Below are 57,671 nucleotides of genomic sequence, written 5' to 3' on the forward strand. Positions count from 1 at the left end.
CCATTGTAAACGCATCCATATTAACCCGCGCAACCTAATTGGACAGGGAACCGGCGGGTAAGATTAGCGTTTTGAGCAGACTAGCCGACAAAAGTAATGCGCGGGCCGGGACTTTAGTCCCGACCCGCGCAAGTCGCGGTTCAGCGAATTATCAGTCGCCGCTCGACGTGCCCCGGCCGCCCTTGAGCCGGCCTACGAGCGTCTCCAGGGCCGAGCTGAATGGGTGGTCGTGCACCATGTAGGTCCAGGTCATCGACGGACGTTTGACCCCGACCGAGCTCACGTCAAGCTCGCCGTCGACCACTTCGAGCTCCTCAAAGCTCTCGGCCGCACGGGAGCGCGCGTCGTCCAGGAAGCCCTTGAAGACCGGGACCGCCTCGCGGTTGAACTCGTCGAGGGGGTCGCGGCGGCCCAGGAACCTCAGGTGGATGCCCTCGCGCAGCTCCGACAGGAACGCGTTGTGGTCGGTCCAGCCGCGGTCCAGGTGGTAGAGGGTGATCAGCTTGGCGGCCTTGGCAACCTCCTCGGCCTCCAGCTCCTCCACCAGCTCCTCGTGGCGCTCCTTACGGTCCGCCTTGACGTGCCGGTCGCCCTGCCCGCCGGTGAGCACCAGCTCGCGGTGTTCCAGGACCACCTCGCGCTGCACGTCGATGAGCTTGTTGTAACGCCAGGTGTTGCGGTGCACCTCCAGCAGCTGGCCCTCGGAGACCCGCTGGGCGTGACCGACCATGGCAAGCCAGCCCTCGTCGGTGATCTCGCCCTCGGCCGTGGTCTGGTAGCCGGTGGTCTCGGGGGCGTGGTTCACCAGCAGGTCGTCGTCCATGCTGACGAAGAAGATGGAGTCGCCGGGGTCGCCCTGACGCCCGGCGCGTCCGCGCAGCTGGCCGTCCAGACGGCTGCTGGGGTAGCGGCCGAAGCCCATGACGTACAGACCGCCGGTCTCGACCACGCGTTCGCGGTCGGCCATGTCACTGCCGCCCAGCCGGATGTCCGTACCGCGTCCGGCCATCTGGGTGGAGACGGTGATCGCGCCGTAGGTGCCGGCCTCGGCGATGATGGAGGCCTCGTCCGCGTCGTTCTTGGCGTTGAGGACCACGCTCTCCAGCCCGGCCTCGCGCAGCCGGTCGGCCAGGAGCTCGGACTCGGCCACGTCCTGGGTGCCGATGAGGATCGGGCGCCCGCTCTTGTGGACCTCCTCCACCTTCTCGACCAGGGCGTCCTCCTTCTCCTCGCGCGTGGCGTACAGGCGCGTACCGTGGTCCTCTCGGATGTTCGGCTTGTTGGAGGGGACGACCGCGACCTCGAGCTCGTAGAACTCACGCAACTGCTCGGCGACGCTCATCGCAGTACCGGTCATGCCGGCGAGGGTGGGGTAGCGCAGGACCAGGGACTGGACGGTGATGGAGTCCAGGACCTCGCCGGTCTCGCTGACCGCCACCTTCTCCTTGGCCTCGACCGCGGCCTGGAGGCCGTCCGGCCAGCGCTGGAGCAGGGCGATACGCCCGCGCGACTCGTTAATGAGCCGCACCTCGCCGTCGCGCACCACATAGTGGACGTCGCGCTGGAGCAGCACCTGGGCGTGCAGGGCGAGGTTGACCTGCGGCAGGACCGAGGTGTCGTCCTCGGAGTACAGGTCGACCCCGTCCAGGGCCTTCTCGACCGCGTCGATCCCGGCGTCGGTGAGCTGGACGTTGCGTCCCTCGCCGTCGATCTCGTAGTGCAGGCGCGGCTTGAGCACGCGCACGACGTCGGCCATTTCGACGTCGGCGGGAACAGCCTCGGCGGCACCGGCCAGGACCAGCGGCACACGGGCCTCGTCGACCAGAACGGAGTCCGCCTCGTCGATGATGGCCACGTGGGGTTCGGGGACCACCCGGTCGTCGATGTCGGTGACCATGCGGTCGCGCAGGACGTCGAAGCCGAGCTCGCTGACGGCCGCGTAGGTGACGTCGCAGTCGTAGGCGTCCTTGCGCTCGGCGACGGTGGCCTCCTCGCTAATGGAGCCGACGGTCACCCCGAGCATCGTGTAGAGGGGACGCATCCACTCGGCGTCGCGCCGGGCGAGGTAGTCGTTAACGCTGAGCACGTGCACGCGCTTGCCGCGCAAGGCGAACCCGGCGGCGGCGAGGGTACCGGCGAGGGTCTTGCCCTCACCGGTGGCCATCTCGGCCACGTGGCCGTCGAGCAGGGCCATCACACCGAGCAGCTGCACGTCGAAGGGGCGCTCGTCGAGGGTGCGCCGGGCGGCCTCTCGGCCGACCGCGCACAGACTCACGAGGTCGCTGTGGGAGTAGGGGAGCTCGGCGTAGCCGAGGTCGATGGCCTTCTCCGTCAGCTCCTCGTCGCTGAGTTCTCGCAGGCCCTCCTCTTCGGCCTCGATCGCCGGCAGGAGCTTGGTATAGGGCCGCAGGTCCACCGCACCGGGCTTGCCCAGTAGGCGGCGGACGCTTTCTGCCATTCGTCCGAACACCACGCCAGGGTAACGCCGGACACAACCGAATGGTTCCCCTCGGGTGATCGTTAGTACGTACTAATCGGACGAAATCCCCTGGGGGGAAGGGGTTCATGCCGGTTCTGCGGGGTCGGGTCAGGTGACGAGCTGGGTCCGCTGAGTGGGCTGGGTGCGGTGGGTGCGCTGGCGTGCTTCCACGGCCATCGCGTGCTTGACCAGGGTGACCAAGACACGGACCACGGACTTGCGGTCGCGCGCGTCGCAGTAGACGACGGGGACGTCCGGGGTGAGGTCAAGGGCGTCGCGCAGTTCCTCGGCGCTGTAGGCGTTCTCGGGGTCGAACTCGTTGACCGCGACGACGAAGGGGAGGCGGTACTGGCGCTCGAAGTAGTCCAGGGCCTGGAAGGTGTCCTCCAGGCGCCGGGTGTCCGCGAGGATCACCGCGCCCAGAGCCCCGCGTACCAGGTCGTCCCACATGAACCAGAAGCGCTGCTGGCCGGGGGTGCCGAACAGGAACAGGGTGAGGTCGGTGTCCAGGGAGATCCGGCCGAAGTCCATGGCCACCGTGGTGCTGGTCTTGTCCGGGGTGTGCGAGAGGTCGTCCACACCAGCGCTGGCCGCGGTCACCGCGGCCTCGGTGCGGACCGGGGGAATCTCCGACACAGCCCCGACGAACGTGGTCTTTCCGACCCCGAAGCCCCCGGCGATGATGATCTTGGTGGACAGTTCGGTGGGTGCGTGGACGTTGTTCGTGCTGTTAGCTGAGTGGATCACAGTTTGTCCTAGCGAGAGTGCCGGGCCTGCACGGACAGTTGGCTCGCATGACCCGGTCTGGAGGGACGCGGTGCTCCCGGGTCCGAGCCTCCGCGGGAACGACCGCACCAGGAACCTAACACCGGACGGCGCTGGAATCCGGGGTTTCGGCACAGTGGGGCACGAGGTCACATCTCCGACCACTCCGCACTTTTCGGGCGACGCGCAGCCGAAGACGCCCCGAGGTGGGATGTCCGCCTCGTGGCAGGGAGTCCGTCTTGGCGAACGGACCGTAGTCAGACAAGCACACTCCTGTACCCCGGAAGGTCGACTTTACGACATTGTGAGCGGCCATTTTCGGCCGCTTTCGGCCGCGCTAATCCCTGTCCGGCACCGCCCCCGCCATCTACGGTGGAGTACAGGGCACCCGCCTAAGCGCGGTCGCAACGGACTCCTGGCACGAGGACGCGGCCACCTCGGGGCCCTCGGCGGCGCCTTGGGGCGCACGACCACCACCGACGTCTCGCTCTTCGACGTCGGACCGGCCGTACTCCCCCGACTGGCGCTCCGCAGCCCCACCGGCCCACAACCGTCCACGTGGGCCGGTGGCGGTTGTTGTGGGGGCATCCCTGCTCCGGGTGCGTAGGATGGACAGGCACCCTCCCCGAACGGCGTCGATCACTGAATTGCCGTGTGCGCGTGCGCGCGCGAGACGGGTCGAGGGGTTGTTTTCCCACAAGCAAGCCGAACACTCCCAAGGGAGCCGAGAACCCCACATGTCCGATCAGCGCGTCGTCCGCCCCACTCCCATCAGCGGTTTCCCCGAGTGGACCCCACAGGTCCGGGCCGTGGAGCAGCGTTGGCTGGACCATATCCGCGCCGGGTTCGAGTCCTTCGGCTTCGCGTCCGTGGAGACCCCCTCCGTGGAGAACCTGGACGTGTTGATGGCCAAGGGCGAGACCTCCCAGGAGGTCTACACCCTGAACCGCCTCCAGGCCGATGCCAAGGACGACTCCGATGCCAAGCTCGGTCTGCACTTCGACCTGACCGTGCCCTTCGCCCGGTACGTGGCCCAGCACTTCAATGAGCTGACTTTCCCGTTCAAGCGCTACCAGATGCAGCGCGTCTGGCGCGGGGAACGCCCGCAGGAGGGCCGCTTCCGCGAGTTCACCCAGTGCGACATCGACGTCATCAACGTGGACTCGGTGCCCCTGCACTTCGATGCCGAGCTGCCCCGGATCGTGCACCGGGTGCTCAGCGGGCTGGACATCCCGGCCTGGACGCTCAACGTCAACAACCGCAAGGTGCTCCAGGGCTTCTACGAGGGCCTGGGCATCAAGGACCCGATCGCGGTGATCCGCGCCGTGGACAAGCTCCACAAGATCGGTGACGACGGCGTGCGCGAGATCCTCCAGGACGAGGGCCTGCGCGCCGAGCAGATCGACCCCTGCCTGGCGCTGGCCCGGATCAAAGGCACCGGCGTGGACGTGGTGGAGCACGTCCGGGAGCTCGGGGTGGCCTCCGAGCTGCTGGAGGAGGGCTTGGACGAGCTGGCCTTCGTGCTGAACGACCTCGCCGACCTGCCCGAGGGCAGCGTGGTCGCGGACCTGTCCATCGCGCGCGGCCTGGACTACTACACGGGCACCGTCTACGAGGCCTCCTTCGACGACGACCCCGACTACGGCAGCATCTGCGCGGGCGGCCGGTACGAGAACCTCGCCGGTCAGTTCATCCGCAAGCGGCTGCCGGGCGTGGGCATCTCCATCGGTCTGACCCGCATCTTCGCCAAGCTGGTGACCGAGGGCAAGATCGAGACCGGTCGGGTCTGCCCCACCGACGTGATGGTGGTGGTCCCGGGGGCCGAGCAGCGCGCCGAGGCGCTGCGCACCGGTGAGCTGCTGCGCGAACGCGGCTTCAACACCGAGGTGTTCCACTCCACAGCCAAGGTCGGCAAGCAGATCCAGTACGCGTCCAAGAAGGGCATCCCCTTCGTGTGGTTTCCGCCGTTCGAGCAGGGCGGGGAGCACGAGGTCAAGGACATGGGCAAGGGCGAGCAGGGCCCGGCCGACCCGGCCGTCTGGACCCCGCAGGGCACCGTGCTGTAGCTGTTTTCTTCGGCCTGCAGTTCCGGCGCCTAGAAGGACAGCGGCTTTCAACGCTGACGCACCCTGTCGGCGCCCTCACTCAGCAGGCGGACCTTAGCAGGTTCTGGTCCGGCACGGGGTGGTTTGCGACCTCCCGTGCCGGAACCGGCCATTCCCGAGACAGTTCGTGGGTCCGGGTGCCAGACTGGTACAGGCTGTACTCCGTGACGTACCGCGCGTACGTCGCGGGCCGATTTCGGTGTCCTAGTAATCGAGGCCATGTCACCTCCCCGCCACAACCTGCCCCTGTCCGCCGGCGAGTTCATCCAGTTCGTCGGCCGTGAACGCGACATCGTCGACCTAAGCCGCATCATGGGTGAGTCCCGGATGCTCACGCTGACCGGTACCGGCGGGATCGGCAAGACCAGACTCGCCCTGCACCTGGCCGAGCGCGTGCTGCGCCGATTCCCGGACGGTGCGCGGTTCATCGACCTGAGCGAGGCCTCCGACCACGAGCAGGCGCTGCGCACGGTCGCCGCCGGTCTGCAGGCGGCCACCGGCGACGCCAAGAGCCTGATGGACGGTGTCATCACGGCGCTGCGCACCCAGCACATGCTGCTGCTCCTGGACACCTGTGAGCACGCCGTGGGACCGATGGCCCAGCTCTGCCAGGCCGTGCTGCGCGACTGCCCCCGGGTGCGGATCCTGGTGACCAGCCGCCAGCCGCTGCACGTGCTCGGGGAGACCATCTGGCGGGTGCCCCCGCTGTCCCTGCCCGCTCGCCCCACCCCCACCGATCCCTACGCGGCGGTTCCGGCGCCGATCCCGCGGCGGGACGCCCAGCGCTACGAGTCCGTGCGCCTGTTCCTCACGCGCGCGCATGCGGCTCGCTCCGGGTTCGAGATGACCCGGGAGAACTCCGGGTACGTGGCGGAGATCTGCCGGATGCTCGACGGCATGCCGCTGGCCATTGAGCTGGCCGCCGCCCGGGTGCGGGTGCTGTCGGTCCAGCAGATCCTGCGCCGCCTGGACGACCGCTTCCAGCTCCTGACCAGTGACGGCACCGGCAACCTCCCGGCCCGCCAGCGCACCCTGCGCGCGGTGCTGGAGTGGAGCCACGACCTGCTCTCCGATGCCGAACGGCTGCTGCTGCACCGACTTTCGGTGTTCTCCACCTGGTACCTGGAGGCCGCCGAGGACGTGTGCTCGGGCGAGGGGGTGGACCCCGCCGACATCCTGTCCCTGCACTTCTCCCTGATGGACAAGTCGCTGGTGGTGCTGGATTCGGAGATCGACGGCACCGCCCACTACCGCCTGACCGAAACGGTGCGCGTCTACGCCGCCGAGCAGCTGGGTTCGGACGGCGACGAGCGCTGGGAACGGTACCTGCGCTTCTCCGTCAACCGGCTGGAGGAGGAGGCCAAGAGCGCCGCCGTCCCGCAGACCTGGGAGGAACGCCTGGGCCGGCTGCGGATGTACGACCACCACCGGGAGAACCACGCCCGGATCGTGGCGTGGGCGCTGTCCCGGGGTCGGGTGGACGAAGCCCTGCGAGTGTGTGTGGCGCTGCGGACCTACTGGCTGGTGCGGGACCTGTCCGCCGAGGGCAGTCGGCTCCTGGAGCAGGTCCTGGCACACGAACCCGACGAGCAGTCGCCGCCGCTGCGGTCCCGGGCGCTGGCCCTGCACGCGGAGCTACGCCTGGACGTGGACGCCGCGGCCAGGGTCGGTGCCCTGGCCGCCTGTGCCCTGGAGGCCGCGCGGGCCTGCCGTGAGTCCACCGCTGCCGCCTCGGCGCTGGCGACGTCGGCCACCCTGTCCCTGCGCACCGGTGCCCTGGAAGACGGCGAGCGCCAGGCCGAGCGGGCCCTGGCGTGGGCGGCCCAGGCCGGTGACCCGATGACCGAGGGCACCACCCGGGGTGTGCTGGCCGAGCTGGCCCGGCGCCGAGGCGCCACCGAGGAGGCCGTCACCCACCTGGAGGAGAACGCGCGAGCCGCCCGGGACCTGGGCGACCGCTGGGGTGAGGCGCGATGTCTGCACGGTCTGGGGTCCATCGCGGCCGAGGCCGGCGACCACGAGCGGGCGCAGGAGCTGTTCGCCGAGGCGCTGGAGGTCTTCGGTGAGCTGCCCTCGGCTCCGCTGGCCGCGCAGTGCGCAGCGGACCTGGGTCGCCTCCATCTGGCCGAACGGGACACCCTGTCCGCGCGGGAGCCGCTGGCGCAGTGCCTGCGGGTGAGTTTCACGTCCGGCCGTCGGATCGCGGTGGCGCGAGCGCTGGAGGCCCTGGCCGAGCTGGCCCTGGCCGAGGAGGAGCCCACGCGCGCGGCCGCGCTGGCGGGGGTGGCGGCGAGCCTGCGGGCCGAGCTGGACCGGCCATCGGCGGAGACCGTCCGGTTGCGGTCAGTGGTGGAGCGCAGGGTGGGGTCGGGGCGGGCCACCGAGGCGTGGAGCGCCTGGCGCTCGCTGCCCTTGGAGCAGGTGCGTGATCGGGCCCTGGCCTTCCCCCGCCCGCCCACGCCCCGGCTGACCGGCGCGGACGCGCTCACTCCGAGAGAGCGTGAGATCGCCACTCTGGCCGAACGCGGCCTGTCCAACCGGGAGATCGCCCAACGGCTCACTATCAGCCAGGCCACCGCGGCGCGCCATATCGCGAACATCTTCAGAAAACTCTCGATTTCGTCCAGGACGCAGTTGACCGGCTGGGCTTCACCGCGAGAACCCGGCTGAACGACTCACGTTCGCCCCTGAGCACTTGCACAGTGCGCGTGCACCCGCTAAACCAGAAAGCCCAACCACCTCCGCCTAGCCCGATGACGTCCGCCCCCGCCGCCCCCGAGCTTCCCCCGGACAAGACCACCCCTGACAGCCCCTATTTGTGAAGGCCATGGCACCTTTGACCGCGCCAGCGCGGCACAATCTCCCCCGGCCAGGCACCAGTTTCGTGGGCCGGGAGCGAGATCTGAGCGATCTGCTCCGCTTGCTCGGCTCCAGCCGGTCCGTGACCCTCTGCGGCTCCGACGGGATCGGCAAAACGCGACTGGCCCTGCGCGTGGCCGAACAGTCCACGGCCTCCTTCCCCGATGGGGTGTGGATCGCGGACCTGACCGACGTACGCACCACGCTGGAGATTCACGCGCGCATCACCCAGGCCGTGGGTGTGATCGAGGAACCGGGCCTGCCCCTGGCGGCGACCGTGACCGAGGCGCTGCGGGACCGTCGGCTGCTGCTGGTGCTGGATTCGTGCGAGCACATCGCGGACGAGGTGACCGAGGTCGGGGAGGCCCTGCTCACGGAATGCTCGGCGGTGTCGGTACTGCTCACCAGTGAGCTGCCGGTACGGCTGACCGGCGGGACGGTGTGGCGGGTGCCACCGATGGCGCTGCCGGTGGCCGCGCGCAACGCCCCGCCGCCGGACCCGGCCGACGCGGAGTCGGTGCGGCTGTTCCTGGATCGGGCCAGGTCCCGGGACCCGAGGTTCACCGCTTCGGGTGCGGAGCTGGAGGCCGTGGCGACCCTGTGCGATCTGGCCGGGGGCGTTCCGCTGGGCATCGAGGTGCTGGGCGCGCGGGCCCCGGGCGAGGGCATCGACGCGCTCACCGAAGGGCTGCGCGCGCACCTGGCCTCCCCCGCGCTCCAGCCCGGGCCGGGGCAGGCCGTCTCACGTAGCCAGGTGCTGCCTCTGGTGCTGGACTTCGTCTACCGGGCCCTGCCCGAACCCGAGCGGGTGCTGCTGCGCCGTCTTTCGGTGTTCCGCGGCTGGGACCTGGAGCTGGCCGAGCAGGTGTGCGCGGACGAGTCCCTGCCCGAGTCGGGCATCCTCGACCTGCTCACCTCGTTGCTGGACCGGTCGCTGATCACGGTGACCGGCGAGTTCGAGGGGCGGGTGCGCTACCGGCTGCCCGAGGCGGTGCGGCTGTTCGCGCACGGGTTGCTGGTCGAGGCGGGTGAGGCCGAGCTCTTCCAGGAACGGTTGCTGGAGCGCATGCTGCGGCTGGCCGAGGCTCTGGGGCAGCGGCTGGAGTCGAGCCGGTCGATGCCGTGGTCGGAGCGGGACGCCGGGCGCCAACGGGTCATCGCCGAGTACGACACGCTCAGGTCTCTGCTGCGCTGGGCGCACCAGCGCGGTGCGGCCGAGCCGGGGCTGCGGCTGTGCGTGAGCCTGGTGGCGCACTGGGTGAGCCACAACAGCTACTCCGAGGGCGCCCACTGGATGGATCGGCTGCTGGCCCTGGAGGAGACCGCCAAGGCGCCTTCCCGGGCGCGAGCCCTGGTGGGTCGGGCGCAGCTGGCGCGGGTACGGCGGGGCCACGATCTGGCCGTGAGCGCCGGCGAGGAAGGGCTGCGGCTGTGCCGTGAGGCCGGGGACGACGTGTTCGTGCGCACCGTCCTGAACCTGCTGGCGCTGGTGGAGGTACGCGAACGCAACCTGGACCGGGCTTCGGTGCGGGTCGAGGAGGCCCTGCGGCTGTGCCGTGAGGCCGGTGACCTGTGGGGCGAGGCCATTGCCCTGGGCACCCGGGCCGCTTTGGTGGCCCAGCAGGGCGACTACCCCACCGCCGACCAGCACTACAACGCGGCGCTGACTCTGCTCCGCGGGATCGACCACCGCTGGGGGGTGGGCGTGGTCCTGCTGGGACAGGCCCGCGCCGCGGAGGTCAACGGCGACCTGATGACCGCCGACCGCTGTTACCGGGAGGCGCTGGACACCCAGCGGATGATCGGCGCGGTGGCCGAGGAGGCGCGATGCCTGGCCGGGATCGGGCGGGTCGCGCACGCACAGGGTTCCACGAGCCAGGCCTACGACTACCTGAGCGAAGGGCTGCTGATCAGCCACACCAGCGGGCAGCGCGCCGAAGCGGCCCGCAGTCTGGTGTCGCTGGCCCGGGTGGCGTTCGGTTCCGGGCTGCGCGAACCCGCCTGCCGCCTGGCCGGGGCGGCGACGGCGCTGCGCGCCCGGGTCGGGCTGCCCGTGCAGGGTGCCCCGTGGCCGTTCGTGGACGTGGAGCGGGTCCGGCGGCGCCGCCGTCACCTGGTGAGCTGGTGGGAGCAGGGGTACCTGCTGGGCCAGTCGGAGGTGGTCCGGGAGGCATGGCGGCTGGCCGAGGAGGGCCGCCGCCCGGGTTCGAGTACACGTGCAGGTTCACGATCGGGTTCCGGCTCGGGTGCGGGTTCGCGATCCGGTACGGGTTCTGGCGCGGGTTCGCGATCCGGTGCACGGCGCGGGCGTAAGGACAGCTCTGCCGCCAAGGGCGCGTCCGCCCCCGCCCCGGTGCCCTCCCCCGAGTCGACCAGCCCCCGGCAGCTGCTGACCCGGCGCGAGCTGGAGATCGCGCTGCTGGTGAGCACGGGCAAGAGCAACCCGGAGATCGCCCGGGCCCTGTTCATCACGTCGTCGACGGCGGCCAGACACGTCGCCAACATCAACCGGAAGATGGGTTTCCACTCGCGCACACAGATCACCGCGTGGATCGAGCGGCACCGGACGGCCTGAACCCCGTCCGACCCGTCCGCGCGGGTGGCCCCCAGCGGCACCGCGCGGGTTGTGTAGTCCCCGGGCGCCCACGAATCTACATATGCATCTGCATAGCAAGATGCATGTGCATTTGGCTGTGAACACGCTAGGCTTCAAGCCATGGGACATCAGGCTCCTGGCACCGCACGGACCGGGTCTGAGCGCTCCCAGAACCGGCCGTCGGGACCCGGGCCGAACACCGGGGGACCGTCGGGCCGTCGGCTCCGTGGACGCTCTCGGGGCCGGTGGGTAACCGCGCCGGCGCGGGGGAAGACCTGGGGAGGTCCCTCGCGACGAACGCCCGGCACGGCGCTTCCGGGCTCGCCACGTGGAGGGGGCGTGACGAGCCCGGGCAGCGGGCCCGCAGGCACACTGTTCGAGTGGGGGAACGCATGGGGGTAGGGCTGACTTCTGGAACCGGACGACCCGGCCGTCACCTGCCGCGTCGGGACGACCCGATCGGCTCACTCACCGGCGGGCTGTGTGAACGTCTCAGACTCAGGCCCGGACGCGGCGGGACGATCCGCGGGCGGTCCGGCCGGACCGACGCGCTCACCTTCGCCGCCACGGTCGAGCAGGCCGCGGCCGGGCTGAGCCGCCGCGGAATGTGCCTCGGGGACGTCGTGGGCGTACTCGCCCCGGTCTCCCCCGACCGCTTCCTGGCCTCCTACACGGTGATGGCCGTCGGTGGACGCGCGCTGACCGTCTCCCCTGAATCCAACCTGCGCACGCAGTGCCGGGCCCTGGCCGAGACCGACGCCCGACTGCTCATGGTCAGTGAGGAACTGGCCGGAAGGGCCCTGGAGCTGGCCGAGCGGTCCCGGGTCCGGCAGGTGATCACGTTCGGGTCCGCACTGGGCACGACGCCCTTCAAGGAACTCCTGCTGCCCAGCCCGGACGGCAACGGGTACAGCCCCGCGCGCGGACTGTTCGACAACGGACACCTGGGCTACGAGCCCGCGGGCGACGACATCCTCACCACCCTGCACACCCACAACGATCTGCTGGCCCGGTTCACCGAACTGCGCGAGGAGCTGGCTCTGACCGCCGAGGACGTGGTGGCGGTGGGCGAGGCCGGGGACGAGGCGACCCGGCTGGCGCTGGTGGCGCTGGCACTGTGGACCGGGGCGTGTGTGGTGGCGGGCGACGACTGCCCTCCCCCGGAGGGACGGCGGGTGACGGTCGCGTGCGACCCCCTCCCCACCAGGATCGGCTTCCCCCACGCCGGCGGGGCTCTTTAGGAAACCGGAACACCTCAACGGCCGGCGGGGTTTCGCCGGAGCGGCTCCGGGCGGCGAGCGCCAGAGCCGTGCGGAGTTACAGAGCCGTCCGGAGTCACAGTGTCGCCCGGAGTCACAGTGTCGCCCGGAGTGAATGGCGGCACGGAAAGCGTTCTAAGCGGGTTCGGCGACCACGGACTCACCGGCGTCGTCGATCTCGAACCAGGCCACGTGGGTGGCCTCGCTCCAGTACTCACCGCTGCGCGTGGCGCAGCTGTCGACGATGAACTTGCCGCGCCCGAAGTCGTCGCCGTCCTCGCGGGTGTGCCCGCTTTCGGAATCGGCCGGGTCGCGATCACCCTGGTCGGCGACGGCCACGCGGAGCCGCTGGGAGTCGGAGCGGATGAACAGGGTCATCACCCCGCCGCTCTGTCCCGAGCGCGAGTGCAGCAGGGCGTTGGTGGCCAGTTCGCTGACGGCCAGCTCCGCGTCGTCCAGGGCCTCCTCTCCGTGCCCGGTCCTGGTGAGGAACTCGCGTACCCGGGCCCGGATGGACCGGACCGCGGTCAGGTTCCCCGCACAACTCCACACCGTGTGGTCGGTGACCCCACCGGTGAGCTCTCCGACGTCGATCCTCGGTGCGGTCGCCGTAGCGGCCTCTGGGGCGTCCGCGGGCACATAGTCCCGGAGTTGCCTCGCCTCAGCCATCCGGTCACTCCAATCACCCGCGTCGGGCGCGCGGGTCGCGCCGCCTGCACTCACCTTAGACAAGGGTGTACCGGGTCCAGAACAGCACACCCGTGTTCGCCTCGCCGGGGTTTGGTCACAAAACCCCGTTCCGTGTCCTCCCCGATATGGACAAAGGAAACGGCCCGGAGTCCAGGACCGGCCATGTGAGGTGCAACACGCAGGCAATACCTGACCGGAACCGGCCTTCCCCCTGGGGCACACGTGACCCGGGGCGACGATTGCGGCTGTCGATTTCGCCCCGGGGACCCGCCCCGCACATATCCGAGAATGGTCACCCTATGTGATCGCACCTCCGACAAAGACAGAAAACCGGCGACTAAACGCCACGTTTTCGCTACTCGGCGACAACGATGAGGACACAACAGCGGGCGGTGGAAGCGCGCCCAGCACCCCTACCACGACGTTGGGGCCGTACATGCACGACCGTGTGCGGCACCCGCCTCTCCCACCTGAAACCCCCAGGCCACAGTAGGTTTCAGCATCCCCTCCAGCACCATCTCGGACAGGCCGTAAGAAACCTCCCGAACATCCCCACCCCTGTCCCGACCTCGTTTGACGCTTCCTGTAGTGCGAACAAGGATCGTTGGGGGCCGATCTCGACCATCGTTCCGAGGGCGCCCAAGCCATCGCCTGTCACGGCGGTCTCGGCCTCTCCACAGTCCCCATCCCCACACGAGGTGTCCCCGTGCCTAAACTGCCCGAAGACTCCACTCCCGCCCTGAAGCACCTCACCTCCCGCCGCAGCCTGCTCAAGGCCTCCGCGGCCGGTGCGGCCGTCGTCCCGGTCCTGGCCGCCTGCGGCGGTGACTCCGAGTCCGGCGGCACCGGAGGTGACGGCGAACCCCAGCGCGGCGGCCACCTGAAGGTCGGCGTCGCGGGCGGCGGCGCCAGCGACACGCTGGACGCGCACGCCCCCACCGACAACGTCGACATCGCGCGCAACTACGCCCTCTACGCCGCGCTGATGCGCTTCGACAACGACGGCACCATCGAGCCCTACCTGGCGGAGTCGTTCGAGCCCAACGAGGACGGCACCGAGTGGACGCTGGTCCTCAGGGACGGCCTGACCTTCCATGACGAGAGCGCGGTCACCACCGACGCGGTCATGTACTCCCTCGAGCGCATCCTCGACCCCGAGGACCCCCAGCGCGGCGCGGGCGACCTCGAAGGCGTCGACCTGGACGCGAGCGAGATCGTCGACGAGCGCACCATGATCATCCGTACCGCAGAGCCCTTCGTCACCCTGCCCGAGGCTCTCGCCGAGTACTACAACTGCATCGTTCCGGAGGGCTACGACCCGGCGAACCCGATCGGCGCCGGCCCCTTCAAGTACTCCGAGTTCGAGGTCGGCGAGTACAGCATCTTCGAGCGCCACGACGGCTTCCACATCGAGGGCCAGCCCTACGTGGACAAGCTCGAGATCATCAACTTCCCCGACGACGACGCCCGCGTGAACGCCCTCAACAGCAACCACGTACAGGTGATCAGCCAGGTTCCGCACGCGCAGGTCTCCATCATCGAGGCCGACCCGAACGTGAACATCCTCGAGTCCGAGACCGGCATGTGGCTGCCGTTCACGATGAACATCGAGGAGGCCCCGTTCGACGACGTCCGCGTGCGCCAGGCCTTCCGCCTGATCGTCGACCGCCAGGAGATGATCGACCAGGCGCTGGCCGGGTACGGCCAGATCGGCAACGACATGTACGCGCGGATGGACCCGTCCTACCCCGAGGACTTCGAGCAGCGCGACCAGGACATCGACGAGGCCAAGCGCCTGCTGGCCGCGGCCGGCTACGAGGACGGCCTGGAGGTCGAGCTGGTCACCGCCGACATCAGCACCGGAGTGATCGCCGCCGCCGAGGTCTTCCAGGAGCAGGCCCGCGAGGCCGGGGTCACCGTCAACCTGCGCCGGGTCAACTCCAGTGACTACTGGAACCCGGAGGAGGGCTTCCCCTACCCCTTCGGCCAGGACTTCTGGAGCGCCCGCGGCTACATCACCCAGACCGCCCAGGGCTCGATCGTGGGAGCCCCCTACAACGAGACCATGTGGGGCGAGCACGAGGAGTGGCTCGGGTACCTGGAGGAGGCGCGTCAGACCGGCGACCTGGACGAGCGCAACGAGCTCATCCGCAAGGCCCAGGAGATCGAGTTCGAGGAGGGCGGCTACATCGTGTGGGGCTTCGTGAACCTGCTCGACGCCCACACCGTCGCGGTGCACGGCCTGCGTCCCTCGGTCTCGGGCCACCCGCTCGGTTCCTACGCCTTCCACACCATGTGGCTGGAGCAGTAGAGGGCCCGAGGCCCCCGAAGCTCCATACCGCTACCGAAAGCACACCATGACTCGACTCATCGTCGTCCGCCTCTTCTTCGGCGCACTGACGCTCTGGGCGGTGTCCCTCGTGGTCTTCGCGGCCACGCAGGCACTGCCCGGCGACGCGGCCCAGCTGATCCTGGGCCGGGACGCCACCCCGGAGCGGCTGGAAGCGCTGCGCAACCAGCTGAACCTGCACGAACCGGTTGCCGTGCAGTACATGCAGTGGCTCCAAGGGCTCCTCCAGGGCGACCTGGGCACCTCGTTCTCCAACCGGATGCCCGTCGCCGAGTACCTCGCGAGCCCCGTGAAGAGCTCACTGACCCTGATGGGCCTGGCGGCCCTGGTGGCGACCCCGATCGCGCTGGTCGTCGGCGCGTTCAGCGCCCTGCGCCGGGACCGCGCCTTCGACCACACGTCCTCCATGGGCACCCTGGTCCTGGCGTCCATCCCCGAGTTCGTGGTCGGCATCCTGCTGATCCTGTTGCTCGGCCCGGGCGGGCTGGGACTGTTCCCGTCGGTGTACGCCCGTGCGGGCGGCCCCGAGCAGTGGGTGCTGCCCGTGCTGACGCTGGCCCTGGCGGTCGCGCCGCCGATCGTGCGGATGATGCGGGCGACGATGATCGAGGTCCTGGAGAGCGAGTACGTGCAGCAGGCTCGGCTCAAGGGCATGAGCGAGCGCACGGTGCTGTGGCGTCACGCCGCGCCCAACGCGATCGGCCCGGTCGCCCAGGTCGTCGCCCTCCAGCTGGCCTGGCTGGCCGGCGGCGTGGTGGCGATCGAGTTCCTGTTCAACTTCCCCGGTATCGGCAAGGTCCTCATGGACGCCATCGACAACCGTGACGTGCCGCTGATCCAGGCCGTGGTCCTGCTCATCGCGGGCGTCTACATCCTGGTCAACCTGATCGCCGACGTGATCGGGCTGGCGGCCAACCCGAAGGTGAGGGTCGCGAACCGATGAGTGGACCTTCGACAAGCGTGACGAGCACGACCCCCACGACGCCCGGGCGGCGCCGCCCGGGGCTGTTCCGGACCGCGTGGCGGTTCGGCCGGACCAAGGTCGGTGTGGTCCTGACCGGCTTCATCGTCCTGATCGCCGTGGTGGGGCCGTTCGTAGCCCCCTACACCCCGACCGAGTTCGTGGCCAAGCCGTTCGAGACGGGTGTGGACGAGGCCCTGTTCGGCGGTGACAACCGCGGCCGTGACGTGCTGACCCGCTTCCTGTGGGGCGGATGGACACTGCTCCTGCTGGCCGGTTCCGCCGCCGGTATCGGTGTGGCCACCGGAACGGTGATCGGCATCATCGCCGGTTACCGCCGCGGCTGGGTGGACGACGTCCTCATGCGGACCAACGACGTGCTGCTGGCCTTCCCGCAGCTGATCGCGGCGCTGCTGGTGATGTCGATCATCGGCCCGAAGGTGTGGCTGATCGTCGCGGTCATCGCGGTCTCGCACATGCCACGGGTGGCCCGGGTGATCCGTGAGGCTACCCGCAAGGTGATCGAGCAGGACTACGTGAAGGCGGCCGAGGCAATCGGGCTGCCGCGCTGGCGGATCATGACGGTGGAGATCCTGCCGAACGTGACCAGCCCGCTGTTGGTGGAGCTGGGTCTGCGCCTGACCTACTCCATCGGCGTGGTGGCCGTGCTCGGCTTCCTCGGCATGGGCCTGCAGCCGCCGACGGCGGACTGGGGCCTGATGATCAACGAGAACCGCCAGGGCATGGCGATCCAGCCGTGGGCGGTGGCACTGCCCGTGACGGCGATCGCGGTGCTGACCGTCGGCGCCAACCTCATCACCGACGGGCTCTCCCGTGCGGCGATCGGTATCGACCGGGGGGTCGAGAAGTGACCGGGAACGAGAACTACGAGGGCGCGGAATACCACGGCTCCAAGGGGTACTACGGCTCCGGCGACGACGAGACCGTGCTGGTGGTGGACGGGCTCACGGTGATCGGGCGTCCCTCGGACGTCGAGATCATCAGCGGTGTGTCCATCACCGTCAGACGGGGCGAGATCCTCGGCCTGGTGGGCGAGTCCGGTTCGGGCAAGACCACCCTGGGGCTGTCCCTGCTGGCGCACTGCAAGCGCGGCACGGAGATCGTCGGCGGCCACTTGGTGGTCGGCGGCCAGGACCTGGCGGGCCTCACCGAGCGGGGCGTACGCGAGCTGCGCGGCCGCGCGGTGGCCTACATCCCGCAGTCGCCCGCCTCGGCGCTCAACCCGGCCCTGCGGCTGGGTGTACAGCTGAGCGAGGCCCTGCACGACGCGTCGCTTTCGGGCGCCGAGGTCATGGAGCGGGTCCGCGAGGTCCTGCGCGAGGTGGCACTGCCCGACGACGACGCCTTCCTGCGCCGGTACCCGCACCAGCTGTCCGGCGGGCAGCAGCAGCGGGTGGCGATCGCGATGGCGTTCGTGGGCCGCCCGGACGTGATCGTGCTCGACGAGCCGACCACCGGCCTGGACGTGACCACGCAGGCGCACGTGCTGGAGACCATCCGGTCGATGACCCGCGACTACGGGACCGCCGGGGTGTACATCAGCCACGACATGGCCGTGGTCGCCGACCTGGCCGACGACATCGCGGTGATGTACCGGGGCGAGGTCGTGGAGCGCGGGCGGGCCGCGGACGTGCTGTCCGACCCTCAGCACTCCTACACCCGGCAACTGCTGATGGCGGTGCCGCTGCTGAAGACGTCCGGGCACGAGGAAGCTGAGCCCGAGGAGGAGGAGCCGCTGCTGCGGATCTCCGACCTGGCCGCGGGGTACGGGCGTACCCAGGTGCTGACGGGGATCAACGTGTCGGTCTCCCGGGGCGAGTGCGTGGCGCTGCTGGGCGAGTCGGGTTCGGGCAAGACGACCCTGTCGCGTTCGGTAGCGGGGCTGCACCACCAGTTCACTGGGGAGATCCTCTTCGACGGGGTTCCGATGGCCACCAGCAGCTACCGCCGTACGGCGGAGCAGCGGCGGCGGGTGCAGTACGTGTTCCAGAACCCGTACGAGGCCCTGAACCCGCGCAAGCGGGTGCGGGACCAGATCCTGGGCCCGTACCGGCACCTGGTGGGCAGGCCGGCGGACCCGGACGATGTGGTGGCCGAGGCGTTGGAGCGGGCCGCGCTGCCCGCGTCCTACGCCGACCGCTTCCCCGAACAGCTGAGCGGTGGCGAGCGCCAGCGCGTATGCATCGCACGCGCTGTGGCGACCGGCCCGGACCTGCTGGTGTGCGACGAGATCACGTCGGCGCTGGACGTCTCGGTGCAGGCGGAGATCGTGAAGCTGCTGCGCAACCTCCAGGACCAGGGCATGTCCCTGCTGTTCGTCACGCACAACATCGCCCTGGTCTCCAACATCGCCGACCGGGTGGCGATCCTGAACAAGGGCGAGATCGTGGAGTACGGGCCAGTGGGCGAGGTGATGTCGTCGCCGCAGCACGAGTACACGCGTGCGCTGATCGCCGACACCCCGGACTTCGAGCTGTCCTTCCCGGGCGCCCCGGAGCGGCTGGGCCTGGACGTCGATGAACGGCTGCGGGACCGGCTGGCCGAGGGCTAGCCCGTAAGGGTTGGGTTGAAAGAGCAGGGCTGAGGGGCCGGATACGCATCCGGCCCCTCACTTTTCGAGTTTCCCGGTGGGGATCTGGCCTGGCCTGGCGTGGTGGGGTTCCCCCGTTTCCCGCCGCTTGATGGTTGCCGTCTGCGCTGCGCGCGTCAAGGTCGTCGCCGTCGCGGCTTCGCCGGATCGGGGCGCTCCACCTTGACCCGCTTCGCTGCGACGGCGGTGGGCGGCTATCGGGAAACGGGGGAGGTGTGGTCCGGGGTGGCAGACGGGCCCCAAAGGGGCCCAACGGGCCCAACAGCAACGGCAACTACCTCGGCCTTCGGCCGGAGCCTTCCCCAGCCCGGCGCGGATCGGGCCACGTGTCGCGGCCGGTCAAGGTCAGCAACGGAAAGTGGCAGCGAAGGAGGGAGCACCCCAGGCCCCCGAGCACGGTTTCGGCCCCTTTCCCGAAGATGATCTTGCTACCAGAAGCAAGTTCAGCGCCGAACTTGCTTCTGGTAGCAAGATCACCGGGGATGGGAGGGTTTCGGAAGCAGCGGACAGCCTCAGGCGCAGGTTACGGACGCCCTGGCTTCCCCAGGGCCAACACCACAGCGCTGAACCCCATCCTCCCCGCCGCTATTGCGTCGGCACGAGTGACCGGCCGCGACACGTGGCCCGATCCGCGCCGGGCTGGGGAGGCTGCTTCCCTCGCTGCCGCTTTTCCGTCACGGGCCTTGACCGGCCGCGACACGTCCAGGCGGTGGGCTCCGGCGTGGGGAAGGCTCCGGCCGAAGGCCGCGCGGTTGGTCGTTGCCGTTGGGTCCCGTCAGGGCCCGGCCCGTCTGCCGCCCCGACCACTCCTCCCCCGTTTCCCGATAGCCGCCCACCGCCGTCGTAGCGAAGCGGGTCAAGGTGGACCGCCCGGAGCGAAGCGAGGCCGTACGACCTTGACGCGCGCAGCGGAGACGGCAACCATCAAGCGGCGGGAAACGGGGGAACCCGAGGAACCGCACACAACGAAGGGAGCCTGGCGGCAACCGACCGGGACACGTGTCGCTTGTCCGCCGAGTTCGGGAGACAAGGAGCCTCGCTGCTGGGGTTTGTTGTTGGACATGCCGAGGTGGGCGCAGCCTGGGGACCTCGGGTCAGGGGTGGGGGTCGGATTCGGGGACAGTGGCTCTGGCGGGCGGCCGGGTCATCGTCATCATGACCAGCAAGCCCAGGGCGGAGCTGCCGAACAGCAATAGCCCCATCGGGATCGCCGTGGACTCGTCCAGGCCGACCATGGGGGCGACCGCGGCGCCGATGATCATCGGGAAGGCCCCAAGCAGAGAGCTCGCGCTCCCGGCCCGGTTCTCCTGACCTTCCATGGCCAGGGCGAAGGACCCCGTGAGGACCATGCCCATGCAGGTCATGTAGACGAAGATTGGCACGACCAGGAGCACCAGCGGGCCCTGGAGGAAGGCCGTGGTGAGCACCACCGCGGTGGAGGCCACCGCCGCAGTCACGGCCAGGGCGAGGAGGGAGCGCTCTCCGAAACGTTCGCTGAGACGGCCTACGGCGGCGCTGCCGAGGATGATCGCGATGCCGTTCACGCCGAAGAGGAAGCCGAAGACCTGCGGGGACACCCCGTACAGGTCCTGGTAGACGAAGGGTGTTCCGGCGACGTAGGCGAAGCTGCCACCGTGCAGGAGGCCAACGATGAGGGTGTATCCCAGGTAGCGGCGGTCGCGCAGGAGAACGCCCAAGGTACGGAGGCTGCCGCCGAGGGTGCTGGGGATGCGCCGTTCGGCGGGCAGGGTCTCCGGCAGGCGCAGGGCCACTACGAGGACGATCACCGCGCCGAGCAGGGCCAGGGTCCAGAAAATGCTCCGCCAGGTCGCGGAGGGCAGGAGGAGGACTCCCCCGCCGATGACGGGGGCGACCATGGGCGCGACCGCGACCACCACCATGATCAGGGCGAAGAACCGGGTGAGCGCGGCCCCGTCGAAGACGTCGCGGACCACGGCGCGGGAGAGCACCACGCCGGCACTGGCAGTGAAGCCCTGGAGGAAACGGCCCAGAACCAGCACGGCTGTGTTCGGGGCGAGGGCGCACAGCGCCGAGGCCAGGACGAACAGGGCAATGCAGAGCAGGAGCGGCCCGCGGCGGCCGCGGGCGTCGCTGATCGGGCCGATGACGACCTGACCGACCGCGAGACCGACCAGGCAGGTTGTGAGGCTCAGCTGTACCTGGGAGGCGTTGGCGCCAAGGTCAGTGGAGATCTCCGGGAAGGCCGGGAGGTACATGTCGATGTTGAGCGGACCCAGCACCGTCAGCATGGCGAGGAGGAGGGCCAACCCCAGACGTGCGCGGCCGGTCGGGTTTCGGAGCATCGGGTCTCTCTGAGGCGCGGGATGTCAGGAAGGATCCCGATTACGCTACCCAGGGTTGTGCGCTCGGTTTCCTGCTCAGTCGCCAATCTGACTGTGATCTGTCAGGAACGCCCGCCGCCCTACCGCCCACCGTCTTTCCCAGCACCGTCCTTCCGCCCGCCGTCCTTCTGGGCCTGGACGGCGGTGATGGCCACGGTGTTGACGATGTCACGCACGGTGGCGCCGCGGGAGAGGTCGTTGACGGGTTTGCGTAGGCCCTGGAGGACCGGGCCGATCGCCACTGCTCCGGCGCTGCGCTGTACGCCCTTGTGGAGGGTGTTGCCGGCGTTGAGGTCGGGCACCACGAAGACGGTGGCGCGCCCGGCCACGCTGCTTTTCGGGAGTTTGGTGAGCGCCGCCTCGGGTTCGGCGGTGGCGTCGTACTGGAGGGGCCCTTCGAGTTCCAGATCGGGCCGGGCCCGGCGGACCAGGCCGGTGGCAGTGCGGATCTTCTCGGCCTCGGCACCGCTGCCGGAGGCCCCGGTGGAGCAGGAGAGCATCGCGATTCGGGGTTGGAGACCGAAGCGGGCAGCGGTGTCCGCGGAGCTCGCGGCGATCTCGGCGAGCTGGTCGGCGGTGGGGTCGGGGACCAGCGTGCAGTCGCCGTAGACCAGTACGCGGTCGGCCAGACAGATAAAGAACACGCTGGAGACCAGCCCCGAGCGCAGGATCTCGAAGGACGGCCGGATGGTCTGGGCGGTGGTGTGCACGGCACCCGAAACCATGCCGTCGGCGAGCCCGCACTGCACCATGAGCGTGCCGAAGTAGGAGACCTCGCGGACGGTGTCGCGGGCGAGGTCGACGGTGACGCCCTTGTGTGCGCGCAGGGAGGCGTACTCCTCGGCGAAGCGGTCGCGCAGGTCGGAGCTTTCCGGGTCGATGATGTCCGCGGAGCGCAGGTCGAGTCCGAGGTCGGCGGCACGGGCCCGGACCTCGTGCGGGGAGCCCAGGAGGGTGAGGTCGACGACGTCGCGGCGGAGGAGGATGTCGGCGGCGCGTAACACGCGTTCCTCGGTGCCCTCGGCCAGGGCCACCCTGCGGCGGTCGGCGCGGGCGCGATCCAGGAGGGTGTACTCGAACATCAGCGGGGTGACGGCGTCGGTTCGGGTCACCCGGAGACGGTTGAGGAGTTCGGGCCCGTCGACGTTGGCGCTGAAGGTGGCCAGGGCGGACTCGATCTTCCTGTCGGAGAGTGGGGCCGACCCGCCCCGGACCGACGCCAGGCGGGTGGCGGTGGTGTAGGTGTCGAGCGGGGTGGTGAGCACGGGAAAGCGCACGTCCATACCGGTGAGCAGGCGCCAGACCGGTTCGGGCATCTCGGTGTCGCCGGTGATCAGGAGCCCGGCCAGGGACGGGAAGTCGGGTGAGGTGTGCGCGGCGAGCAGGGCGGGCAGCAGCGATCCGGCCCGGTCGGCGGTAAGCAGGATCAGGCTGTCGGCGCTCAGCCGGTCCAGGAGGCCGGGCAAGGACATCGACGCGATCTCCACCCCGGAGGTCTCCCGGGTCAGGCGTTCGGCCTCGCCGAACAGCAGGCGGGCGTCGCAGGCGCGTTGGAGGTCGCGGACGGTGGGCGAACTCAGGCCGGGCATGTCGGGCAGGACGTAGGCGACGTGCCGCAGGCGTTCGCGCGTGGCCGCCAACCTGTCGGGGTGGACCCGGTCGACGACGGTGGCCAGGCGGATGGCCTGCTCGCGGGCGAGCTCGGCGTGCATGATGGCGAGCTCGCTGCGCACCCTGGAACCGGGCCGGTCCACCCCGGAGACCACGAGCAGGACCGGAGTGCCGAGGTTGGCGGCCATGCGGGCGTTGAAGGCGAACTCGGTGGCGGTGACGGCGTCGGTGTAGTCGGTACCCACCACGACCACGGCGCTGTGGCGGGCGGCCAGGTCCCTGTAGGCGGCGATGATCTCCGACATCGCCGCCTCGGGATCGGTGTGCACCCGCCGGTGGGTGGCCCCCACACAGTCCTCGTAGGGGTCGGTGAGCCCGAAGCGGCGGCTCAGGGTCTCCAGCAGGGGGTCGCCGCCCTCTTCGGCGACAACGGGCCGGAACACCCCGACGGAGTCGACCGTGCCGGCCAGCAGCTCGGTCATCCCGAGCGCAATCGTCCTCTTGTCGCTCTCTGCGTCACTGGACGCGACGTAGACTCCTGGCACGGTGGACCTCCGACCTTCGAGCCCTCGGAAGAGCCTTCAGCGGAACATTCAGAAGAGCACGGACATGACCTCCCCGACCTGGCGGAAGCCCACCCGTTGGTAGGCGGCCCGGGCCGGAGTGTTGAAGTCGTTGACGTAGAGCGTCACCCGGGGCGCGATCTCGGCCAGCGCGTAGTTGACCACGGCGGCCATGCCCGCGGTGGAGTGGCCCTGGCCGCGCAGCTCCGGGTGGACCCAGACGCCCTGGATCTGGCAGACGTGCTGGGTGACGGCCCCGATCTCGGCTTTGAAGACCACGCGGCCGTTCTCGATCCGGGCGAAGGCGCGGCCGGTGCGGACCAGTTCCTCGACGCGGGCGCGGTAGAGGGCTCCGCCGTCGCCGGAGTCCGGTGGGACGCCGACCTCCTCGGTGAACATGGCGACGCAGGCGGGCACCAGGGTGTTGATCTCGGAGATACGGACCCGGCGGACCAGCGGGTCGGGTTCGACGGCGGGCGGACCGTCGATCTCCAGGACCGGTTGGCTGGCGCGGATGGCGCGGGCGGGCCCCCAGGCGGGGGTGACCTGCTGCCAGAAGTCGTTGACCGCCTCCACCGGACCGACGATCGAGGAGCAACGGCGGCCGCGCCAGCGGGCGTGGTCGGCGAAGCTGCGCACGGCGGTGGGTCCGGCGTTGACCGGGACGAGGTTGGCACCCGAGTAACACAGGGCAGTGAGCCTGCCGCGCTCCATGTGGCCCCAGACCTCGGCTCCCACGCCGCCGCCGGAGATCCCGGTGGTCATCAGGCGCGAGGCGACGAAGACGTTGCCCACGGGGTCGGCGTCGAGTAGCTCGCGGACGGCCTCCCTGTCACGTTCGCCAAGGATTCGAACCGCCGAGGTCCGCAGCATCGCATCTCCCCCATCTACCCGGTCACCGTGTCCGGCGGGATGCCGGAGCGGTTCGTGGGCCCACGACGAATTCGCGCCGATTCCAGCCTATTAGACCGTCTCCACTGAGTGATTTCGCTGTCCGGTCTCACCTGGTCGTTTCGAGTCCGATCGGGCCGAGGCGGTCTACCGGCGCGTGGGGGGCGCTCTGTGCGGTGCGCGGCTGGGGTTCGGGCCGTGCGTCGCAGGTCAGGTCGGGGCCCTCGACCCCGCGTTCGGGCAGGGTCAGGTCCTGGAGGTAGGCGACGACGGTCTCGTCGACGCAGGTGTTGCCGGTGAGGGCGACGCCATGGGTGATGCCGCCGTCCTCGATGACCAGGGAGGAGCCGGGCAGGCGGCCGCGCAGGGCGTGGGAGCCCTCGACTGGGGTGGCGCCGTCGCCGGTGGCGTGCACGATGAGCACGTCTCCGTCGTAGGCGGGGTGTTCGTAGGGTCCGTCACCGATCTGGAACCAGGGGGCGGACTCGCCTTCCCAGGTGGCACAGGGCGCGTTGTACCAGATGTTGTGCCAGCCCATGAAGGGCGCGTCCTCGTGGACCGCTTCGGCGTTCGCACGCCAGGTCTGCCAGTCGCCTGGCCACTCGGCGTCGGTGCACTGGACCGCGAGGTAGCCGCCATAGCCGGGGTCACTGTCGGCGTCGTCGCCGTAGGAGTCGTGCAGGGCCAGCAGCGGGGCCGGGTCGTCGTCGTTGACCTGTGCGGCCAGAGCCCCGGCGACGGCGGGCCAGGCATTGCCGCTGTAGGCGACGACGATGACGGCGCCCTCGAATTCGGTGGGGCCGACGGTGTCGTCGAGGGGGTTCTCACGCAGTTCGGCGCGCAGGTCGTAGTAGGCGTCGGCGACCGCCTCGCGGTCGGTGCCCAGGCCGTAGGTGTCGTCGTGGCGGGCGACCCAGGCGAAGAAGTTGTGAGCGGCGCGGTCCAGGGCGCGGCTCTGCACGAGGTTGCTCTCGTACCAGGGGTTGTCCGGGTTGACGACGCTGTCCAGGATCACGGCGCGCACGCTGTCCGGGTAGAGGGAGGAGTAGACGGTGCCGAGGTAGCTGCCGTAGGAGTAACCGAGGTAGTCGACCTGTTCGAGGTCGAGGGCGATCCGGATGGCGTCCATGTCGTGCGCGGTGTCCTCGGTGCGCATGTGGTCCAGGAGCGGTCCGGCGCCCTCCGCGCAGGCGGCGGCGTAGGCCTCGGCGTCCTGGCGCAGGGCGTCCTCCTCGGCTGCGTCGGCCGGAACGGTGTCCTTGCGGACGGGGGTGAAGAAGTCGGGGTCGCAGGTGACGGCGGGAGTGGAGGCGCCCATGCCGCGCGGGTCGAAGGCGACCACGTCGTAGGTCTCGCGGAGTTCCGCGGGCATGCGGTTGTGGGTGTGCGCGGCCCACATGCGTCCGGCGCTGCCGGGTCCGCCGGGGTTGACCAGCATGGTGTGTTCGGCGGTGCCGGTGGCGCGGACGCGGGACAGGGCGATCTCGACGGTCTCGGCGAGGTCGTTAACGCGTTCCCCGCCAGTGGTCCGGGCCAAGGGGACGGTGATGGTCGCGCACTCGAGTTTGGCGTCACCGACCGGGTCGAGGTCCTCACAGGGCTGCCAGCCGACCGCCTTCTGGTCGATGCGGGTGGTGGGTGCGACGGCGGTCCCGTTCTCGGCAGCCTGTGCCGTCGGCGCGGTGATCAGGGAGGCCAGGAGCACCCCGGCGGAGACAGCGGCCCACTGCGTGCCTGTTGATCGCACTCGATTACCCCCGATGACTACCGTGTTGTCCCCATGCATTGTCTCAATTACCGAATGTAATCATGGGAAGCGACACGGACCCCATCTGAGTACTCCCCCGGTAACATGTGCCCTGGTCGGATCAGACATGGACAAAGGGGCATAATGCGGCTTGATCGTGTCGACGAGCGGATCATCGCGATACTCGGCGCGGACGCGCGGATGAGTTTCGCGGAGATCGGCGGCGAGGTCGGCCTCAGCCCGTCCGCTGTGAAGCGCCGGGTGGACCGCCTGGTGGAGTCCGGCGCCGTCCGCGGTTTCACCGTGGTCGTCGAACCCCAGGCGATCGGCTGGACCACCGAGGCCTTCATCGAGCTCTACTGCCGTGCGCGCACCTCACCCAGCGAGATCCGCATCGGCCTGGCCAGCTACGCGGAGATCACCTCGGCGTGCACAGTCACCGGGGAGGCTGACGCCATAGTGCAGGTCCGCGCCCGCGACACCCAGCACCTGGAAGAGGTCATCGAGCGCATCGGCGCCGAACCCTTCGTGGTGCGCACCAAGAGCACCCTGGTGCTGTCCCGCCTGGTCGACCAGCCCATCCTCGCCGGAGCCGCCGACCTGTCCTAGGAGGTTCGGGCGGCGACCAGAGCACCTGACGTCGCGGGGGCTGCTTGGAGGTGGCACGGGGATCCGCCGTCACAGTTCTGGGACTGAGAACCGGAACAAAAGTCCAGGTAGGAACAGCGAAGGACCCCGGTAGCGCCGTCAGGGAACGCTTCCGGGGTCCGGGGAGAGGCCCCTCAGGGGCCTCGGCTCTGGCCCTAGTCCTCCGGGAGGGTGACCGGGGCCAGTTCGTCAAACCGGTCGCCCGGGCCCGGGTTGCTCGGGTCGGTCTGGCCGCCGAAGTGGTGCATGACGCCCCACACCGCGTTCAGGGCGGTCTGCACCGCGCCCTCGGCCCAGCCGGCGGTCCAGGACACGTCGTCACCCGCGAGGAACAGCCCGCGGTGGCGCTCGGCCAGGTCCGCCTGGTGGAAGTGGGTGAACAGGCGGCGCTGGTACCGGTAGTGGCCGGGCAGGTTGGCCTTGAACGCGCCCATGAAGTAGGGCTCATCCTCCCAGGACACGGTGACCGGGTCGCCGGTGATGTGGGAGCGGATGTCCACGCCCGGGTAGATCTTGCCGAGCGAGGCCAGCATGACCTCCAGGCGCTCGTTGCCCGAGAGCGGTAGCCACTTGAGCGAGTCGTCGCACCAGGTGTAGGACATGCAGATCGCCGCGGGGCCGTCCGGGTCCTCGCCCTCCAGGAGGTAGGTGCCCCGGGTCATGCGGTCGGTGAGCGTCATGCTCATAACGTCGCGGCCGGTCTCCGGGTCCTTGTCCCGCCAGAACGCGCGGTCCACCGGGACGAACAGTTTGGAGGACTCCATGTAGTGGGTCCGCTCGATCGCCGTCCAGTGATCGATCGGCAGCAGGTCGTCGTCGCAGTCGATCTTGGACAGCATCATCCAGGACTGCGCCGTGAACACCGCGGCCGCGTAGGTGCGGGTGGAGCCGGAGGAATCGGTGACAGTGATGTTGCCCGCCGGGTTGCCCTTGGCGGCGGTCCGGCGCAGCGCGGTCACGGCCGGGCGCGGGTCCCCGCCGTGCAGCGAGGCCAGGGAAGTGCCCTGCGCCCAGTGCACGAGCTTGTCCGGGGCGTCCTCCCACAGACGCAGCGGGAGCTGGTCCACGCCGCCGACAATGCCCATGTGGTCGTCGTCCGCGCCCGTGTAGGTGACCCGCAGGATCTCCAGGATGGAGTTGGGGAAGTCGGTGTCCCAGCCGCCGGTACCGAAGCCCACCTGGCCGAAGACCTCACGGTTACGGAAAGACGAGAAGCCCGGGGACTCGCACAGGAAGCCGTAGAAGGTCTGGTTGTCCAGCTTCTCGACCAGCCGGTTCCAGATCTCCTTCTGGGTGGCGACGTCGCGCTCGCGGATCGCCTTCTGCATGCGGGTGTGCTCGACGCTCTCCAGGGTCTGGTCCCAGGCGCGCGCCACCTCACGGTAGACCTCGGGCAGGTCGTCCAGGTGGGTCGCGTAGTGCGACTCGCCCTTGAGGTCGACGACGGTGCTCGGAGTGGCCGCAGAGAGCGGGTTCGGGAAGGGGCTGGTGGTCAGGCCCATCCGGTCCGAGTAGTGCCAGAAGGAGGTGGAAGTCGGCGGGAAGCGCATGGCGCCCATCTCGGCGACCACATCGGCGGGGGCGCCAGGCAGGCGCTCGGTGCGCAGGCGGCCGCCGATGCGGTCCGCCTCGTACACGACCGGTTTGAGGCCCATCTTCATGAGCTCGTAGGCGGTGACGATGCCGGACAAACCGCCGCCGATCACCGCGACCTCGGTGCCGTGGTGCTCGGCCGGAACCTGGCCCAGCCCGGCCGGGTGCGCCAGGAACTCGTCGTAGGCGAACGGGAAGTCGGGCCCGGACATGGTCAGCGGACGGTCGTTGGCCGGGGTGTCGGTAGCGGGCGCGCTACCGGCGGCCGTGGGCACGGCAGACGTCATGAAGGCCCTCCTTCGCTGGGCTGGGTTTCACCGGGGATGGGTGTGGTGTGTGACGAGAGGTGTCAGGAAGTGCGTGTGGCGGCCGCGGGTTCGGAGTACAGCTCCGGGCGGCGGTCACTCAGGTAGGAGAGTTCGGCGCGGGACAGCTCGGTGGCGGCCGGGTCGACCGCGCCGACCAGCAGCTCCTCCGTGGGCCCGGCCCGCAGCAGCTCGGTACCGTCGGGGCCCACCAGCGTGCTCAGGCCCACGTAGTCGAGCTCCGCCTCGGCGTCGCAGCGGTTCACGTAGGCCAGGTGGATCTGGTTCTCCATGGCCCGGGCCGGGGCGAGGAGGGTGGCCACCGAGGTGTTCGGGCCCATCAGGGCGGTGGGCACGACGAGGAAGGTGGTCCCGGCCAGCGCGTGCGCACGCACGGCCTCGGGGAACTCCACGTCGTAGCAGACGAGGAAGCCGATCCGGTGGGCGCCGAGGTCCGCCTGGACGACCAGGTCGTCACCGGCGCTGAACAGGTTCCGGTCCAGGTCGCCGAACAGGTGGGTCTTGCGGTAGAGCGCGCGGGAGGCCCCCGTGGCGTCCACGAGCCGCACCGCGTTGTAGACGTTCCCGTCGGCCAGTTCAGGGAAGCCGTAGACGATCGCAACGCCGCTCTCGGCGGCGATCCGGGAGACCGCCTCGAAGAGCGGCCCGTCAGCGGGCTCGGCCAGCTTCGCGACCCGTGCCCCGATGTTGTAGCCGGTCATCGACATCTCGGGGGTGATCAGGAGCTCGGCGCCCTCGGCTGCGGCCGTGCGGGCCCGCTCGCGGAGCCGGACCAGGGAGGAGGCGGTGTCGCCGCTGCGTCCCGCGCCCTGGTCGAGGGCCACGCGCAGTGGTGTGGGCATCGCTGTGCACCTCCCGGTGTGTCGTCGCTGGTCAGCCGCGTCCACTCTAGGTGGAGCAGGGCGTGGGATCGGTGTGTGGGGCGTGCACTCTGTTGCGAGTTCGCACCGGACCACCGTGGTTCGTTGCGCGGGTGCGCACATTCGCGCTCGTTACCCTTGAATCCCCGCCTTCGGCCCCGGGGCCGCGGTCCTTCACCCCCAGGCAGAACGCGAGGGCGGGGCCGGGGATTCCCCCCGGCCCCGCCCTGTGTCCGAGCCCACTGTGCTGCTTCTGATGCGGGCGCGAACGCTGCTCAGGGGCCGGTCAGGAGCGGACCTCGACGGTCGGCTCGGTCTCCAGCTCGGAGCGGCGCATGCTGTAGCCGAAGTAGATGACCAGGCCGATCGCGAGCCAGACGCCGAAGGCGATCCACACGCTGAGCGACATGCTGAACATCAGGTAGGCGCAGGCCAGGACGCCGAGGACCGGGGTGACCGGGGCGCCGGGCATCCGGAAGGCGCGCTTGAGGTCGGGGCGGTTCTTGCGCAGCACCAGGACGGCCACGTTGACCAGGGCGAAGGCGAAGAGCGTGCCGATCGCGGTGGCGTCGGCGAGCGGGCCGAGCGGGATGAGCGCGGCCAGCAGGGCGATGAACACCGAGGTGATGATGGTGTTGGTGCGCGGGGTGCCCTTGGCGTCGACCTTGGAGAAGGCCTTGGGGATGAGGCCGTCGCGCGACATCGCGAAGAGGATGCGGGTCTGGCTGTAGAGCACGACCAGGACGACGCTGGCCAGGGCCAGGACGGCGCCGGCCGCGAAGATGACCGCCCAGATCGGGGTGCCGGTAACGACGGTCAGGATGCCTGCCAGGGAGGTCTGCCCCTCGGCGAACAGCTCCCAGTTGAGGGCGCCGACCGCGCTGAAGGCCACCAGGCAGTAGATCGCGGTGACCACGATCATCGAGAACATGATGGCGCGCGGCAGGTCGCGCTGCGGGTTCTTGGCCTCCTCGCTGGCGGTGGAGGCGGAGTCGAAACCGATGTAGGAGAAGAACAGGGTGGCACCGGCGGCGGAGACACCGGCCATGCCCATCGGCATGAACGGGGCGAAGTTGCCGTCCTGGACGGCGGTGATCGCGATGGCCACGAACATCACCAACACGGCGACCTTGATGGCGACCATGACGGCGTTGACACGGGTGCTCTCACGGACCCCGGCGAGCAGGGCGAACATCGACAGCAGGACCACGACGGCGGCGGGCACGTTGATCACGCCGCCCTCGAGGGGTCCGGCCAGGAACGCGCCGGGCAGCGACAGGCCCGTGGTCAGCTGCAGGAGCTCGTTGATGTACTGGCCCCAGCCGACGCCGACCGCGGCGACGGAGACGCCGTAGGTCAACATCAGACACCAGCCGCACACCCAGGCCATGAACTCGCCCATGGTGGCGTAACTGTAGGAGTAGGCCGAGCCGGAGGCGGGGATCATCCCGGCCATCTCGGCGTAGGCGAGCGCGGAGAACAGCGCGGTCACACCGGCAAGGACGAACGCCAGGATGACGGCGGGCCCGGCGATCGGGACGGCCTCACCGAGGACGACGAAGATGCCGGTGCCCAGGGTGGCGCCGATACCGATCATGGACAGCTGCCAGAAACCCATGGTGCGGCGCAGTCCGCTGCCGCTCTCGGTCTCGGCCACCAGCTTCTCGACCGGCTTGCGCCGGCTCAGGCGTTGCCCGAGCGTGGGCGCTGCCGCGCTCACCTGCGCGGGGGTCTTCTGGTCCACCACGAATTGACTCCTCGACGTTCTGCGGGGTGGGCGCACCGGATCGGCGCCGTCTCGAACCAACGACACCCCAAATGTGCCCTAGGCAACGTTAATGGTGTTGCCTGAGTAACATGACCCAAATTTGTTGCATTTGTCCGCTTGATCCAGCGGAATCATGCGTACCGGCGCAAGAAAACGCACGCGACCGTGATTCATGTCATATGAAGTGACCCAATGTGACCACTCCCGCGTGACCTGCGAGGACGCGGCCGGGTTCCCACGACTGGGGTTCGACGACCTGGGTTTCGATGGCCCGGGTTTCGATGACTGAGCATCGCCGGTAGGTGTAAGCGACCATGGGCGCCGAGTGTTCCTGAAACAGCCCGAGTCTTCCTGGAGAAGCAAAGGGGGAGCACGGCCACTCGCCGTGCTCCCCCTCGGAAGCTTCAACCGCGGGTCAAGCCCGCTGGACACGCTGGTGCGGGTCAGCTCGCCACGGAGACGCTGGGCTCGCCCTCGATACCGGCCTCGCCCATCTCCTCGGCGATGCGCATGGCCTCCTCGATGAGGGTCTCCACGATCTTGGACTCGGGGACGGTCTTGATGACCTCGCCCTTGACGAAGATCTGGCCCTTGCCGTTGCCCGAGGCCACGCCCAGGTCGGCCTCGCGCGCCTCACCCGGACCGTTGACGACGCAGCCCATGACAGCCACCCTCAGCGGCACCTCCAGGCCCTCCAGCCCGGCGGTGACCTCCTCGGCGAGCGTGTACACGTCCACCTGGGCACGGCCGCAGCTCGGGCAGGAGACGATCTCCAGGCCGCGCTCGCGCAGGCCCAGGGACTCCAGGATCTGCGCGCCGACCTTGACCTCCTCGGCGGGCGGGGCGGACAGGGACACCCGGATGGTGTCGCCGATCCCCTCCGACAGCAGGGCACCGAAGGCCACGGCGGACTTGATGGTGCCCTGGAAGGCCGGACCGGCCTCGGTGACGCCCAGGTGCAGCGGGTAGTCGCAGGCCTGGGACAGCTGGCGGTAGGCGTTGACCATCACGACCGGGTCGTTGTGCTTGACCGAGATCTTGATGTCGCGGAAGCCGTGCTCCTCGAACAGCGAGCACTCCCACAGCGCGGACTCCACCAGCGCCTCGGGGGTGGCCTTGCCGTACTTGGCGAGCAGGCGCTTGTCGAGCGAACCGGCGTTGACGCCGATCCGGATCGGGGTCCCGGCGTCACCGGCGGCCTTGGCGATCTCGGCGACCTTGTCGTCGAACTTCTTGATGTTGCCCGGGTTGACGCGCACGGCCGCGCAGCCGGCGTCGATGGCCTGGAACACGTACTTGGGCTGGAAGTGGATGTCGGCGATCACCGGGATCTGCGACTTCTTGGCGATGATCGGCAGCGCGTCGGCGTCGTCGTTGGTGGGCACGGCCACCCGGACGATCTGACAGCCGGAGGCGGTCAGCTCGGCGATCTGCTGCAGGGTCGCGTTGATGTCGGAGGTGCGGGTGGTCGTCATCGACTGCACGGAAACCGGGGCGTCCCCGCCGACGGGGACGTTCCCGACCATGATCTGCCGGGTCTTGCGCCGGGTCGCCAGCGGGCGCGGCGGGGTGGCGGGGATACCGAGATCGATGGTCACGCTTGATTCACCTCGTCTGCCGCCGGAGAGGGGGGCGGCACTTGATGTCGTCCGGTTCGTGGAGAAGGGCGCCCGGAGCAGCGCCCGGAGCCGCGTTCGGGTGCTCCGGCTGGGCGGCCTGAACCGCGGCGGCGTTCCCGGAACGCGACCCCAAGGTTACCCGCCCTGGAGAAGACGCTCGGACCGTCGTGGCCCCATTCACACCAGTTCAACCGGTATTCATCCGCCGAAGGTGATCTTCGGGGCGGCCCCGGGCACCCCGGAGACCGCCCCGAAGAGGTCAGTCTTGCATCAACCGAACAATCGGACCGGATTGATGAGGTCGGCCACGAGCAGGATGACGCTGAACACCAGGAAACAGGCCACGATCACGTATGCCACCGGGGTCAGCAGCGCCACATCCACCGGCCCCGGGTCCGGTCGTCGGAAGATCCTGGCCGTCCACTTCTTGATGGACTCCCAGATCGCCCCGACCATGTGCCCGCCGTCCAGCGGCAGGATCGGCAGCATGTTGAAGGCGAAGAGGAAGAGGTTGACGCTGGCCAGGATGCTGAGCATGATCGCGACGGTGTCGATCACCGGCAGGCCCTGCGACATGATCTCGCCGCCGATGCGGGAGATACCGACGATGCCCACGGGGGAGTCCTCGGTGCGCTGCTCGCCCAGGAAAGCGGCGCCGAACACCTCGGGAACCCGGCTGGGCAGGGCGATGATCGCCTCGCCGACGTTGACCAGCATGGTGCCGACCTCGGAGACCGACTCCCCCACGGTCAGGGCCTGGCGCTCCTGGACGAAGATGACCCCCAGGAAGCCCACGACCTCGGTGGCGGCGACCCGGCGGCCCTGCTCGTCGTAGACGTGGTTTCCGTTCTCGTCGAGCTCGTAGACGATGTTGCCGTCCGCGTCCCGGGCGGGCAGCTCGTTCTCGACGATGTCGATGTCGGTGGTGAAGCGATCGCCGTCGCGTTCGATCACGAACTCGGTGGGGCCGAGGGACTGGCGGATCTGGCTGTTGACGTTGGCGCCCTCGGTGCGCTCGCCGTCGATGGAGAGGATGAAGTCACCCGGCTCCAGCCCGGCCTCGTAGGAGGGGGTGCGGTCGAACTCGTCGGTGCACTCGGTGGCGGTGACCCCGGCGGGCACGATGCACTCGCGCAGCTGGCCGATCTGCGGGGTCTCCTTGTGCACGCCGATCCCCATGAAGAGCACGGCCAGCAGGATCACCGCGAGGATGAGGTTCATGCCCGGACCGGCGAACATGACGATCAGGCGCTTCCAGGGGGCGCGCTGGTAGAACTGCCGGTCCTGGTCCTCGGGGGACAGCTCCACGTAGGAGGCCTCGCGGGCGTCCTCGGCCATCGCCCGCCAGCGCGACATCTTCTTGGCGCCGCCGTCCTCCGCGCGCTTGGCGGGCGGCAGCATGCCGACCATCCGCACGAAGCCGCCCAACGGGACGGCCTTGATGCCGTACTCGGTCTCGCCCCTGCGCACCGACCACAGTGTCTTGCCGAAGCCCACCATGAACTCGGTGCACTTGATCCCGAACATCTTGGCCGTGGACATATGGCCGAGCTCGTGCCATGCGATCGAGAACAGCAGTCCCACCACGAACAGGACGATCCCGACCACGGTCAGCAGGACGACCATGTATCTCTCCTCAAGCCAGTATGGCCCTCAGCCGCGGGTGAGCAGCTCGCGCGCGCGGGTTCGGGCCCAGGTGTCAGCGGCGTACACGTCGTCCAGGGTCAGGGTCGAGGCCCCCGGGCGCTCCGTCCGCTGGTGTTCTGAGACTACCTGGGAGACAGTGTCCATGATGGCCGGGAACGCGAGGTTTCCCTTCAGGAAGGCGTCGACCGCCTCCTCGTTGGCCGCGTTGTAGACGGCCGGGGCCGTACCGCCCGCGGCGCCGACCTCTGCGGCCAGCCGCACGGCGGGGAAGGCCTCGTCGTCCAGGGGCTCGAAGGTCCAGCTCTGCGCCTTGGTCCAGTCCATGCCCGGGGCGGCGTCGGGGACGCGTTCGGGGGCGCCGATCCCGTAGGCGATCGGGATCATCATGCTGGGCGGGCTGGCCTTGGCCAGGGTGGTGCCGTCCACGTACTCGACCATGGAGTGCACGATCGACTGCGGGTGGACGACCACGTCGATGCGGTCGAAGGGCACGTCGAAGAGCAGGTTGGCCTCGATTACCTCCAGACCCTTGTTGACCAGGGTCGCGGAGTTGACGGTGATGACCGGGCCCATGCTCCAGGTGGGGTGGTCGAGCGCCTCGGCGGGGGTGACTTCGGCCAGTTCCTCGGCCCGGCGGCCGCGGAAGGGGCCGCCGCTGGCGGTGACCACCAGGCGGCGCACCTCTGCCCGTCCGGCGTGCACGAGCCCCTGAGCGGGGCTGGTGAGCTCACCCTCGGGCAGGTACGGGAAGCACTGGGCGATGGCGTAGTGCTCGGAGTCGACCGGGACGATCTGGCCGGGGGCGGCCAGGTCGCGTACGAGCGGCCCGCCGATGATCAGGGATTCCTTGTTGGCCAGGGCCAAAGTGGTCCCGGCGCGCAGCGTGGCCAGGGTGGACTCCAGACCCAGCGCCCCGGTGATGCCGTTGAGGACGACGTCGCAGGGGGAAGCGGCCAGCTCAGCCACGCCCTGGGCGCCGACCAGCACCTCGGGGGCGGCACCCTGCTCGCCGAGGAGGCGGGTGAGCTCGGCGGCGCGGGCCGGATCGGCCACGGCGACGCGTTCGGCCCCCAGATCCACGGCCTGCTTGGCCAGCAGATCCACCCGGCCGCCCCCGGCGGCCAGGCCCACCACCCGGAAGCGCTCCGGGTTGCGCTGGACGATGTCGATGGCCTGGGTCCCGATGGAGCCGGTGGAGCCGAGGATCACTACTGTTCGCTGCTGTTCTTCTCGCACGGGTCCATTGTCGCGCACCCGGCCGATCCGCGCCGATGCCCTGTGGACAACCCGTCGGGGCGACGGAGCGAAGTTCCGGTGAAACGGAGGGGACACACCGGGGCCACGGGGTCTTTACAACGGCACGGGGATCGCCTAACTTGACCCGTGAGTAAGTTACCTCACAGTAAAGAGAGACGCCGATCACCGCCGGTGCGACCGAACACCGGCCTCCCCCGATGGTGCGGGCGCGACTGCCCATCGGAACCTCCCCGCCCCCATCCCCGCCGAGGTTTCCGACATGATCCCTGTCCGTACGCGCCCCTCCCCCGGCGCGCGTCTTCGCTCCCTCTCCTGTGTGGCGGCGGCCGCCGTCGCGGCCGCCACCCTGTCCCCGGCGCCCGCCTCCGCGGTCACCATCGCATCGACCATCAGCTACGAGACGATCGTCAGCCATGACGGCACCGAGCTGAAGGCCAAGGTCATCACCCCCACCGGCGCCGAGGGACCGCGCCCGCTGCTGGTCATGCCCTCCGCCTGGGCGACCCCGCACATCCTGTACGTCGGAGCGGCCAAGAAACTGGCTGAGCAGTCCGGCTACCAGGTCGTCGCCTACTCCTCGCGCGGCTTCTGGGACTCCGGCGGCGGCATCGAGGTGGCCGGTCCCGAGGACCGGGCCGACGCCAGCGCCGTCATCGACTGGGCCCTGGAGAACACCGAGGCCGACGCCGACCGGATCGGCATGGCCGGCATCTCCTACGGCGGCGGGATCAGCCTGCTCACCGCAGCCGAGGACAACCGGGTCAAGGCGGTCGGCTCGATGAGCGGCTGGGCCGACCTGGAGGCCTCGCTCTACCCGAACGAGACCATCGACGTGCAGTCCGCCGAGCTGCTGCTCCTGGCCGGGAACCTGCTCGGCACCCCGGGCGAGGCGCTCAAGGAGATGGAGAGAGAGTACCGGCGCGGCAACATCGACCCCATCCTCGAGATGGCCCCGGACCGCTCGGCCGCCACCAAGGTGGACCAGATCAACGCCAACGGGACCGCCGTCATGATGGCGCACGGCTGGAACGACGGCATGTTCCCGGCCGCGCACATCGCCGACTTCTACGAGGAGCTGTCCGGCGACAAGCGGCTCATGCTCACCCCCGGCGACCACGCCACCCCCGAGGCGTTCGGCGCGGTCGGGCTGCCCAACGAGGTCTGGGAGGACCTGGGCCGCTGGTTCGACCACCACCTCAAGGGCGAGGACAACGGCATCGACGCCGAGGATCCGGTGCGCGTCAAGCCCAACAACGGCAACGGCGCCTGGACCTCGCACGCGGACTGGCCGTCGGTGACCGCCGGGACCGACGAGTACTACCTGGACCGGCCCAGCACCAGCTGGGGCCGCTGGCAGAGCAGCGGTGCCATGAAGGCCGAGCCCGCGACCGGCTGGAACTACGGTTTCCGTACCGGCATCGGCACGACGGCGCGCAGCGGCACGGTGATTCTGTCCGGGGCGCTCCAGCAGTTCTTCGACGTGCCCACCGGAGTACTGCTGCCCACCGTGGACCGCTACCGGGCGGCGGTGTGGACCAGCCCCGCCTACCCCGACGGCGCCCGCGTGGCCGGTGTGCCCGAGGTGACGTTCACGGTCACGCCGACCACCACCAACCAGTCGGTGTTCGTGTACCTGTACGCGATCAACGCCCACGGGACCGGCTCCCTGCTGAGCCACGCCCCCTACACGCTGCGCGACGCCGTCCCGGGTGAGCCGGTGACGGTGGAGGCCGAAATGTCCTCGGTGGTGTGGGACGTCCCGGCCAGGCACCGGCTGGCCGTGGTGGTGGACAGCAGGGACCTGCGCTACGACAGCGAGAGCCGCATCGGCAACCGCGTCACGGTGACCTCGCCGGAGGAGAACCCGACGAAGGTGACGATCCCGCTCGGCTAGCCCCTGAACCCTGCGAACACCCCGGTTACCTCTTGACCGATACCTCGGTTTTCGACCAGGAGGAAACCGCGAGACCGGCGACCGGTCGGCCCGAACTCCCGCAGGGTCGGCCGGTCGCCCTTCGTTTCCCGAGGAAGCCACGACACAAACTAAAAGTAGTTATTGAGTTACTCAAAGTGTGCAAAGATCGTGGCCATGACCTCGTCCACCGCACGCAAGATCCTCGCGCCGCTGGCCGCCGCCGCGGTCGCCCTCGGGGGTCTGGCCCTCGTCAACCACCTGCCCGCCCCGGCCTCAGCCGTGACCCAGGCCCTGCACGCCTCCGCCGCCCTCCCGGACTCGCTCGCCCCCGAAACACCCGTCCAACAGAGTCGGGTCGCCGCCACCCGGATGGACGGGGTCGTCCACCAGACCGGGGCCGTGACCGACGAGCAGAACGCCGCCGTCCTCGACTACTGGACCAACGACCGGATGGCCGCCGCGCAGCCCATCTCCAGCCTGGTCGATTCGGCTCTCGGGCTCGCCGAACCCCTCCACCGCTCCCCCACCGAGGTCGAGCCGCAGGCCGCCCGACCCGACAGCGACGGGGAACGCTGGAACGACGGCGGCCGCGTCAGCCGGACCACCGGCAAGGTGTACCTGACCATGGACGGGCGTGACTTCACCTGTTCGGCGTCGGTCGTGGACTCCGCCAACGGCAGCACCCTGGTGACCGCCGGGCACTGCGCCAAGGACGGCCGCGGCTCCTGGGCCCGCAACTGGACCTTCGTCCCCGGTTACGCCGACGGCTCCAGCCCGCACGGCAGGTTCACCGCCCGCGACCTCATGGTCGCCCCGCAGTGGGCCAACCGGGCCGACGACAGCTACGACTTCGCGATGGTCGTACTGAACCGGAACGGCGGCGCCAGCGTGCAGGACCGGGTCGGCGCCCAGAAGATCGCCTTCGACACCTGGACCGAGCAGCGGGTCCGCGACGGGGTGCAGGTGTACACCTTCGGCTACCCGGCAGCCTCGCCCTTCAACGGCCGCCACCTGCACTACTGCTCCGGCCGCACCGTTCCCGACACCGGCGGTACCACCGCCAACGGCGTCCGCTGCACCATGACCCAGGGCTCCAGCGGCGGTCCCTGGTTCACCGGCTTCGACCCCGCCACCGGGCAGGGCACCATCTCCTCGGTGGTGAGCTTCAAGTACGCCGACGACCGCAACACGCAGTACGGGCCGCGTCTGGGAACCGAAGCCAAGCGCCTCTTCGACCACGCCAACCAGCTGTAGACGACCTGATCCGACCCGCGCCCAAACGCGACGGCGGGGCGGTGGTGCCATCCCCGGTCACCACCGCCCCGCCTTCTCCTCGGTCCGACCGCCACCGGACCCGGTTCTCCCCCGGCCTAGAGGTCGATGCCGGTGAGGACGAGGACCCGCTCGTGGGTGAGGTCGGTCATCGCGGCACGCAGACCCTCCTTGCCCACACCCGAACGCTTGACGCCGCCGTAGGGCATCTGGTCGGCGCGGAAGGTGGGCACATCGCCGATGACCACGCCGCCCACCTCCAGCTCGCGGTGGGCCCGGAAGGCGGTGGGCAGGTCACGGGTGAAGATCCCGGCCTGCAGGCCGAAATCGCTGTCGTTGACCGCGGCGAAGGCGGCGTCAGTGTCGGCGACCCGCTGGATGACCAGCACGGGGCCGAACACCTCCTCGCGCACCACCTTGGCGTCGGCGGGCACGTCCGCCAGGACGGTCGGCGCGACGGTGACGCCGTCACGGATGCCGCCGGTGAGCAGTCGCGCACCCGCGGCGACCGCCTCGTCGATCCAGGAGGACACCCGCTCGGCGGCGGCCTCATCGACCAGCGGACCGACGTCGGTCTTCGGGTCGGCCGGGTCCCCGGTGCCGAGGGCCTCGACCTGGTTGACCAGGCGCGGCAGGAACTCCTCGTAGACGGACTCGGTGACCACGACCCGCTGCACGCCGATGCACACTTGACCGGCCTGGTTGTTGCCGAACAGCGCGACCCGCTGGGCGGCCCAGTCAAGGTCGGCGTCGTCGAGCACCACGGCCGCGGCGTTGCCGCCGAGCTCCAGGGTGACGTGCTTGTGCGGGGCGCGCCGCTGGATCTCCCAGCCGAAGGGGCCGCCGGTGAAGGAGATAACGGGCAGGCGCTCGTCGGTGATCAGCGGGGCAGCCAGCTCGTTGGGCATGGGCAGCACCGAGAACATGCCTGCGGGCAGGTCGGTCTCGGCGAGGATCTCACCGAGGATCAGCGCGGTGATCGGGGTGGCCGGGGCGGGCTTGAGGATCACCGGGGCACCCACGGCGATGGCCGGGGCGACCTTGTGGGCGACCAGGTTGAGCGGGAAATTGAACGGGGAGATGCCCAGGACCGGCCCCTTGGGGACCCGGCGGACCATGGCCATCCGCCCGGTACCGCCCGGGTCGGTGTCCAGGCGCTGGAGCTCGCCGCTGTCCCGGCGGGCCTCCTCGGCGGCCCAGCGGAACACCGAGACGGCGCGCCCGGCCTCGGCGCGGGCCCACTTGATCGGCTTGCCGCTCTCGGCGGTAATGGTCTGGGCGATCTCCTCGGCGCGCTCGCCGATGCGCCGGGAGATGTGGTCAAGGGCCCCGGCGCGTACGTGCGCGGGCAGGGCGGCGGCCTGGGCGGCCACCGCGTCCGCGGCGACGACGGCGGCCTCCACCTGGGCCTCGGTGGGCACGGAGACGACGCCCGCCGCCTCGCCGGTGTAGGGGTTGCGGACGGTCATCTCGGTGTCGCCGGTCGCGGCGGTTCCGGCCAGCCAGAACGGGTGCGTGCTCATGTCGGTGACGCTAACCCGCACCCGGGCAGGGCAGCTTTGTCCACAGTTGCCAACCGAGGGCCGGACATTGGCCACTGTGGCGCATCCGGTTCGGACTGTCGGTGTCCCGCACCACCGTGGCCGCGCTCACCCGGCCACGGGAGGCCTTCCCGGAGGCCGAGTGGCGTGTACACGTGGACGACGCGGACGTCCCCTGGGTGAACGGGAAGCACGATCCCCGGGCCGTGGGATGACAATCCGGTCAACGGTTCTTTGGTCAACCGGCTGGCGCCTGAGCTGTCCTTGATACACAGTGGTAAAAGAGGGCTCTGCCAGCGCCAACCTTTCTGGAACACTGGGCCAGGCCCTCGGGTCCGCCGCCGCTGACGGGAACCCGGGAGGGCTCATTGCCGCTTGTCTACCGCACGCTCGTCGCCGTCCACGACGACGACGGGGATCTCGTCGCCGTCGCTTCGGCCGTCCTCTCCCGCTGGCTGAGCAAACGCGGCAACTCGGGCGCGCGCGTGGACTTCGGTTCGCCGGGCCGCTACGAGCTCAGCAACCGCTCGCGTGCGCTGGTCGCGCGGCACGAGAACACCGATGAGGGGCTCACCTTCCTGCGGCTGACCACGGAGTCCGACAAGGCCGACGGGGTGTGGCGGACCCTGGCCACCGTCGTCGTGGACCCCGAGCTCTCGCCGTGGAACTACGTGTGGATCGACATGACCGTCGACCCCGCCTCCGCCGCCACCCCAGACACCCCCCGCCTGGACGTGATGCCGCCCGAGGCTGCGCGCATGCTGCTGGAGGCGGTCGCCGCGCACGACGGCGCCCATCCCCTGCCCTCCACACCGCGGATCGTGCGCGGGCGCGACGACGCCGACGTGGCTGCGCTGATCTCCAGCGTGCGCGATCCCCTGCGCAGACTGGCGATCGTGGCTACCGGGGCGCCCCGTGACGTGACCGTCGCCGACTGGCGCAACTCGATGGCGGGCTCCCTGTCCCGCTGCACCGGAATGTGCGCCGGGTACGTGCTGGACGGGGCCGCCCTGGACCGGGTGGGCGGGATCCTGCCCCGGGACCTGGACGTGCCCGCGGGCGGGGTGCGCACCTTTTTACCAGGGGTGGACCTGGCCGACCCGGAGGACGCCCAGCGTCACCCCAGAATGAGCCCGACCACCCTGGACACCGCCCGCGACGGCGAGCGCGTGCGCAACTGGGTGGGCGCCGCGCTGTCCCGGAGAGTGCGCGACAACGCCGTCGGGCTGGCGCTGCCCGAGGCACTCAAGGCGATCGACATCCTTCTGTCAGAGGAGACCGAGGACCTGCGCCGGGGTCCCAGCACCCCGCTTCCCCCCGCGTCACAGCAGACAGCAACGACCGGATCGGGGAACACCATCGCGCACCAGTCCGAGCCGGACTCGGTCATCATGGCGGAACTGGCCGCCGCCCAGGCCCAGGAGCAACAGGCCCGGCGGCTCAGAGAGGAGGTGCGCCGGCTCAGCGCGCGAATCGGGGAACTCTCGGAGGAGCGCCAGGCCCTGCTCGCGGAGACCGCGGACCTCACCGAGGAGCTGGACTCCGCCCGGGACGAGCGGCGCAGCGCCCGCTACGAGGCGCAGTGGCTGCGCGAGCGGATCCGGGAGGAGGGCCTGTTCCGGCTGGCCGCGACCCCGGCCCCGCACGACCCCGAGCAGCGGCCACCGTCCAGCGTGGCGGAGCTGCTGGAGCGGATCACCGACGGGACGGCGCTGCCGCACCTGTTCTTCACCATCGAGGACCAGACGGTGTACGAGCTCTCCGACAGCCGCAAGGAAGGGCTGTGGGTGACCCGGGCCTGGGAGGCGCTGCTGGCGCTGAACGACTACGCGCGCTACCAGTTCGACAACCCCGGCAGCGGGCTGGGCTTCCACTCCTACCTGCGCGATCCCCCGAACGGCTACCGGGTGATCCCGGTCAAGCGGCTGGCCTCGCAGGAGTCGGACTACGTGCGCAACCGCGGCAAGCTCAACGAGAAACGGGTGTTCCAGGTACCGACCGAGGTGGACCCGGCAGGCCGGGTGCCGATGTACGCGCACATCAAGCTGGACATCGAGTACGGCATCTGCCCGCGGCTGTACTTCTACCCGCACCTGGGCCCGGACACCACCAACCGGGTGTACGTGGGCTACCTGGGTCGCCACCTGCCGGTACAGCAGTCGAACTGATGGCGCTCACGCCACGCGGTCAGACCACCTTGTGGCCGTAGGCGTCGGACAGCGCGGCCAGGTCCGGCTCGCCGTACCGGTCGACCAGCTCCTTGAACCGGAGCTCCTTGTCCGAGCCGAAGCGCCGCACCTTGGCCGCGAAGGAGGCGGCGGTGAGGAAGACCGGCGGTTGACTCTTACTGTGGAACTTGTCCGCGTACATGACCAGTTCCTCCTCGGGCGACTCGGCGAGGTAGTCGGCCACTGGAATGGGCAACCCCTGGGAGCGCACGTCCTCGCTGGTCACACCCACACCGGTGTGGTGGGAGCAGAAGCGGCACAGGGTCTCGGGCAGCCCTTCCCCTGCCAGGAGCTCGTGGCCGAGCACCCCGTGGCTGACGTAGCGGGAGCCGTCGAGCTGACCGTCGGGGCCGTACAGCCGGTAGACGCCGATGTCGTGGAGCAGGCAGCCCGCGCGCACGAGGTCGGCGTTCACGCCGGGGGCGGCGCGGCCCAGGAGCTGTTCGACCACCTCGCACACGACCCGGCAGTGGGTGTACACGCGGTCGAAGGCCTCGGCGGTGGGCGCGTGGCGCTCGTGGAGGGCCCGGATCTGTTCATCGGTGGGGATAGTCAGCACCCCAGCAGAGTAGACGCCGGACCGCGGTGCGGCGCGCATACCCTGGGGGCCGTGACGGGAACGAGTACAGCAGGCCTGGCGGGCCTGACGCGGACACTGGCGGAGCCGGAGTGGCGCGAGCGCGCCGAGCGGCACGCGCTACGCGTGGACGCGTTGGTCGGCGACCACCTGCGGCGCAGGAGCGCGGGCGAGCGGCATCCGGTCGAGGACTTCCTGTTCACCTACTACAACCTCAAACCCTCGCAGCTGCGGCGCTGGCACCCGGGCGCGGGTGCGGTACTGCTGGGCGAGGGCGCGCGCGAGCGGCTCTCGGAGCGTTTCTACACCGAACTATCCGGCGGGGTGGGGCTGGACGTGCCCGCGTTCCTGGCCGCACGGCCGGTGCTGGACTTCGTGGAACGGCTGCTGTCGTCGGTGGCCGAGCGCCCCGCACACCTGGGCTGTTTCGGGCTGCACGAGTGGGCGATGGCCTACCGGACCGAGGAGGTCCGGCACGACCAGGTCCCGCTGCGGCTGGGCCACGAGGGCACCGACCGGGTGGTGGAGTCGCACCGGATCCAGTGCTCCCACTTCGACGCGTTCCGGTTCTTCACCGAGCCCGCGCGCCCGCTCAACACCCTCCAGCCCACCCGGGAGCGGCAGGCGGAGCTGGACCAGCCGGGCTGTCTGCACGCCAACATGGACCTGTACAAGTGGGCGTACAAGCTCACCCCGGCGGTGCCGTCGGAGCTGGTGGCGGACTGCTTCGAGCTCTCCAAGGAGATCCGGGTCCTGGACATGCGCGCCTCGCCCTACGACCTGCGGGACTGGGGGTACGAGCCGGTGCGGATCGAGACGGCCGAGGGCAAGGCGGCGTACATGGAGTACCAGCGCGACTTCGCCGAACGCGGCGCGGTACTGCGCGAGCGGGTCCTGGCGGTCTGCCGGGAGCTGCGCGCGGCTGCCTGAGCCGCCCCGGAGCGGGACGGGCTCAGGGCAGGCCTGGTTCAGGGCAGGTCGGCGCGACCCGCCTCCTGGGCCTCCCGCTCCCGGGAGACCTTGTGCGCCCGCCAGGAGCCGAGGGCCAGCACGGTGACGCTGATCCCCATGGGCACGAGCAGAGCGGCGATCTGCCCGTTCGGGGTGGTCGCGATGGGGACCAGGACCAGCGAAGGCAGGCAGACCAGCCCGGCCACGATCGTCCAGCGCGCCGAGACCTCGTGCACGGTGTACCAGGCGAACTCACCGGAGCGGGTGTAGGCGGTCCGGATCCCGAAGAACTCGTTCGGTTTGATCCGCCGCTGGGCTCCCAGCACCCCCATGAGCACCAGGACCCCCGCCATGAGCACCACGGTCACCATGAGGATGACGAACGGAACAAGGGGCATCATCTGGTCGGCGTTCTCGGCCAGCGGGTTCACTGCGGGTCCTTTGCTACTTCGGGTTCCGGGGCGGGCTGGAGGGGAGGGCACAGGCGGCGGTGCCGCCGGGCAGCCGGTACCGGTTGGCGGCCACGACCCGGTAGGCGGCGCGGCTGAGCAGACGCGCTCCGGGCAGGAGCATCAGGCGGCCCAGGACCTCCGCGGGGAACCCGGCGGCCAGAAGGACCCCGGCGACCGCGTCTCCCCCGGCCAAGCGCCGTCCGTCCGGGTAGACGACCCAGGCCCGCTCATCGGTCTGCTCGGGGGTCAGCCCCAGGGCGTCGAGGTCGACGTCCTGCCAAGCCGCGAAGGCGGTCCGTGTGCGCAGGCGCTCACGGGCGAAGCCGACCGCCCGCTGGCAGAACCCGCAGTCCCGGTCGTATAGGAACAGCCCGGCCTCGGACCGTTCGCTCACACCCGCTGTGTCTTCCATACCTCCATCATTCCCTCCTGGCTCTGTCTCCAGCCGAGGGGGCTTCGGTGTCGGCTCTCACACCGTGCTCCATCCTGGCACCGCCCGTCTCTCCGGCGACAGTCACGAATGTCATGGGACATCCGTCATGCCCTCTTCGCTCAGCGATACCGGCTTTGGGAGAGTTGGGGCATGCCCGACCTCCCTCAGCGATCGCTGGTCGACCTCCTGGACCCGCGCGGCCCCCGCCCCCGCCTCGTCCTCCACCTCGTGTTCGGCGCCGTCGTGCTCGGCTTCGTCCTGGTGCGCGGCCTCAACGCCCTGGCCGAGGGGCGGTTGGTCCCGGCTCAGTACGTGTACCCCGACCCCGTCTTCCTCCTCATGCTGGGCGCGCTACTGCCCCTGTGCGCACTGTGGCCCCTCACCACCTGGGAGCGCGACGCCCCGGCCCACCGCCGGGCCGCCACCGTGGGTTTCCTCGCCTGTAGCGCCCTGCTCATGCCGGTCACGGTGGAGTTCGGCTTCTTCGGTCTGATCGCCGTCGCGATCGCCCTCGCCGTGTGCGCCTTCGGGCCGCTCGGCGGACTGGCCATGGCACTGCTGTTCGCACTGGTCAACATGGGGATGGGCCTGGCCGCTCCCGGGTTCGCCACCGGCCACGCGCTGTTCAACGGGGCTCTCCTGCTGGTCTACGGGCTCGGGGTGGTCGCCGCCGTGCTGACCCTGATCGGCGCCGTCCGGCAGTCCCAGCGCACCCGTGAACTCCTGGCAGAGCTGGCACAGGCCCACGATCAGCTGCGCGCGCACGCCGCCCGCGATCGGGAGCGTGCCATCGCCGATGAGCGCGCCCGGATGGCCCGGGAGATGCACGACAGCACCGGCCACCACCTGAGCGCCGTCCACCTGTGCCTGGCCAACGCCGAACGCGTGGTCGCGGCCCTGCCCGAGGACCTGCCGCGCGACCTCCTCGACGACCTCCGCGAGGACATCGGTCAGGCACGCAGGCTCACCAAGGAGACCCTGGCCGACACCCGCCGCTGGGTGCGGGCTCTCAAACCCATCGCGTTGGCCGAGCGTTCCGGTCCGGCCGCGCTGCGCTCGCTCACGGACTCCTTCGGCGAGCTGGGGGTGACCACCTCCTTCACCAGCAGCGGCGCGTGGCCCGGGGACCTGGACGGTGAGGCCGAGCTGGTCGCGTTCCGATGCGTGCAGGAGGCGCTGACCAACGCGCTGCGGCACTCCGGGGCGAGCCGGATCGAGGTGGCCGTGCACGCCGGAACGGAACGGTTGGACCTGATCGTCGCCGACGACGGGCTGGGCCCGGGCGAGGGGGCGCCGGGCTTCGGACTGACCGCGCTGCGCGAGCGCCTGGCCGCGCTGGGCGGGACCCTGGAGACCGGAGCCCGCTCGGGCGGCGGGTTCGAACTCCGGGCCCGGCTCCCGGTGAGGACCAACGATCAGGCACGAGAACTGGAGGCGGTGTGATGTCGCAGCCCAACCACGGGGCCAAGCGGGTCCGGGTGATCCTGGTGGACGACCACCGGATCGTCCGGCGCGGTCTGGCCCGGTTGCTGGCCGCCGAAGGGGACATCGAGGTGGTGGGCGAGGCCGAGGACGGGGTGGCCGCCCTCGCACTCCTCGGCTCCCCCGACCTCACCGAACCGCCGCACGTGGCCCTGGTGGACGTGCACATGCCGCGGATGGACGGCACAGAGCTGCTCGGGCACCTGGCGGAGTGCCACCCCGGCGTGGCGGCGGTGGTACTGACCAGCTTCGACGAGGACGAGCACCTGTTCGCCTGCCTGCGCGCGGGAGCGAAGGGCTACCTGCTCAAGGATGCCGAACCCGAGGAAGTCGCCGAGTCCGTCCGCCGAGCGGCCCGCGGGGAGAGCGTCCTGCTCGGACACGCTGCAGAACGGATGATCGCCAACCTCGCGGGTGCTGCCAGCAGCGGACCGACCCCGGAACCGGCACCCGCGTCGCCCCAGTCGGACTCCCACGGCCTCACCGACCGGGAATGGGACGTGGTGCGCCTGATCGGGACCGGGGCCAGCAACCGCGAGGTCGCCCGCACCCTGTTCCTGTCCGAGGGGACCGTCCGCAACCACGTCACCAACGCCCTGCGCAAGCTCGACCTGCGCGACCGCACCGCTCTGGCCCTCTGGTTCACCTCGTGGGAGAGCGGCCAGCAGCGGTAGCGGGTCAGGACCAGGCGACCGCCAGGCCCCAGGCCATCAGAGTGCCCAGGCCGAGGGAGAAGAGCAACGACAGGACGAACACCGTCACGTGCAGCCAGCGGAAGCGGCCCGTCTCCACCGGAACCCGGCGCCAGTGCCAGGCGCCGACGGTGACCGCGGCGGCGATCAGACCGAGGCCCAGGGCCCAGACGAACGCGGGGGTGCCGACCCAGTCCCCGTGCCGCAGCCCCAGCAGGTTCCAGGCCAGGGCGCCGAGGGTGAGCGAGACGGTTCGCAACCGGTCCAGCGGCCGCTGCGTGACCAGGGTTCGGCGGCGCAGCACCAGGGCGAGCAGGAGCCCGGCGGGGACCATCACCGCGGCGTAGGACACGAGCAGCTTCACCGGTACCGGGCTGCCGGGGATCCGCTGGGGGTCGTCGCCGAGCAGCTGGAAGGCGAGAGCCGGGGCCTCGACGCTGAAGCTGTTGGCCATGACCACCACCGACTGTTCCCCGTCCGTGGCGACCATGGTGCGGCTACCGAAGGAACCACCGCTGTGCCAGGTCACCTGACCGACGTCCGGCACGTCGAGCAGACGCCAGCCGAGCGCGATACCGAGTCCCTCAGGCTCCGCCTGCGGAACATCGAAATCGACCGTCTCGTGGACGGGTTCCAGAGCAGCCATTCCGGGCGCTTCGCCCTCGGCCACCGCGGTCATGAAGCGGACCAGGTCCTCGGGGGTGCCCCAGGTCGCGACCCCGGCGGCCGCGTAGTCGGTGTTGCGCCAGTCCTGGACCCGCGACCCGGGCTCGGTGTACGGACCGGCCCCGCCCTCGGGCACCCCGGCATCGCTGATCACGGTCGTGTCCAGACCCAGTGGGTCCAGGACCCGTTCGCGCACCAGCTCCGGGTAGGGGGTACCGGATTCCTCGGCCAGGGCCTCACCCAGGAGCGCGTACCCGGCGTTGCTGTACATGAAGCTGCCGGGGGCAGCTGCCTGCGTGGTGGCGGCGAACTCCAGCGGCGGCACCGCCTGGCGGTAGGAGTCACCCCAGGCGTTCCTGCGCAGCGCCCCGAGCAGGCCCTCCTCCATCTGCGTGACGAACCCGGCGTGGTGGGTGGCCAGGTCCTCCAGCGTGGCCTCGGCGATGGCCGGGTCGGCGAACTCGGTGTCCGGGAAGATCTCGCCGACAGTGCGGTCCAGGGAGGTCTCCCCTTCGGCCACCATGTCGGCGAGGGTCATCGCGGTGAAGACCTTGAACACCGAGCCGGTCTCGAACGGGGTGGTCGTGGTGACCGGCGCCGTGCCGTCAGCGGTGCCCGCGGTCACCCACTCGACCTGCTCGGGGACGTCGTTGGAGAACCGGGCGACGGCCAGGCCCTGCACCCGGTCGGGGTCCAGGGCGGCCGAGACGTCCGCGGCCAAGGGCACGTCACCCTCGAACTCCACCGCCGGAGTCGGGGAACGGTGCGGCAGGAGCGGGAAGAGCAGGACCGCGGCCAGGGCTGCCACCGCGCCGACCGCGAGGGCCACCAGCAGTACGTTGCGCGGCGCCGCCTCTGCCCGGGGCCGCTTCCCGGGGCGCTCGGGGACGGACTGTCCGGGGGCGGGCTGGTCCTGGTCCTGCGGAGTGTGCTGCGCGTCAGAGGGGGTCATGTCTCCGATTCTTCAGGGGCGCCGCCCCGTGCCACCAGTCACGGAGGTCACGGCCCCACCGGTCCTGTCACCGTGCTGGATGTCATGGCACGGCCTCCCCGGGTACGGCGAAGGGCGGGACCGGAGTACCGGTCCCGCCCCCGTGCGGCTCCGGACGGGGCCATCCGGAGCCAGCGGTCTACGCCTCGGAGTCGGTGCCCCCAGCGCGGCGCTTACGGCTCATGTACAGGGCCGCGCCGCCACCGGCGGCGGCAAGGGCGCCGGCGGCCACCAGACCGGCCAGGGCCGAACCGGTCACGGCCAGGTCGCTACCGTCCTTCTCCTGGCCCGGGCCAGCCTCGGTGACGGGGGTGGTGGGCTCGGGCTCCTCCTCGGAGCCGTCCTCGGGCAGGTCGGTCTCCTCGCCGGGGGTCTTGCCCTCGTCCGGGGTGTCCGGGTTCTCGGGGGTCTCCGGGGTGTCCGGGTTCTCCGTCTCCGGCTCATCGGTCGGAGTGGGGCTCGGCTCCGGGGTGGGGCTCGGCTCGGTCTCGCCGTCCTCCTCGGGGCAGTCGACCTTGAAGACCTTGTGCTTGCCGCCCTTGCCCTTCTGCCCGTCGAAGCTCCACTCGAGCTTGTAGTGGCCGTTGTCGAGGTTGAGGAGCTCGGTGCTGCCAGCCCCCTCCTCGTCGAGGACGAGCTCACCCTCAAGCTCGACGGTGCGCGAGTTGGGCGGTCCGCCGTGGGTCAGGATCTCCCAGGAGACCTCCTGGCCCGCGTCGAAGCCGAAGGCGACGACCTTGAACTCGCAGACCTTGGGCTCGTTGCGGTTGTCCTCGTCAGGGGTTTCGGGGTTGTGGATCTTGACGGTGCCGTTGTCGCCGGGCGCAGCGACGGCGGCAGTTCCCGCACTGAGAACGAGCCCGGCCGTGAGGGCTGCGGCGCCGAAGAGCCGGACGCCGAACGCGCCGGCGTCAGAGGGATTGAACACGAGGGACTCCTGTGAAATGACGGGGTCCACCGAGACGGGTGTGGACAGGAGTGGAAGGGGTGACTCAAGAAACTTACTCTCGTTCCCCTCTGCCACAGCCGACAAACCCATAACCGGAAAATCACGATTGAGAGACTCCGCTCGGAAAACCGGCGTCTCGCGGTGGCGAGCGGTGACGTCCCGGTATTGCCTGCTCAGGGGGCACGCCCGCGCGGGGCCGAGGCACACGAGAGCTCCACCCGGACGAAAACTCTTTGGCTCCAGGGCTTCCCGCCGATGAGAATGGCCGCCGTGACCAACTTGGAGATCCGCCCCTACCGCCCCTCCGACGAGGACCAGTGGCTGCGCTGCCGGGTCCTGTCCTTCCTTTACACCTCCTACTTCGACAACGCCGAAACCGCCAAGCCCCGTTTCGACCGCCCTTCGGCGGAGCTCGTCGCGGTCTACCAGGGCACCCTCGTGGGACTGGTGGACGCCCAGTTGGAGGAAGGTACGGCGATGATCGACACCATCGCCGTCCACCCGGACCACCAGGGCCGGGGCGTGGGGCGACGCTTGTTGGAGGCCCTGTTGGATCGGCTGAGGGCGGACGGGTTCGACACGGTCGAGGCATGGACCCGCGACGACGAGGCCACCGTGGCCTGGTACCGGGCGATGGGTTTCACCGACCAGGACCACCACCTGCACGTCTACGCCGTCGGCACGGAGGCCGGGAAGGCGGTCTCGCCTCGGATGGGCCGCGGTGTTCGCCGTGTCTTCTTCCACGCCGACATCTCGGACGAGGAACGTATGCGCGCAGAGTTCGGGAGAGTGCACGTGTGCCGAAGGTTCGTCCGCCCGGTGAACCTCTGATTTCGGCAAAGGCGGCGGAAGGCTAGTCCCGAATACAGGAGTGTTCTAATATGGAACACATGGTCCTCAACTCCACTGAGCTAGGCCTCCGGGTGTCCCAAGCACGCCAGCGTGCAGGTCTCACACAGGCCGAACTGTCCCAGGCCATCGGTGTGAACAGGTCGGTTCTCGCCAAGATGGAAAACGGCAGCCGTCGCCTGACTGCGCTGGAGCTGGCCCAGGTAGCCGAGGCCCTTGGTGAGCGAATCGAGTGGTTCGTCGAGGACACTCCGCCCGCGATCGTGTCCCATCGCAACGTCACGGATCCTGGCGAGCCCAGTCCACGCATCGATGCCGAGGTGGAGCGCCGGGTCCGCGCCGTGGAATTCGTCGCGCGCAACGACACCGAGTTCCGCGACAAGGTGAGACGACCTCCCGAATTTCCTCTGCCCGGGAGCCGGGAGGAAGCGGATAAGCTCGCGCGCGAAGCCCGCGAGTTGCTCGGCGTGGGACAGAGCGAACCGTTGCACGACCTCGGCACGAAAGTAATTCGTGCCGGTCTCCTCCCATTCATCGTCAATCTGGGACGTGACGCCGCCGATGCAGCCAGTGTTCTCCTGGACGCTGGCGCCGTCGCGGTCGTGAACGGCGGCCTCCGCGTGGGCCGTCGACGCCTGTCCCTCGCACATGAACTGGGGCATGTGCTCGTCGCGGATGAGTACACGGTCGACTGGCGCATCGACGGAAGCACGAATCGAGGCTTTCATGAGCAGTTGATGGACCGGTTCGCGCGATCCCTTCTACTACCGGACATTTCTCTGGAAGAGAATTGGGAAGTCTGTGGAGGCAATACGGAGAACGGTCTTCGTGCGGCCGCAGTTCGAGTGGCGAGTCACTTCCGGGTTGACATGTCCACGTTGGCACGTCGGCTCCGCGAGCTCGAACTGATCAGCGGTGCGCAGGCCGCTCAGGTGCGAACGACCAGGACCACCAAGGCAGACATCGTGGAACATGACCTCGTCAGTTCGGACGAGCTCCCGAAGAAGCCGCTGCCGCGTGTGTACGAAGCGGCTGTGCTGCGCCTGTTCACCTCCGAGAAGATCAGCGAGGAGCGCGCTCTGGACCTTTTGATGGGCACCTGGGAGACAGCGGAACTTCCAGAGCTTCCGAAGCTGAACGAGTCGGCGATATGGCAGTTCGTTTCATGAGCGAACCTTCCGTTGACGAGCTCGTCCTTGATACAGGCCCCCTCAGCCATCTGGCGGAAGCCGGATGGCTCGGTGTGTTGCGCACAGTGGCTGCTCCCCGTGCGGTGGTCATCACCGACGCGGTCGAACACGAGCTGCGGCAGGGCTCGCACTCTAGACCCCACCTTCAGCAGGTCCTGAACGCGGAGTGGACGAAAAAGCACTCTCTGGTTTCGGGCACCGAGATCGCGTCCTTCGCTCACTTTTCCGAATTCCTCGTTTCGGGAAGCCGGAATGTGGGCGAGTGTTCGGTCCTCGCCTACGCACAAGCACACAAGGCCACCGCGGTGATTGATGACCGTGCAGCCCGGAATCTCGCCCAGGACGCCGGCATCGCTTGCCAGGGAACTCTCGGTCTGCTTTGTGAAGCCATCCGTGCAGGTCTACTCACCACGGCCATGGTGGGCAGCTTGGCGGATCACCTCATCGAGACCAAGTACCATCTTCCGTTCCCTCCTGGTGGGTTCGAGGTATGGGCGAACGAACACGGGATCATCTCCCCGAACGAGAACTGAGCCCGGCCCTCCCCCACTGCCCGCCAGACGAAGACAACGCGCGCGATCCGCTCAGCGAGCGGATGAACCAGGGCCTGGCGCCGCCTTGGCCGAATGGTTCCGGCCAAGGCCGCGCTCCCCGACGGCTTGGTGGTGCTGGGTGATCAGACCGCGGCCGGGACGCGGGGGCGGGGGCGGCCCAGGTTCTGGGCCCAGGGGCGGGTGGTGGGTGGATCGGTGTGCGGCCAGAGCAGCACCAGGAGGGCGTCGATGTCAGTGGCCTCCTCCAGGCCAGCGGGGTTGGCGACCCAGAAGGATCGTGTGCTCTCACCCCACCAGATCACCAGGCGGCGGTAGCGGGCCTGGATGCGGGCGGCCTGGGTGTGCTCGCTGGCGTACTCCGAGCGGTGGCCGCCCAGCCGGGGAAGGCGTTCGGCGCGGCGCTCCCGGCAGGAGGGGTGGGTGCACGGAGGCGAGTACTGCGCCGAAGGCGTCCGTTGAGGGTGGTGGTGAGCGAAGCGATGCGAGAACAGCTGCTTCACCTCGCCCACATGGCGACTAGGCCAAACATCTCCATCCATGCCCTCCCCTCCTCCGCTGGCATGCATGCGGCGAACCTGGGCGGCTTCCAGATCATGGAGTTCTCTGAGGCAGCAGACCCCACCGTCGGCTATGCCGAGACCCACACTTACTGCGTGTTTGTTGAAGGACAGGACGAGATCAGGACGTATGACGCAATGTGGAGAGAAGCGCACAACGCTTCGCTCACTGTCGCTCAAACCATAGACTTCATCTACGAACTTTCTGCATCACTTGAGGACGTAACGTGACAAGCCTTGTGTTCCGGAAGAGCAGCTACAGCGGCGCCAGCCAGAACTGTGTGGAAGTCGCGCACATCCCCGCGAGGTTCCGAAAGAGCAGCTACAGCGGAACCGGAGAAGACTGTGTCGAGGTGGCCGAGCTACCCTGCGGCGCAGCCGTCCGGGACTCGAAGCATCCCGAGGCTGGGCACATCCCCTTCGCTGCCTTCGAGTGGGCGGGTTTCCTCAGGACCGCACTCTCTCGGTAACTTCCGGACAGGCCATGAACCTGTGAGACGACGCGCGGGCGCCCCTGACTCCCAGGGGCTCCCGCGCGTGCGTTGGGCCGTGGATCAGCTCGCGCCGTGGACGATGCGCTCTGCCTTGTCCTCGCTCGGCTGGATCTCGCCGGACAGGATCTGCTCCGCGTAGTGGCAGGCCACCCGGTGGGTACCGCTGCCTTGGTCACCGTGCAGCGGGCGCAGTTCCGGGCGCTCGGTGTCGCAGAGCTCCTCCTGACGCCACGGGCACCGGGTATGGAATCGGCAGCCCGTGGGCGGGTTCGCGGGCGAGGGCAGGTCACCGGCGAGCAGGATGCGCTCGCGGGTGTCCTCCACCGTCGGGTCCGGGACCGGCACGGCCGACATCAGGGACCGGGTGTACGGGTGTACCGGGGTTTCGTACAGCTCGTCGCTGGTGGCCTCCTCGACCATCGAGCCCAGGTACATCACCCCCACGACGTCGCTCACGTGCCGCACCACGGCGAGGTCGTGCGCGATGACCAGGTAGGTCAAGCCCAGTTCCTCCTGAAGCTCCTCCAGCAGGTTGAGCACCTGCGCCTGGATCGACACGTCCAGGGCCGAGACCGGCTCGTCGCAGATGATCAGGTCGGGCTCCAGCACCAGAGCCCGGGCGATGCCGATGCGCTGGCGCTGGCCGCCGGAGAACTCGTGCGGGTAGCGCTGCAATGCCTTGGCGGACAGTCCCACGCGTTCCAGAGCGTCCACCACGCGGCGGTGCTGGTCCTGCGTGGTCCGGCTGCGCCGCTGGCTCCGGCTGAGGCCCTTGGCCTCCTCGTCGGAGGGGCCGCCGATCCCGTGGGTCTGCAGGCCCTCCAGGAGGATGGAGCCGATGTTCTGGCGCGGGTTGAGGCTGCCCAGCGGGTCCTGGAAGACCATCTGGAGCTTGGCGCGCTCGCGGCGCATCGACTCCGAGTCGAGACGGGCAAGGTCGCGCCCGTCGAACCACACCTCACCCTCGGTGATCTGGTTCAGCCGCAGGACCGCGCGGCCCAGGGTGGTCTTGCCGCAGCCGGACTCGCCGACCAGGCCGTAGGTCTGACCCGGCTCGATGCTGAGCGAGACCCCGTCCACGGCGCGCACGTGCCCGACGGTGCGGTCGATGATCACGCCGCGTTTGATCGGGAAGTGGACCTTGAGGTCCTTGATCTCCAGCAGGCTCATCCCCGCTCCTCCTCGTCGTCGCCCGCCACGGCCGGGCTCTCCAGTACGGCCCGGTCCACCACGGCGGCGTGGCTGATGGGGTTCACACAGCGGTGAACGTGTGCCGAGCCCGCGTCGTCGCCTTCTCCGGCACCGTTGGCCACCTGGACCAGCGGGGGCGGCCCCTGGAGGCACTCCATCGTGTAGTGGTCACAGCGGGGGGCGAACGCGCACCCGTCCGTCCAGGCGATGTTGTCGTTGACCGAACCGCGCACCGGGGTCAGCGGTTCGCCGCGCGGCGCGTCCAGGCGGGGGATGGAGCCGAGCAGGCCCACCGTGTACGGGTGAGTGGGGGCGGCGAACAGGGGACCGCGCTGGGCGGTCTCCACGGCCCGGCCCGCGTACAGGACGTTGATGTCGTCGCAGAGCCCGGCCACCACTCCGAGGTCGTGGGTGATCATGAGCAGGGCCGTGCCCTCCTCGGTGACCAGGTCCTTGAGTAGTTCCAGGATCTGGGCCTGGATGGTGACGTCCAGCGCGGTGGTGGGTTCGTCGGCGATCATCAGCCGCGGTTTGCAGGCCACCGCCATCGCGATGAGCGCGCGCTGGCGCATCCCGCCGGACAGCTGGTGGGGGTACTCGTTCAGGCGGCGGTCGGGATCGGGGATGCCCACCCGGTAGAGCAGGTCGACGGCTTCCTTGCGGGCGGGCGTGCCGCGCATCCCACGGTGGCGTTTGAGGATCTCGGTGACCTGGACGCCGATGGGGACCACCGGGTTGAGCGAGCTGAGCGGGTCCTGGAAGATCATCGCCAGCTGGGAGCCGCGCAGGTCGCGCATTCGGCGGTTGGAGATGCGGAGCAGGTCCGCCTCCACGACCTCCTCGCCCCGGTCGGACAGACGCATGACGGCGCTGCCGCCGACCTTCACGCCCCGGTCCGGGAGCAACCCCATGAGGGCCAGGGAAGTGACACTCTTGCCGCAACCGGACTCACCGACCAGGCCGGTGACCTTTCCTTCTTCCAGGGTGAAGGAGACCCCATCGACGGCGCGGGTCTCCCCGTGCCCTCTGCGGTGGAACGCCACGGACAGCTCGTCCACCGCCAACAGCGGCGTGCTGGAACTCATGGTCACTTCCTCAACTTCGGGTCGAGCGCTTCACGCAGCGACTCACCCAGCAGGGTGAAGCCGAGTGCGGTGATGATGATGCCCAGGGCCGGGTAGACGGCCAGGGACGGTGCGCTGGACAGGAACCGCTGGGCTTCGGAGAGCATCGTTCCCCACTCGGGGAAGTTCGCGTCCGGGTTGCCCAGGCCCAGGTAGGACAGTGCGGCCGCGTCGATGATGGCGGTCGCCAGGGTGAGCGTGGACTGCACGATCACCGGACCCATGGAGTTGGGCAGGATGTGGGTGAGGGCGATCTTGCGCTTGCGCACGCCCAGCGCCTGGGCGGCCAGCACGTACTCGCGGTTGCCCTGGGAGATCATCGCGCCGCGCAGCAGACGGGCGAAGATCGGGATCTGGGCGATACCGACCGCGATCATGACCGTGGTGAGGCTGGGACCGACCAGGGCGGCGACGGTGACGGCGAGCAGCAGGGTCGGCATGGCCAACATCATGTCGATGACACGCATGACGACGTTGTCGACCTGGCGCCCCCAGCGTCCGCCCAGCACCGAGCAGGCCCCGGCGAGGCCTCCGAGGATCGCGCCGAAGAAGAAGCCGACGAGGGTGGCGACCACACCGACCAGCAGGGTCTGGCGGGCGCCGATCACCATGCGGGAGAACATGTCCCGGCCCAGGTGGTCCAGGCCGAGCCAGTTCCCGGCACGCGGGCCGACGAACTCGTTGCGGTTGGGGAAGACCTCGTTGCCCCAGGCCTGGGAGGTGGGGCTGTAGGGCGCGATGAGCGGTGAGAAAAGCGCGATGACGACGAACAGCGCGACGATGACCGCGCCGGTGATCGCCATGGGGCTGCGGCGCATCCGTTGGAAGGCCTCGCGCCAGATCCCGGAGCCGTGGCCGTCGTCGCCGCGGTCGCCCATGAGCTCGGCGAGGCGGTCGACCTTGGCGGCCTTGCGCTTGTGGAACGGGATCTTCTCTTCGGCCCCGGTCGCGTCCGGAGCCCCGGTCGCGTCCGGAACCTCGGACGGGTTCGAACTCGGTGTCGTAGGCATCACTGGGCCCGCACTCTCGGGTCGAGGAGGCTGTACGAGATGTCGACCAGGAGGTTGATGAACACGTACATGGTGGCGATGAGCAGGATGAACCCGGTGAGCACCGGGTAGTCACGGGTCTGGGTGGCCGCGTAGACGAAGGAGCCGATGCCGGGGAAGGCGAAGACGCTCTCGGTGAGGACAGCCCCGGCGAAGAGACTGCCCGCGAGCAAACCGACGGCCGTGACCACCGGCAGCAGGGCGTTGCGCAGCACGTGGCGGGTGCGCACCGTGGTGCGGTGCAGACCCTTGGCGTTGGCGGTGCGGACGTAGTCCTCGCCCATGACCTCCAGGACGCTGGCGCGGGTCATGCGAGTGATAACGGCCAACGGGATGGAGGCCAGTGCCAGCCCCGGCAGGACCAGGTGCGCGAGGGCGTCGGCGACCACGTCCCACTCGCGGGTCATGAGGCCGTCCAGGACGACGAACCCGGTGATATCGGTACGGCTCAGCCCCGGGGAGAGCCGGAAGGCCGACGGGAACCACCCGAGGTTCTCAGCGAAGATCACCTTGAGGATGAACGCCAGGAAGAAGACGGGGGTACAGATGCCCAGGAGGGAGCCGCCGACCGCGGCGAAGTCCAGCACGGTGCCGCGTTTGCGCGCCGCCAGGTAGCCCAGGGGCAGACCGACAGTGACGGCGATGAGCATCGCGGTCACGGCCAGTTCGAACGTGGCCGGGAAACGGAGGAAGAACTCGTCCAGGACCGGTCGGCTGGTCTGGAGTGAGGTTCCCAGGTCCCCCTGGACGATCCTGCCGAGGAAGGACAGGTACTGAACCGCGAGGGGTTCGTCCAGGCCGAGCGAGCGGCGCAGAGCAGCGCGTTGCTCCGCGGTCGCGTCGTCGGGGAGGAGGGCGTACTCCGGTCCGCCCGGAAGTCTTTGGAGCCAGACGAACAGCAGGATCGACAGGCCGCCGAGTGTCGGGATCAGCTGTAGGAGTCGCC

At 69.7% G+C, this 57,671-nt stretch carries 46 protein-coding genes (2 of these 46 running past the window's edge); 21 read left to right on the forward strand and 25 right to left on the reverse strand.

Annotated features, from left to right (window positions below; genetic code table 11):
* The 3 genes from D457_RS0116575 to D457_RS0116585 all read right to left on the reverse strand — a co-directional run.
* Positions 1 to 4 carry the 5' portion of a DUF6406 domain-containing protein gene (locus D457_RS0116575; protein WP_017581794.1) on the reverse strand. It extends 299 nt beyond the left edge of the window, so 4 of the gene's 303 nt are visible here — the first part of the coding sequence; the start codon lies at positions 2 to 4; its stop codon lies off the left edge, out of view.
* A gap of 147 nt (positions 5 to 151) precedes the next feature.
* Positions 152 to 2,458: an accessory Sec system translocase SecA2 gene (gene secA2, locus D457_RS0116580; protein WP_017581795.1), complete on the reverse strand. Its 2,307-nt coding sequence runs from the start codon at positions 2,456 to 2,458 to the stop codon at positions 152 to 154.
* Positions 2,459 to 2,587: 129 nt separating this feature from the next.
* Positions 2,588 to 3,226 carry a GTP-binding protein gene (locus D457_RS0116585; RefSeq protein ID WP_017581796.1) on the reverse strand — a complete coding sequence of 213 codons (639 nt, stop codon included), beginning with the start codon at positions 3,224 to 3,226 and terminating at the stop codon, positions 2,588 to 2,590.
* 755 nt (positions 3,227 to 3,981) lie between these two features.
* Here D457_RS0116585 and hisS point away from each other — a divergent pair.
* The 4 genes from hisS (at position 3,982) to D457_RS0116605 (ending at position 12,045) form a co-directional block, all read left to right on the forward strand.
* Entirely contained in the window at positions 3,982 to 5,310 is a 1,329-nt protein-coding gene (gene hisS, locus D457_RS0116590) for a histidine--tRNA ligase (protein ID WP_017581797.1), read from the forward strand.
* A gap of 258 nt (positions 5,311 to 5,568) precedes the next feature.
* Positions 5,569 to 8,019 (forward strand): ATP-binding protein, encoded by a 2,451-nt coding sequence (locus tag D457_RS0116595; RefSeq protein WP_017581798.1) that lies wholly within the window; start codon positions 5,569 to 5,571, stop codon positions 8,017 to 8,019.
* Positions 8,020 to 8,185: 166 nt separating this feature from the next.
* Positions 8,186 to 10,783 (forward strand): LuxR C-terminal-related transcriptional regulator, encoded by a 2,598-nt coding sequence (locus D457_RS0116600; RefSeq protein ID WP_026116721.1) that lies wholly within the window; start codon positions 8,186 to 8,188, stop codon positions 10,781 to 10,783.
* 413 nt (positions 10,784 to 11,196) lie between these two features.
* Positions 11,197 to 12,045: an AMP-binding protein gene (locus tag D457_RS0116605; RefSeq protein WP_017581800.1), complete on the forward strand. Its 849-nt coding sequence runs from the start codon at positions 11,197 to 11,199 to the stop codon at positions 12,043 to 12,045.
* A gap of 153 nt (positions 12,046 to 12,198) precedes the next feature.
* Here the strand turns inward: D457_RS0116605 and D457_RS0116610 are convergent, their stop codons facing one another.
* On the reverse strand, positions 12,199 to 12,732 hold the full coding sequence (locus D457_RS0116610; protein WP_017581801.1) for an ATP-binding protein: 534 nt from the start codon (positions 12,730 to 12,732) through the stop codon (positions 12,199 to 12,201).
* Positions 12,733 to 13,459: 727 nt separating this feature from the next.
* Between D457_RS0116610 and D457_RS0116615 the strand changes: the two genes are divergently transcribed.
* From D457_RS0116615 to D457_RS0116630, 4 genes are read left to right on the forward strand one after another with little or no spacing between them, the layout of a single operon-like run.
* Entirely contained in the window at positions 13,460 to 15,064 is a 1,605-nt protein-coding gene (locus D457_RS0116615) for an ABC transporter substrate-binding protein (RefSeq protein ID WP_017581802.1), read from the forward strand.
* Between the two features lie 46 nt (positions 15,065 to 15,110).
* Positions 15,111 to 16,046, forward strand: coding sequence for an ABC transporter permease (locus tag D457_RS0116620; RefSeq protein WP_017581803.1), 936 nt, complete (start codon positions 15,111 to 15,113; stop codon positions 16,044 to 16,046).
* Positions 16,043 to 16,936, forward strand: a complete 894-nt coding sequence (locus tag D457_RS0116625) for an ABC transporter permease (RefSeq protein WP_039831365.1) — start codon at positions 16,043 to 16,045, stop codon at positions 16,934 to 16,936. Before D457_RS0116620 ends, D457_RS0116625 begins: the two co-directional genes overlap by 4 nt.
* On the forward strand, positions 16,933 to 18,636 hold the full coding sequence (locus D457_RS0116630) for an ABC transporter ATP-binding protein (protein ID WP_017581805.1): 1,704 nt from the start codon (positions 16,933 to 16,935) through the stop codon (positions 18,634 to 18,636). Before D457_RS0116625 ends, D457_RS0116630 begins: the two co-directional genes overlap by 4 nt.
* A 1,133-nt stretch (positions 18,637 to 19,769) precedes the next feature.
* Here D457_RS0116630 and D457_RS0116635 read toward each other — a convergent pair.
* From D457_RS0116635 to D457_RS0116650, 4 genes are all read right to left on the reverse strand, one after another.
* Positions 19,770 to 20,999, reverse strand: a complete 1,230-nt coding sequence (locus D457_RS0116635) for a Bcr/CflA family efflux MFS transporter (RefSeq protein ID WP_017581806.1) — start codon at positions 20,997 to 20,999, stop codon at positions 19,770 to 19,772.
* A 119-nt stretch (positions 21,000 to 21,118) separates the two neighbouring features.
* Positions 21,119 to 23,194 carry a phosphate acetyltransferase gene (gene pta / locus D457_RS0116640; protein ID WP_039831366.1) on the reverse strand — a complete coding sequence of 692 codons (2,076 nt, stop codon included), beginning with the start codon at positions 23,192 to 23,194 and terminating at the stop codon, positions 21,119 to 21,121.
* Positions 23,195 to 23,242: 48 nt separating this feature from the next.
* Positions 23,243 to 24,085 (reverse strand): GNAT family N-acetyltransferase, encoded by an 843-nt coding sequence (locus tag D457_RS0116645; protein WP_017581808.1) that lies wholly within the window; start codon positions 24,083 to 24,085, stop codon positions 23,243 to 23,245.
* A 127-nt stretch (positions 24,086 to 24,212) separates the two neighbouring features.
* Complete coding sequence (locus D457_RS0116650) at positions 24,213 to 25,850, reverse strand: alpha/beta fold hydrolase (RefSeq protein ID WP_239646123.1); 1,638 nt, start codon at positions 25,848 to 25,850, stop codon at positions 24,213 to 24,215.
* A 144-nt stretch (positions 25,851 to 25,994) separates the two neighbouring features.
* Between D457_RS0116650 and D457_RS0116655 the strand changes: the two genes are divergently transcribed.
* Entirely contained in the window at positions 25,995 to 26,459 is a 465-nt protein-coding gene (locus D457_RS0116655) for an Lrp/AsnC family transcriptional regulator (protein WP_017581810.1), read from the forward strand.
* 194 nt (positions 26,460 to 26,653) lie between these two features.
* Here the strand turns inward: D457_RS0116655 and D457_RS0116660 are convergent, their stop codons facing one another.
* From D457_RS0116660 to dxr, 6 genes are all read right to left on the reverse strand, one after another.
* Positions 26,654 to 28,378, reverse strand: a complete 1,725-nt coding sequence (locus D457_RS0116660) for a flavin monoamine oxidase family protein (RefSeq protein WP_017581811.1) — start codon at positions 28,376 to 28,378, stop codon at positions 26,654 to 26,656.
* Positions 28,379 to 28,440: 62 nt separating this feature from the next.
* Entirely contained in the window at positions 28,441 to 29,259 is an 819-nt protein-coding gene (locus D457_RS0116665; protein WP_017581812.1) for a carbon-nitrogen hydrolase family protein, read from the reverse strand.
* 304 nt (positions 29,260 to 29,563) lie between these two features.
* Entirely contained in the window at positions 29,564 to 31,024 is a 1,461-nt protein-coding gene (locus D457_RS0116670) for an amino acid permease (RefSeq protein ID WP_017581813.1), read from the reverse strand.
* Between the two features lie 464 nt (positions 31,025 to 31,488).
* The gene (gene ispG, locus D457_RS0116680; RefSeq protein WP_017581815.1) at positions 31,489 to 32,643 is read right to left on the reverse strand and encodes a flavodoxin-dependent (E)-4-hydroxy-3-methylbut-2-enyl-diphosphate synthase; all 1,155 of its coding nucleotides are present in this window, start codon (positions 32,641 to 32,643) and stop codon (positions 31,489 to 31,491) included.
* A 291-nt stretch (positions 32,644 to 32,934) separates the two neighbouring features.
* Positions 32,935 to 34,290 (reverse strand): M50 family metallopeptidase, encoded by a 1,356-nt coding sequence (locus D457_RS0116685; RefSeq protein ID WP_017581816.1) that lies wholly within the window; start codon positions 34,288 to 34,290, stop codon positions 32,935 to 32,937.
* Between the two features lie 27 nt (positions 34,291 to 34,317).
* Positions 34,318 to 35,520, reverse strand: a complete 1,203-nt coding sequence (gene dxr / locus D457_RS0116690) for a 1-deoxy-D-xylulose-5-phosphate reductoisomerase (protein WP_017581817.1) — start codon at positions 35,518 to 35,520, stop codon at positions 34,318 to 34,320.
* Positions 35,521 to 35,827: 307 nt separating this feature from the next.
* Here dxr and D457_RS0116695 point away from each other — a divergent pair, with 307 nt between their 5' ends.
* Positions 35,828 to 37,462: a CocE/NonD family hydrolase gene (locus D457_RS0116695; RefSeq protein WP_017581818.1), complete on the forward strand. Its 1,635-nt coding sequence runs from the start codon at positions 35,828 to 35,830 to the stop codon at positions 37,460 to 37,462.
* 195 nt (positions 37,463 to 37,657) lie between these two features.
* Positions 37,658 to 38,737: a trypsin-like serine peptidase gene (locus D457_RS0116700; protein WP_017581819.1), complete on the forward strand. Its 1,080-nt coding sequence runs from the start codon at positions 37,658 to 37,660 to the stop codon at positions 38,735 to 38,737.
* 116 nt (positions 38,738 to 38,853) lie between these two features.
* Here the strand turns inward: D457_RS0116700 and D457_RS0116705 are convergent, their stop codons facing one another.
* Positions 38,854 to 40,278 carry an aldehyde dehydrogenase family protein gene (locus D457_RS0116705; RefSeq protein ID WP_026116723.1) on the reverse strand — a complete coding sequence of 475 codons (1,425 nt, stop codon included), beginning with the start codon at positions 40,276 to 40,278 and terminating at the stop codon, positions 38,854 to 38,856.
* A gap of 101 nt (positions 40,279 to 40,379) precedes the next feature.
* On the opposite strand from D457_RS0116705, the gene D457_RS37535 reads away from it, so the two are divergent.
* Together D457_RS37535 and D457_RS0116715 are read left to right on the forward strand one after the other, a co-directional pair.
* Positions 40,380 to 40,511 carry a hypothetical protein gene (locus tag D457_RS37535; protein ID WP_017581821.1) on the forward strand — a complete coding sequence of 44 codons (132 nt, stop codon included), beginning with the start codon at positions 40,380 to 40,382 and terminating at the stop codon, positions 40,509 to 40,511.
* Positions 40,512 to 40,664: 153 nt separating this feature from the next.
* Positions 40,665 to 42,464, forward strand: coding sequence for a hypothetical protein (locus D457_RS0116715; RefSeq protein WP_017581822.1), 1,800 nt, complete (start codon positions 40,665 to 40,667; stop codon positions 42,462 to 42,464).
* Between the two features lie 19 nt (positions 42,465 to 42,483).
* On the opposite strand, the gene D457_RS0116720 is transcribed toward D457_RS0116715, so the two are convergent.
* Complete coding sequence (locus D457_RS0116720; protein ID WP_026116724.1) at positions 42,484 to 43,080, reverse strand: HD domain-containing protein; 597 nt, start codon at positions 43,078 to 43,080, stop codon at positions 42,484 to 42,486.
* A gap of 54 nt (positions 43,081 to 43,134) precedes the next feature.
* Here D457_RS0116720 and D457_RS0116725 point away from each other — a divergent pair, with 54 nt between their 5' ends.
* Complete coding sequence (locus D457_RS0116725) at positions 43,135 to 44,031, forward strand: hypothetical protein (protein WP_051072950.1); 897 nt, start codon at positions 43,135 to 43,137, stop codon at positions 44,029 to 44,031.
* A 38-nt stretch (positions 44,032 to 44,069) separates the two neighbouring features.
* Here the strand turns inward: D457_RS0116725 and D457_RS0116730 are convergent, their stop codons facing one another.
* Together D457_RS0116730 and D457_RS0116735 are read right to left on the reverse strand one after the other, a co-directional pair.
* A complete protein-coding gene (locus D457_RS0116730; protein WP_017581825.1) occupies positions 44,070 to 44,483 on the reverse strand; it encodes an SdpI family protein in 414 nt (137 codons plus the stop codon).
* A 13-nt stretch (positions 44,484 to 44,496) separates the two neighbouring features.
* Positions 44,497 to 44,916 carry a thiol-disulfide oxidoreductase DCC family protein gene (locus tag D457_RS0116735; protein WP_051072951.1) on the reverse strand — a complete coding sequence of 140 codons (420 nt, stop codon included), beginning with the start codon at positions 44,914 to 44,916 and terminating at the stop codon, positions 44,497 to 44,499.
* A 171-nt stretch (positions 44,917 to 45,087) separates the two neighbouring features.
* Between D457_RS0116735 and D457_RS0116740 the strand changes: the two genes are divergently transcribed.
* Together D457_RS0116740 and D457_RS0116745 are read left to right on the forward strand one after the other, a co-directional pair.
* Entirely contained in the window at positions 45,088 to 46,380 is a 1,293-nt protein-coding gene (locus tag D457_RS0116740; RefSeq protein ID WP_017581827.1) for a sensor histidine kinase, read from the forward strand.
* Positions 46,380 to 47,093, forward strand: a complete 714-nt coding sequence (locus D457_RS0116745) for a response regulator (protein ID WP_017581828.1) — start codon at positions 46,380 to 46,382, stop codon at positions 47,091 to 47,093. The genes D457_RS0116740 and D457_RS0116745 overlap by 1 nt, the downstream gene beginning before the upstream one ends.
* A 4-nt stretch (positions 47,094 to 47,097) precedes the next feature.
* Here the strand turns inward: D457_RS0116745 and D457_RS0116750 are convergent, their stop codons facing one another.
* Both D457_RS0116750 and D457_RS0116755 read right to left on the reverse strand, forming a co-directional pair.
* The gene (locus tag D457_RS0116750; protein WP_017581829.1) at positions 47,098 to 48,729 is read right to left on the reverse strand and encodes a serine hydrolase domain-containing protein; all 1,632 of its coding nucleotides are present in this window, start codon (positions 48,727 to 48,729) and stop codon (positions 47,098 to 47,100) included.
* A gap of 178 nt (positions 48,730 to 48,907) precedes the next feature.
* Positions 48,908 to 49,696, reverse strand: a complete 789-nt coding sequence (locus D457_RS0116755; protein WP_039831367.1) for a hypothetical protein — start codon at positions 49,694 to 49,696, stop codon at positions 48,908 to 48,910.
* Positions 49,697 to 49,978: 282 nt separating this feature from the next.
* Here D457_RS0116755 and D457_RS0116760 point away from each other — a divergent pair, with 282 nt between their 5' ends.
* The 3 genes from D457_RS0116760 to D457_RS0116775 are packed head-to-tail and all read left to right on the forward strand — an operon-like array spanning position 49,979 to position 52,289.
* Positions 49,979 to 50,548 (forward strand): GNAT family N-acetyltransferase, encoded by a 570-nt coding sequence (locus D457_RS0116760; protein WP_017581831.1) that lies wholly within the window; start codon positions 49,979 to 49,981, stop codon positions 50,546 to 50,548.
* Between the two features lie 59 nt (positions 50,549 to 50,607).
* On the forward strand, positions 50,608 to 51,735 hold the full coding sequence (locus D457_RS32710) for a helix-turn-helix domain-containing protein (protein ID WP_152514257.1): 1,128 nt from the start codon (positions 50,608 to 50,610) through the stop codon (positions 51,733 to 51,735).
* Complete coding sequence (locus D457_RS0116775) at positions 51,732 to 52,289, forward strand: hypothetical protein (RefSeq protein ID WP_026116728.1); 558 nt, start codon at positions 51,732 to 51,734, stop codon at positions 52,287 to 52,289. The genes D457_RS32710 and D457_RS0116775 overlap by 4 nt, the downstream gene beginning before the upstream one ends.
* Before the next feature lie 143 nt (positions 52,290 to 52,432).
* Here the strand turns inward: D457_RS0116775 and D457_RS0116780 are convergent, their stop codons facing one another.
* Positions 52,433 to 52,819, reverse strand: coding sequence for a hypothetical protein (locus tag D457_RS0116780; protein ID WP_017581834.1), 387 nt, complete (start codon positions 52,817 to 52,819; stop codon positions 52,433 to 52,435).
* On the opposite strand from D457_RS0116780, the gene D457_RS32715 reads away from it, so the two are divergent.
* On the forward strand, positions 52,820 to 53,098 hold the full coding sequence (locus tag D457_RS32715) for a Scr1 family TA system antitoxin-like transcriptional regulator (protein ID WP_017581835.1): 279 nt from the start codon (positions 52,820 to 52,822) through the stop codon (positions 53,096 to 53,098). It abuts the gene before it with no gap.
* On the forward strand, positions 53,095 to 53,337 hold the full coding sequence (locus D457_RS0116790) for a DUF397 domain-containing protein (RefSeq protein ID WP_017581836.1): 243 nt from the start codon (positions 53,095 to 53,097) through the stop codon (positions 53,335 to 53,337). Before D457_RS32715 ends, D457_RS0116790 begins: the two co-directional genes overlap by 4 nt.
* 84 nt (positions 53,338 to 53,421) lie before the next feature.
* Here D457_RS0116790 and D457_RS0116795 read toward each other — a convergent pair whose 3' ends face one another.
* The 4 genes in view from D457_RS0116795 to D457_RS0116810 are tightly spaced (at most 2 nt apart) and all read right to left on the reverse strand, a layout consistent with a single transcriptional unit that may run on beyond the window.
* Entirely contained in the window at positions 53,422 to 54,531 is a 1,110-nt protein-coding gene (locus tag D457_RS0116795; protein WP_017581837.1) for an ABC transporter ATP-binding protein, read from the reverse strand.
* The gene (locus tag D457_RS0116800; protein ID WP_026116729.1) at positions 54,528 to 55,637 is read right to left on the reverse strand and encodes an ABC transporter ATP-binding protein; all 1,110 of its coding nucleotides are present in this window, start codon (positions 55,635 to 55,637) and stop codon (positions 54,528 to 54,530) included. Before D457_RS0116800 ends, D457_RS0116795 begins: the two co-directional genes overlap by 4 nt.
* Positions 55,638 to 55,639: 2 nt before the next feature.
* Entirely contained in the window at positions 55,640 to 56,686 is a 1,047-nt protein-coding gene (locus D457_RS0116805) for an ABC transporter permease (protein WP_017581839.1), read from the reverse strand.
* On the reverse strand, positions 56,686 to 57,671 hold the 3' portion of the coding sequence (locus D457_RS0116810) for an ABC transporter permease (protein WP_017581840.1). The gene runs 19 nt beyond the window's last position; 986 of the gene's 1,005 nt are visible here — the last part of the coding sequence; its start codon lies off the right edge, out of view; it ends in the stop codon at positions 56,686 to 56,688. The genes D457_RS0116805 and D457_RS0116810 overlap by 1 nt, the downstream gene beginning before the upstream one ends.

Source organism: Nocardiopsis valliformis DSM 45023, from assembly GCF_000340985.1.
Taxonomy (GTDB): Bacteria; Actinomycetota; Actinomycetes; order Streptosporangiales; family Streptosporangiaceae; genus Nocardiopsis; species Nocardiopsis exhalans.

Excerpts from the sequence above, each read along its gene's own strand:
- D457_RS0116775 (WP_026116728.1), top strand. The coding sequence starts at position 51,732 with ATGAGCGAACCTTCCGTTGACGAGCTCGTCCTTGATACAGGCCCCCTC.
- D457_RS0116740 (WP_017581827.1), top strand. The coding sequence starts at position 45,088 with ATGCCCGACCTCCCTCAGCGATCGCTGGTCGACCTCCTGGACCCGCGC.
- D457_RS0116705 (WP_026116723.1), bottom strand. The coding sequence starts at position 40,278 with ATGAGCACGCACCCGTTCTGGCTGGCCGGAACCGCCGCGACCGGCGAC.
- D457_RS0116795 (WP_017581837.1), bottom strand. The coding sequence starts at position 54,531 with ATGAGCCTGCTGGAGATCAAGGACCTCAAGGTCCACTTCCCGATCAAA.
- D457_RS0116745 (WP_017581828.1), top strand. The coding sequence starts at position 46,380 with ATGTCGCAGCCCAACCACGGGGCCAAGCGGGTCCGGGTGATCCTGGTG.
- D457_RS0116625 (WP_039831365.1), top strand. The coding sequence starts at position 16,043 with ATGAGTGGACCTTCGACAAGCGTGACGAGCACGACCCCCACGACGCCC.
- D457_RS0116800 (WP_026116729.1), bottom strand. The coding sequence starts at position 55,637 with ATGAGTTCCAGCACGCCGCTGTTGGCGGTGGACGAGCTGTCCGTGGCG.
- D457_RS0116645 (WP_017581808.1), bottom strand. The coding sequence starts at position 24,085 with ATGCTGCGGACCTCGGCGGTTCGAATCCTTGGCGAACGTGACAGGGAG.
- D457_RS0116665 (WP_017581812.1), bottom strand. The coding sequence starts at position 29,259 with ATGCCCACACCACTGCGCGTGGCCCTCGACCAGGGCGCGGGACGCAGC.
- D457_RS0116750 (WP_017581829.1), bottom strand. The coding sequence starts at position 48,729 with ATGACCCCCTCTGACGCGCAGCACACTCCGCAGGACCAGGACCAGCCC.
- D457_RS0116660 (WP_017581811.1), bottom strand. The coding sequence starts at position 28,378 with ATGACGTCTGCCGTGCCCACGGCCGCCGGTAGCGCGCCCGCTACCGAC.
- D457_RS0116685 (WP_017581816.1), bottom strand. The coding sequence starts at position 34,290 with ATGGTCGTCCTGCTGACCGTGGTCGGGATCGTCCTGTTCGTGGTGGGA.
- D457_RS32710 (WP_152514257.1), top strand. The coding sequence starts at position 50,608 with ATGGTCCTCAACTCCACTGAGCTAGGCCTCCGGGTGTCCCAAGCACGC.
- D457_RS0116595 (WP_017581798.1), top strand. The coding sequence starts at position 5,569 with ATGTCACCTCCCCGCCACAACCTGCCCCTGTCCGCCGGCGAGTTCATC.
- D457_RS0116805 (WP_017581839.1), bottom strand. The coding sequence starts at position 56,686 with ATGCCTACGACACCGAGTTCGAACCCGTCCGAGGTTCCGGACGCGACC.
- D457_RS0116620 (WP_017581803.1), top strand. The coding sequence starts at position 15,111 with ATGACTCGACTCATCGTCGTCCGCCTCTTCTTCGGCGCACTGACGCTC.
- D457_RS0116700 (WP_017581819.1), top strand. The coding sequence starts at position 37,658 with ATGACCTCGTCCACCGCACGCAAGATCCTCGCGCCGCTGGCCGCCGCC.
- D457_RS0116760 (WP_017581831.1), top strand. The coding sequence starts at position 49,979 with ATGGCCGCCGTGACCAACTTGGAGATCCGCCCCTACCGCCCCTCCGAC.
- D457_RS0116635 (WP_017581806.1), bottom strand. The coding sequence starts at position 20,999 with ATGCTCCGAAACCCGACCGGCCGCGCACGTCTGGGGTTGGCCCTCCTC.
- D457_RS0116610 (WP_017581801.1), bottom strand. The coding sequence starts at position 12,732 with ATGGCTGAGGCGAGGCAACTCCGGGACTATGTGCCCGCGGACGCCCCA.
- D457_RS0116605 (WP_017581800.1), top strand. The coding sequence starts at position 11,197 with ATGGGGGTAGGGCTGACTTCTGGAACCGGACGACCCGGCCGTCACCTG.
- D457_RS32715 (WP_017581835.1), top strand. The coding sequence starts at position 52,820 with ATGGCGACTAGGCCAAACATCTCCATCCATGCCCTCCCCTCCTCCGCT.
- hisS (WP_017581797.1), top strand. The coding sequence starts at position 3,982 with ATGTCCGATCAGCGCGTCGTCCGCCCCACTCCCATCAGCGGTTTCCCC.
- D457_RS0116655 (WP_017581810.1), top strand. The coding sequence starts at position 25,995 with ATGCGGCTTGATCGTGTCGACGAGCGGATCATCGCGATACTCGGCGCG.
- secA2 (WP_017581795.1), bottom strand. The coding sequence starts at position 2,458 with ATGGCAGAAAGCGTCCGCCGCCTACTGGGCAAGCCCGGTGCGGTGGAC.
- D457_RS0116695 (WP_017581818.1), top strand. The coding sequence starts at position 35,828 with ATGATCCCTGTCCGTACGCGCCCCTCCCCCGGCGCGCGTCTTCGCTCC.
- D457_RS0116735 (WP_051072951.1), bottom strand. The coding sequence starts at position 44,916 with ATGGAAGACACAGCGGGTGTGAGCGAACGGTCCGAGGCCGGGCTGTTC.